This is a genomic window from Microbacterium sp. MYb45 (genome assembly GCF_002979655.1).
Taxonomy (GTDB): Bacteria; Actinomycetota; Actinomycetes; order Actinomycetales; family Microbacteriaceae; genus Microbacterium.
Window position 1 is genome coordinate 910,150 of record NZ_PCPG01000001.1, and the last position, 55,398, is coordinate 965,547.

The 55,398-nt window shown below is 68.5% G+C and carries 56 protein-coding genes, 1 tRNA gene and 1 other RNA gene (2 of these 58 cut by a window edge); 27 read left to right on the forward strand and 31 right to left on the reverse strand.

Annotated features, from left to right (window positions below; translation table 11 throughout):
* Positions 1–288: the 5' portion of an SHOCT domain-containing protein gene (locus tag CQ034_RS04325; RefSeq protein ID WP_105710042.1), read on the reverse strand. It extends 87 nt beyond the left edge of the window; only the first 288 of its 375 coding nucleotides appear in the window; the start codon lies at positions 286–288; its stop codon lies beyond the left edge, outside the window.
* A gap of 213 nt (positions 289–501) precedes the next feature.
* Between CQ034_RS04325 and CQ034_RS04330 the strand changes: the two genes are divergently transcribed.
* Positions 502–1,977, forward strand: coding sequence for a LuxR C-terminal-related transcriptional regulator (locus CQ034_RS04330; protein ID WP_105710043.1), 1,476 nt, complete (start codon positions 502–504; stop codon positions 1,975–1,977).
* Between the two features lie 94 nt (positions 1,978–2,071).
* On the opposite strand, the gene CQ034_RS04335 is transcribed toward CQ034_RS04330, so the two are convergent.
* Both CQ034_RS04335 and CQ034_RS19660 read right to left on the reverse strand, forming a co-directional pair.
* Entirely contained in the window at positions 2,072–2,686 is a 615-nt protein-coding gene (locus CQ034_RS04335) for a hypothetical protein (protein WP_146114795.1), read from the reverse strand.
* 286 nt (positions 2,687–2,972) lie between these two features.
* Positions 2,973–3,794, reverse strand: a complete 822-nt coding sequence (locus CQ034_RS19660) for a helix-turn-helix domain-containing protein (protein WP_219860757.1) — start codon at positions 3,792–3,794, stop codon at positions 2,973–2,975.
* Positions 3,795–4,165: 371 nt separating this feature from the next.
* On the opposite strand from CQ034_RS19660, the gene CQ034_RS04345 reads away from it, so the two are divergent.
* On the forward strand, positions 4,166–5,314 hold the full coding sequence (locus tag CQ034_RS04345) for an AI-2E family transporter (RefSeq protein WP_105710046.1): 1,149 nt from the start codon (positions 4,166–4,168) through the stop codon (positions 5,312–5,314).
* A 28-nt stretch (positions 5,315–5,342) separates the two neighbouring features.
* Here the strand turns inward: CQ034_RS04345 and CQ034_RS04350 are convergent, their stop codons facing one another.
* The 4 genes from CQ034_RS04350 to CQ034_RS04365 are packed head-to-tail and all read right to left on the reverse strand — an operon-like array spanning position 5,343 to position 10,876.
* Positions 5,343–6,263: a diacylglycerol kinase family protein gene (locus CQ034_RS04350; RefSeq protein WP_105710047.1), complete on the reverse strand. Its 921-nt coding sequence runs from the start codon at positions 6,261–6,263 to the stop codon at positions 5,343–5,345.
* Between the two features lie 48 nt (positions 6,264–6,311).
* Positions 6,312–9,287 carry a bifunctional [glutamine synthetase] adenylyltransferase/[glutamine synthetase]-adenylyl-L-tyrosine phosphorylase gene (locus tag CQ034_RS04355; RefSeq protein WP_105710048.1) on the reverse strand — a complete coding sequence of 992 codons (2,976 nt, stop codon included), beginning with the start codon at positions 9,285–9,287 and terminating at the stop codon, positions 6,312–6,314.
* A gap of 9 nt (positions 9,288–9,296) precedes the next feature.
* A complete protein-coding gene (gene glnA / locus CQ034_RS04360) occupies positions 9,297–10,634 on the reverse strand; it encodes a type I glutamate--ammonia ligase (protein ID WP_029261804.1) in 1,338 nt (445 codons plus the stop codon).
* 2 nt (positions 10,635–10,636) lie between these two features.
* Positions 10,637–10,876, reverse strand: coding sequence for a hypothetical protein (locus tag CQ034_RS04365; protein ID WP_036303297.1), 240 nt, complete (start codon positions 10,874–10,876; stop codon positions 10,637–10,639).
* A 68-nt stretch (positions 10,877–10,944) separates the two neighbouring features.
* Here CQ034_RS04365 and ppgK point away from each other — a divergent pair, with 68 nt between their 5' ends.
* Complete coding sequence (ppgK, locus tag CQ034_RS04370; protein WP_029261802.1) at positions 10,945–11,691, forward strand: polyphosphate--glucose phosphotransferase; 747 nt, start codon at positions 10,945–10,947, stop codon at positions 11,689–11,691.
* Between the two features lie 98 nt (positions 11,692–11,789).
* Here ppgK and CQ034_RS04375 read toward each other — a convergent pair whose 3' ends face one another.
* From CQ034_RS04375 to CQ034_RS04400, 6 genes are all read right to left on the reverse strand, one after another.
* Positions 11,790–12,890 (reverse strand): MerR family transcriptional regulator, encoded by a 1,101-nt coding sequence (locus tag CQ034_RS04375; protein ID WP_105710049.1) that lies wholly within the window; start codon positions 12,888–12,890, stop codon positions 11,790–11,792.
* Positions 12,793–13,467: a HEAT repeat domain-containing protein gene (locus CQ034_RS04380; RefSeq protein ID WP_105710359.1), complete on the reverse strand. Its 675-nt coding sequence runs from the start codon at positions 13,465–13,467 to the stop codon at positions 12,793–12,795. Before CQ034_RS04380 ends, CQ034_RS04375 begins: the two co-directional genes overlap by 98 nt.
* Positions 13,468–13,581: 114 nt before the next feature.
* Positions 13,582–13,938: RNase P RNA component class A (gene rnpB, locus CQ034_RS04385), an RNA gene on the reverse strand.
* 35 nt (positions 13,939–13,973) lie between these two features.
* On the reverse strand, positions 13,974–15,674 hold the full coding sequence (locus CQ034_RS04390; RefSeq protein ID WP_105710050.1) for a bifunctional 3'-5' exonuclease/DNA polymerase: 1,701 nt from the start codon (positions 15,672–15,674) through the stop codon (positions 13,974–13,976).
* 22 nt (positions 15,675–15,696) lie between these two features.
* Positions 15,697–16,431, reverse strand: a complete 735-nt coding sequence (locus CQ034_RS04395) for a zinc ribbon domain-containing protein (protein WP_105710051.1) — start codon at positions 16,429–16,431, stop codon at positions 15,697–15,699.
* 36 nt (positions 16,432–16,467) lie between these two features.
* On the reverse strand, positions 16,468–16,890 hold the full coding sequence (locus CQ034_RS04400) for a YchJ family protein (RefSeq protein WP_105710052.1): 423 nt from the start codon (positions 16,888–16,890) through the stop codon (positions 16,468–16,470).
* A gap of 43 nt (positions 16,891–16,933) precedes the next feature.
* Between CQ034_RS04400 and CQ034_RS04405 the strand changes: the two genes are divergently transcribed.
* On the forward strand, positions 16,934–17,773 hold the full coding sequence (locus CQ034_RS04405) for an aldo/keto reductase (protein ID WP_105710053.1): 840 nt from the start codon (positions 16,934–16,936) through the stop codon (positions 17,771–17,773).
* A gap of 11 nt (positions 17,774–17,784) precedes the next feature.
* Here CQ034_RS04405 and CQ034_RS04410 read toward each other — a convergent pair whose 3' ends face one another.
* A complete protein-coding gene (locus CQ034_RS04410) occupies positions 17,785–18,621 on the reverse strand; it encodes a helix-turn-helix transcriptional regulator (protein ID WP_105710054.1) in 837 nt (278 codons plus the stop codon).
* 100 nt (positions 18,622–18,721) lie between these two features.
* Here CQ034_RS04410 and CQ034_RS04415 point away from each other — a divergent pair, with 100 nt between their 5' ends.
* Complete coding sequence (locus CQ034_RS04415) at positions 18,722–19,486, forward strand: SDR family oxidoreductase (protein ID WP_105710055.1); 765 nt, start codon at positions 18,722–18,724, stop codon at positions 19,484–19,486.
* A gap of 34 nt (positions 19,487–19,520) precedes the next feature.
* Here CQ034_RS04415 and CQ034_RS04420 read toward each other — a convergent pair whose 3' ends face one another.
* From CQ034_RS04420 to CQ034_RS04435, 4 genes are all read right to left on the reverse strand, one after another.
* Positions 19,521–20,474, reverse strand: coding sequence for an L-lactate dehydrogenase (locus CQ034_RS04420; RefSeq protein WP_105710056.1), 954 nt, complete (start codon positions 20,472–20,474; stop codon positions 19,521–19,523).
* 55 nt (positions 20,475–20,529) lie between these two features.
* A complete protein-coding gene (locus CQ034_RS04425) occupies positions 20,530–21,417 on the reverse strand; it encodes a TIGR01777 family oxidoreductase (protein ID WP_105710057.1) in 888 nt (295 codons plus the stop codon).
* A 142-nt stretch (positions 21,418–21,559) separates the two neighbouring features.
* The gene (locus tag CQ034_RS04430; protein WP_105710058.1) at positions 21,560–22,117 is read right to left on the reverse strand and encodes a dihydrofolate reductase family protein; all 558 of its coding nucleotides are present in this window, start codon (positions 22,115–22,117) and stop codon (positions 21,560–21,562) included.
* 50 nt (positions 22,118–22,167) lie between these two features.
* Positions 22,168–22,240, reverse strand: a tRNA-Val gene (locus CQ034_RS04435).
* A 154-nt stretch (positions 22,241–22,394) separates the two neighbouring features.
* Between CQ034_RS04435 and aceE the strand changes: the two genes are divergently transcribed.
* From aceE to CQ034_RS04465, 6 genes are all read left to right on the forward strand, one after another.
* Entirely contained in the window at positions 22,395–25,121 is a 2,727-nt protein-coding gene (aceE, locus tag CQ034_RS04440; protein ID WP_105710059.1) for a pyruvate dehydrogenase (acetyl-transferring), homodimeric type, read from the forward strand.
* Positions 25,122–25,152: 31 nt separating this feature from the next.
* Complete coding sequence (locus tag CQ034_RS04445) at positions 25,153–26,349, forward strand: CdaR family transcriptional regulator (RefSeq protein WP_029261788.1); 1,197 nt, start codon at positions 25,153–25,155, stop codon at positions 26,347–26,349.
* 94 nt (positions 26,350–26,443) lie between these two features.
* Positions 26,444–27,364, forward strand: a complete 921-nt coding sequence (locus CQ034_RS04450) for an ACP S-malonyltransferase (protein WP_105710060.1) — start codon at positions 26,444–26,446, stop codon at positions 27,362–27,364.
* Complete coding sequence (locus tag CQ034_RS04455; protein ID WP_105710061.1) at positions 27,361–28,362, forward strand: beta-ketoacyl-ACP synthase III; 1,002 nt, start codon at positions 27,361–27,363, stop codon at positions 28,360–28,362. The genes CQ034_RS04450 and CQ034_RS04455 overlap by 4 nt, the downstream gene beginning before the upstream one ends.
* A gap of 68 nt (positions 28,363–28,430) precedes the next feature.
* On the forward strand, positions 28,431–28,679 hold the full coding sequence (locus tag CQ034_RS04460; RefSeq protein ID WP_017830435.1) for an acyl carrier protein: 249 nt from the start codon (positions 28,431–28,433) through the stop codon (positions 28,677–28,679).
* A 93-nt stretch (positions 28,680–28,772) separates the two neighbouring features.
* On the forward strand, positions 28,773–30,011 hold the full coding sequence (locus CQ034_RS04465; protein WP_029261785.1) for a beta-ketoacyl synthase: 1,239 nt from the start codon (positions 28,773–28,775) through the stop codon (positions 30,009–30,011).
* Between the two features lie 76 nt (positions 30,012–30,087).
* Here the strand turns inward: CQ034_RS04465 and CQ034_RS04470 are convergent, their stop codons facing one another.
* Positions 30,088–30,753 carry a YitT family protein gene (locus tag CQ034_RS04470; protein WP_029261784.1) on the reverse strand — a complete coding sequence of 222 codons (666 nt, stop codon included), beginning with the start codon at positions 30,751–30,753 and terminating at the stop codon, positions 30,088–30,090.
* A 95-nt stretch (positions 30,754–30,848) separates the two neighbouring features.
* Here CQ034_RS04470 and CQ034_RS04475 point away from each other — a divergent pair, with 95 nt between their 5' ends.
* Positions 30,849–32,252 carry a PLP-dependent aminotransferase family protein gene (locus CQ034_RS04475; RefSeq protein WP_105710062.1) on the forward strand — a complete coding sequence of 468 codons (1,404 nt, stop codon included), beginning with the start codon at positions 30,849–30,851 and terminating at the stop codon, positions 32,250–32,252.
* A 150-nt stretch (positions 32,253–32,402) separates the two neighbouring features.
* Here CQ034_RS04475 and CQ034_RS04480 read toward each other — a convergent pair whose 3' ends face one another.
* Complete coding sequence (locus CQ034_RS04480; RefSeq protein ID WP_029261782.1) at positions 32,403–32,906, reverse strand: DUF3145 domain-containing protein; 504 nt, start codon at positions 32,904–32,906, stop codon at positions 32,403–32,405.
* Positions 32,907–33,078: 172 nt separating this feature from the next.
* Positions 33,079–33,852, reverse strand: coding sequence for a hypothetical protein (locus tag CQ034_RS04485; RefSeq protein ID WP_105710063.1), 774 nt, complete (start codon positions 33,850–33,852; stop codon positions 33,079–33,081).
* A gap of 176 nt (positions 33,853–34,028) precedes the next feature.
* Here CQ034_RS04485 and CQ034_RS04490 point away from each other — a divergent pair, with 176 nt between their 5' ends.
* The 3 genes from CQ034_RS04490 to CQ034_RS04500 are packed head-to-tail and all read left to right on the forward strand — an operon-like array spanning position 34,029 to position 37,622.
* Positions 34,029–36,032 carry a DUF262 domain-containing protein gene (locus CQ034_RS04490; RefSeq protein ID WP_105710064.1) on the forward strand — a complete coding sequence of 668 codons (2,004 nt, stop codon included), beginning with the start codon at positions 34,029–34,031 and terminating at the stop codon, positions 36,030–36,032.
* Positions 36,029–37,282 (forward strand): alpha/beta fold hydrolase, encoded by a 1,254-nt coding sequence (locus tag CQ034_RS04495; RefSeq protein ID WP_105710065.1) that lies wholly within the window; start codon positions 36,029–36,031, stop codon positions 37,280–37,282. The genes CQ034_RS04490 and CQ034_RS04495 overlap by 4 nt, the downstream gene beginning before the upstream one ends.
* 55 nt (positions 37,283–37,337) lie before the next feature.
* On the forward strand, positions 37,338–37,622 hold the full coding sequence (locus tag CQ034_RS04500; protein WP_105710066.1) for a hypothetical protein: 285 nt from the start codon (positions 37,338–37,340) through the stop codon (positions 37,620–37,622).
* A gap of 75 nt (positions 37,623–37,697) precedes the next feature.
* Here CQ034_RS04500 and CQ034_RS04505 read toward each other — a convergent pair whose 3' ends face one another.
* The 3 genes from CQ034_RS04505 to glgA form a co-directional block, all read right to left on the reverse strand.
* Complete coding sequence (locus CQ034_RS04505) at positions 37,698–37,955, reverse strand: type B 50S ribosomal protein L31 (protein WP_028501712.1); 258 nt, start codon at positions 37,953–37,955, stop codon at positions 37,698–37,700.
* A 91-nt stretch (positions 37,956–38,046) separates the two neighbouring features.
* Positions 38,047–38,832 carry an ABC transporter ATP-binding protein gene (locus CQ034_RS04510; RefSeq protein WP_029261777.1) on the reverse strand — a complete coding sequence of 262 codons (786 nt, stop codon included), beginning with the start codon at positions 38,830–38,832 and terminating at the stop codon, positions 38,047–38,049.
* A gap of 17 nt (positions 38,833–38,849) precedes the next feature.
* Entirely contained in the window at positions 38,850–40,034 is a 1,185-nt protein-coding gene (glgA, locus tag CQ034_RS04515; protein ID WP_105710067.1) for a glycogen synthase, read from the reverse strand.
* 46 nt (positions 40,035–40,080) lie between these two features.
* Between glgA and glgC the strand changes: the two genes are divergently transcribed.
* From glgC to CQ034_RS04530, 3 genes are read left to right on the forward strand one after another with little or no spacing between them, the layout of a single operon-like run.
* Positions 40,081–41,322 (forward strand): glucose-1-phosphate adenylyltransferase, encoded by a 1,242-nt coding sequence (glgC, locus tag CQ034_RS04520; RefSeq protein WP_029261775.1) that lies wholly within the window; start codon positions 40,081–40,083, stop codon positions 41,320–41,322.
* A 47-nt stretch (positions 41,323–41,369) separates the two neighbouring features.
* The gene (serB, locus tag CQ034_RS04525; RefSeq protein WP_029261774.1) at positions 41,370–42,005 is read left to right on the forward strand and encodes a phosphoserine phosphatase SerB; all 636 of its coding nucleotides are present in this window, start codon (positions 41,370–41,372) and stop codon (positions 42,003–42,005) included.
* A 43-nt stretch (positions 42,006–42,048) separates the two neighbouring features.
* Positions 42,049–42,744, forward strand: a complete 696-nt coding sequence (locus tag CQ034_RS04530; protein WP_105710068.1) for an alpha/beta fold hydrolase — start codon at positions 42,049–42,051, stop codon at positions 42,742–42,744.
* A 15-nt stretch (positions 42,745–42,759) separates the two neighbouring features.
* Here CQ034_RS04530 and CQ034_RS04535 read toward each other — a convergent pair whose 3' ends face one another.
* Positions 42,760–43,470 carry a beta-ketoacyl-ACP reductase gene (locus CQ034_RS04535; RefSeq protein ID WP_029261772.1) on the reverse strand — a complete coding sequence of 237 codons (711 nt, stop codon included), beginning with the start codon at positions 43,468–43,470 and terminating at the stop codon, positions 42,760–42,762.
* Positions 43,471–43,633: 163 nt separating this feature from the next.
* Between CQ034_RS04535 and CQ034_RS19815 the strand changes: the two genes are divergently transcribed.
* Genes CQ034_RS19815 through CQ034_RS04555 form a run of 4 tightly spaced genes read left to right on the forward strand, consistent with a single transcriptional unit; the run spans position 43,634 to position 45,698 of the window.
* Positions 43,634–44,299 (forward strand): DUF4190 domain-containing protein, encoded by a 666-nt coding sequence (locus CQ034_RS19815; protein ID WP_105710069.1) that lies wholly within the window; start codon positions 43,634–43,636, stop codon positions 44,297–44,299.
* A gap of 51 nt (positions 44,300–44,350) precedes the next feature.
* A complete protein-coding gene (locus CQ034_RS04545; protein ID WP_105710070.1) occupies positions 44,351–44,698 on the forward strand; it encodes a DUF3099 domain-containing protein in 348 nt (115 codons plus the stop codon).
* A complete protein-coding gene (locus CQ034_RS04550; protein ID WP_105710071.1) occupies positions 44,695–44,889 on the forward strand; it encodes a hypothetical protein in 195 nt (64 codons plus the stop codon). The genes CQ034_RS04545 and CQ034_RS04550 overlap by 4 nt, the downstream gene beginning before the upstream one ends.
* Positions 44,886–45,698 carry an SURF1 family protein gene (locus tag CQ034_RS04555; protein ID WP_105710072.1) on the forward strand — a complete coding sequence of 271 codons (813 nt, stop codon included), beginning with the start codon at positions 44,886–44,888 and terminating at the stop codon, positions 45,696–45,698. The genes CQ034_RS04550 and CQ034_RS04555 overlap by 4 nt, the downstream gene beginning before the upstream one ends.
* A gap of 15 nt (positions 45,699–45,713) precedes the next feature.
* On the opposite strand, the gene CQ034_RS04560 is transcribed toward CQ034_RS04555, so the two are convergent.
* From CQ034_RS04560 to abc-f, 3 genes are all read right to left on the reverse strand, one after another.
* Positions 45,714–46,301: a pyridoxal 5'-phosphate synthase gene (locus CQ034_RS04560; protein ID WP_105710073.1), complete on the reverse strand. Its 588-nt coding sequence runs from the start codon at positions 46,299–46,301 to the stop codon at positions 45,714–45,716.
* Between the two features lie 44 nt (positions 46,302–46,345).
* Positions 46,346–47,014, reverse strand: coding sequence for an HAD family hydrolase (locus CQ034_RS04565; RefSeq protein WP_105710074.1), 669 nt, complete (start codon positions 47,012–47,014; stop codon positions 46,346–46,348).
* A gap of 148 nt (positions 47,015–47,162) precedes the next feature.
* Positions 47,163–48,761, reverse strand: a complete 1,599-nt coding sequence (gene abc-f, locus CQ034_RS04570; protein WP_029261766.1) for a ribosomal protection-like ABC-F family protein — start codon at positions 48,759–48,761, stop codon at positions 47,163–47,165.
* Between the two features lie 163 nt (positions 48,762–48,924).
* Here abc-f and CQ034_RS04575 point away from each other — a divergent pair, with 163 nt between their 5' ends.
* From CQ034_RS04575 to CQ034_RS04590, 4 genes are all read left to right on the forward strand, one after another.
* Entirely contained in the window at positions 48,925–49,542 is a 618-nt protein-coding gene (locus CQ034_RS04575) for a DedA family protein (protein ID WP_105710075.1), read from the forward strand.
* A gap of 5 nt (positions 49,543–49,547) precedes the next feature.
* The gene (locus CQ034_RS04580) at positions 49,548–50,813 is read left to right on the forward strand and encodes a sensor histidine kinase (RefSeq protein WP_105710076.1); all 1,266 of its coding nucleotides are present in this window, start codon (positions 49,548–49,550) and stop codon (positions 50,811–50,813) included.
* A complete protein-coding gene (locus CQ034_RS04585) occupies positions 50,810–51,481 on the forward strand; it encodes a response regulator transcription factor (RefSeq protein ID WP_105710077.1) in 672 nt (223 codons plus the stop codon). The genes CQ034_RS04580 and CQ034_RS04585 overlap by 4 nt, the downstream gene beginning before the upstream one ends.
* A 98-nt stretch (positions 51,482–51,579) precedes the next feature.
* The gene (locus tag CQ034_RS04590) at positions 51,580–52,890 is read left to right on the forward strand and encodes an acyltransferase (RefSeq protein ID WP_105710078.1); all 1,311 of its coding nucleotides are present in this window, start codon (positions 51,580–51,582) and stop codon (positions 52,888–52,890) included.
* Between the two features lie 2 nt (positions 52,891–52,892).
* Here CQ034_RS04590 and CQ034_RS04595 read toward each other — a convergent pair whose 3' ends face one another.
* Both CQ034_RS04595 and CQ034_RS04600 read right to left on the reverse strand, forming a co-directional pair.
* Positions 52,893–53,486, reverse strand: a complete 594-nt coding sequence (locus tag CQ034_RS04595; RefSeq protein WP_105710079.1) for an energy-coupling factor transporter transmembrane protein EcfT — start codon at positions 53,484–53,486, stop codon at positions 52,893–52,895.
* Entirely contained in the window at positions 53,483–54,181 is a 699-nt protein-coding gene (locus tag CQ034_RS04600) for an energy-coupling factor ABC transporter ATP-binding protein (protein WP_105710360.1), read from the reverse strand. Before CQ034_RS04600 ends, CQ034_RS04595 begins: the two co-directional genes overlap by 4 nt.
* 66 nt (positions 54,182–54,247) lie before the next feature.
* Between CQ034_RS04600 and CQ034_RS04605 the strand changes: the two genes are divergently transcribed.
* The gene (locus CQ034_RS04605) at positions 54,248–54,832 is read left to right on the forward strand and encodes a TetR family transcriptional regulator (RefSeq protein ID WP_105710080.1); all 585 of its coding nucleotides are present in this window, start codon (positions 54,248–54,250) and stop codon (positions 54,830–54,832) included.
* Here CQ034_RS04605 and CQ034_RS04610 read toward each other — a convergent pair.
* Positions 54,795–55,398, reverse strand: partial view of an MFS transporter gene (locus CQ034_RS04610; protein WP_105710081.1) — the 3' portion only. It continues 767 nt past the right edge of the window; the window shows 604 of its 1,371 coding nt (coding positions 768–1,371); the start codon falls outside the window, past its right edge; its stop codon occupies positions 54,795–54,797. The two genes, CQ034_RS04605 and CQ034_RS04610, sit on opposite strands and share 38 nt — an antisense overlap.

The window sequence follows — 55,398 nt, forward strand, 5'->3', positions numbered from 1 at the left end:
CTCGGTCGCCGTCTTGCCTGCGACCTCCCGGATGTAGGACTCGGTCGCCTCCGCCGATTCACGCGCCGCCGTGCTGCTCCGCTCGGCCATCCCCTGGCCGCGCGCGATGAGGTAGACCAGGACGGTCAGGAACGGCAGGAAGATCAGGAAGACGACCCACACCGCCTTCCACCACCCGTTCAGGCCGCGATCGCGGAACAGGTCCGCGATGATGGCGAAGAGCGCGAACAGGTAGCCGATGAAGACGGTCGCCCACAGCATCCAGCCGAGCGTTTCCCAGAAGAGCATGTCTGTTGATTCCGTTCTCCCGCCGGAGCGCATTCGCGTCCCGCGAGGATGAAGAGCAGTGTCGGGTGCCCGTTCTGCGGTCTGGCCGAAGACACGAGCGTCGCTGAAATTCTGGCCAGTCCCGCCCCCTCGGAATGCGCTTCTCATCCGCGCCGGATGAGAGCCGGGGTCATCCGCCGCCCCCGCCTCTCCCGGCGCCGATATCGTTGACGCGTGATCGACGCCGTCCGCGAGGACATCTCCCCCACTGATCCGGAGCTCGCCCGTACGGCTCTGCGCCGGAACTGGCTCCGCCTCATCCTCGAGTCCCGGACCCGCGAACTCGAGCAGCTCTGTCTCGCTCAGCCGGACCCGCACGACGCGCACGTTCTCCTGATCCGCGCGTGCTGCCGCGACCTGCTCGGCGACTCGCACGGTGCGACATTCCTGCGCGGTCAGGGGTTGAGCGTCGCCGCAGAGGACTTCGTCGTCTGCTTCACCGAGCTTCTTCTCGCGACGGATGCTTCCGCCAAGGCCGTCGCCGCGGACCGCGCCCGGGACGCCCTCACCCGATGCGGCCCGGAGGACGACTATCCCTCCGCGCTCTTCCTGCTGGGGTGGACCGAGGTCCGACTCCGGCGGGACCTCGGCGAGGCCATCGCACTGCTCCGCTCCGCAGCGGACGAGGCGCGTCTGCACGACCGAGACGAGACCTTCCGGCTCGCCCAGTCGAACCTCGCCTTCGCGCTGACCCACGCCGGGCTCTTCGCAGAGGCCGAGCAGACCCTCGATGCGCTCCCGGTCGCGGCGGCACCGTCCGATTGGGACGTCTTCGAAGGCGGTCTCCCCCAGGCGAATCGTGGAACCATCGCCTACTGGCGCGGGGACTACGACGAGGCGATCCGCCACCTGGATCCTGCGGTCGCCGATACCGCTCCCGGCCACAACTTCGAAGCCCTCGCCCGCCTCTACCTGGTGATGAGCCTCGTCGCGTTGAAGCGTGACGACCGCTACTACGCGGCATCCGAGCTGATCCGTGGCGTAAGCAGGGCCGACAAGCACGGCATTCCGTGGGACACGCTACGGCGGGTGGTTTCCGCGCTGCTCGCGCATGCGGAGGGGCATGACCAGCGCGCGCGAACCATCGCGGCGCCCGCGCTCACACGACCCGGTGCCGCGGTGGCGCACGCAGTGCTCGCCGAGCTCTACCGGGTCCTCGATGAGCCAGCGCTCGCGGCTCAGGCGCTGCGGTTGGCGTCGGCGGGCGCCCTGCCCCGGTACGCACGTGTGAGCACGCTGATCACCTCCGCCGCGCTGCGGTCTGCGGCCGGTCGCGGGCCGGAAGCACACGAGCTCCTGGACCGAGCGCTGGAGGCCGCCTCGTCGGAGCGGATCCTCGCCCCGTTCCTTTCGGACGACCCGCTGATCGGTGACCTCCTCAGCGCGCACGCGCATCGGGGATCACGTCATGATCCCTTCCTCGCCGTCGTCCTGGAGCGACGAGGACAACTGTCGCGACGCCTCGCCGGTGTGCTCACGCCGCGGGAGAGCGAGGTTCTCGGGTGCCTGCGCACGACGATGACGGCCGAGGAGATCGCCGCGCACCTCGGTGTGGCCTACCCGACCGTCAAGACGCACATCCGCTCGGTCTACCGGAAGCTCGGTGTGACCACCCGACGCGAGGCCGTGCGCTCGACGCTTGCCCGATGATGTGCACAGCCCGGTGGGAGAAGACGCGCACGACGAAGCGCCCGCCGGTCATCCCGGCGGGCGCTTCTCCGATCACAACGTCGATACGCGGTAGTTACGGCACCTTCGAGCCGGAGGTCTTCTCGCTGAGGAAGTCCGACGAGAGCGTGGTATTCACGTACGTGTCGACGAGCGCACCCCCTGCGGACGGCAGGAGCCAGAGCACCGGCAGCTGCACGAGGTTCTCCGCGCCGTTCAGCACACCGCTGTAGGTGTAGGTCACGCTCCCCGAGGTGCCGTCGGCCGGAAGCGATCCGACGCGGGTCCATCCGTGGAGGTTCTGCTCCTGGAGGCGGTAGCTGCCCGGGTCGGTCACGCCGTTACCGGCACCCCACGCGACGGTGACGGTGGCGGTCCCCGACGTGAACTTGCCCGCCGGCTCCATGTCGCCGGTGGTGCCGTCGAAAGCGTTGAAGCCGAGGGTCTGCCCCGTGTTCACCTGCACGCGGTTCGGCTGCGTGGCCGTCCAGGTCTGGACCGAGGTGCCGCCCTGCCACGACGAGAGCCCCCCTCCAGGGGCCGGCTGCGGCTGGGGGTCGGGCGTGTTCTCGCTCGCGGCGGCGAGCGGGGTGGCGACGGCTACCGCGATGACCGGTGCCGACCAGGCCGCCGCCTTGATCACGGTGCGGCGGTCGAAGCCGGCACCGCGCTGGTTCTCGTTCTCATTCATCTCGATGTTCTCCTTGGGGGTCGGCACAGTCCACTCGGGTGACCGGTGTCACGACGTCTCGCCGCGTGGCACTGGCCACGCGGAGCTTCGACGCATCGGCACACTCGCTGGACCCATGTGGATCGCGCGGCGGGTTCCGCGCTCGTGCGGCAGCCGCGAATGGGAGTACGGCCGGCCATCCGTCATGCTGGCAGCGGGGACGACCGGCACTTCCCGTCCGGCACGCACATGTCGCTTTCTCGACCAGGGGTGTCGCGCTGGGTATGACGCGCACCGCCGACGGGGGTCATCCCTCTCGTCGCCGTCGGACCTCCAACGGGGCACGCCGCCCCTCGTGCGCCATCGCCCGCGCCAGGCTCGACCCGCCGGAGAGGCCGGAGTACCGACCGATCTCCTCGATGCTCAGGCGGTCGTACGCGGGATCCGTGAGCAGACCGATCGCATGCTCGACGCGCGATCGGCGGATCTCCCGTTCCACCGTCGTACCCTGTGCCCGGAACGCACGTTGCAGCTGACGCAGGGAAAGCCGGAGCTGCTCGGCGACGCCGCGCGGCGACAGCAAAGGATCTGACGCCTGCGCGGTGATCAGGTTCAGGGCATCGCGATGATGATCGGGCGGAAGGCCGGCCGCCGCGGCACGGGTGGCCTCGACAGCCACGCCCAGCACCATCTCCTGCAGGAGACGCTCGAGGTAGTAGTTCCCGAAGGCGCTCACCGGATCGGCGTCCACGACGGCCGCCCGCTCGGCGAACGCGACCGCCGGGTCGAGCAGTGACGTCGACGGTGACACGGGCCGGATCTCGCCCGGCGCCGGCGCCGCGAACCCGGCGAGCACCTCCGCGGGCAGGACGATCGAGAGCAGACGCAGTCGCTTCAGCGGCGAAGTCAGAACGGTCGCATCGTGGTTGAGCAGAAAAGCATCGTTCTCCGCCAGTCGCACCGTTCCGGACGGGGAGCCGATGTCGATGCTGCCGGAGCGGACACTGTGCAGTCCGATCAGTCCCGGCACGCGGTCGAGCCTCGAACGCGCGTCATCGCGCCCCGCCACGAACTCGCGGATGCGCACGCTCCCGAACATGGCCAGCGTGCGCGCTCTCGTCACGGGCACGACACGACTCCCGATCGCGCTCGACAGACGCCCAGCGCCGGGAAGGGCGACGGGCGGTTCTCTCCGGCCACCTCAGCGGCGTCGCGAGAGAGTCAGCGTGTGCTTCCCCCTGAGCGCACGTGGCGCGTCGGGTTCGAACGTCGACGAACGGTCGACTTCTCTCGGTGAAACGCGTCCCCACAGCACAATGAAACCCTCCCCATGCGGTTCCCCACCGCAGCCCGGCCCCCCGGGTACGGGGCCCTCGATCCCACCATATCGGTCCGGCAGCCGTGCCGAGGCGACCGACTACGCCGCCGCGCGGACTCTGCGCTTGACCGCCGGGCACACGAATGATCAACTGGTGAGTCTGACCATCGACCGGGGGAACCATGCGCCGTAGAAGAGTGATCGCGAAGGCCGAACCGCGCACACCTGTGGAAGCCGCGCCGTCACAGCCGTCGAACGCGGTGGCCGCATATGCGCGCACGAACCCGTTCATGTTCGGTCTGCTCGGTGCGCTCGGGGTCCTGGTCGCGTTGGCAGTCGGCAGCATCATCGGTCAGCTCGCGACCGTGCTCGTCTACATCGGCGTGGCGATCTTCCTCGCCCTCGGACTGGACCCGATCGTCACGTTCATCGAGAAGAAACTCCCGCGCCCGGCCGCTGTCACCATCGTCGTCGCCGGTGTGGTCCTCGCCTTCGCGGGAATCATCCTCGCCATCGTCCCGATCCTCGTCGAGCAGATCAGCAACCTGATCAAGGACGGCCCGCAGATGGTCGAGGACTTCATGGCCAGCGCCTGGTACAAAGACGTCAGCGGCCAGTTCGGCTCGAGCATCAAGGATGCCGTCCAGGGCATCCTTGACTTCGTCGGAGACCCGGACAACTTCCTCGACATCGGCGGCGGCGTGTTCGCGGTCGGCGCGGGGATCGCCGGTGGGTTCACCGGCATCACGATCGTCCTGATCCTGACGCTGTACTTCATGGCGTCCCTGCGGAGCATGAAGCATGTGGCCGCGCGCTTCGTCCCCGCCTACCAGCGGGGAACCTTCAGCGGCCTGCTCGAAGACGTCTCCGGCGCGGTCGGGCGCTATGTGATCGGGCAGGCGAGCTTGGCGCTCATCAACGGCGTCCTGAGCCTGATCTTCCTCAGCATCATCGGGGCGCCGGTCCCCGCGCTACTCGCCCTCATCGCCTTCATCGGATCCATGATCCCTTTGGTGGGAACGCTGACGGCATCGATCATCAACTCGCTGATCTGCCTCTTCGTCTCGCCGCTGACCGCACTGATCGCGATCATCTACTACCTGATCTACATGCAGATCGAGGCATATGTGCTCTCGCCGCGCATCATGAGCAAGGCCGTCGCGGTTCCCGGGGCGCTGGTGGTCATCGCCGCGGTCGCCGGTGGCGCACTGGGCGGCATCCTCGGAGCACTCGTCGCCATCCCGGTCGCCGCGAGCATCATCATCATCGTGCAGAAGGTGACGTTCCCCGCTCAGGACCGGAAGATCGTGCCCCCGGTCACCGCCGCCTGACCCGCGCCGTCCGCCGGCCGAACACCTTTCAGCGTACGAGCAGAGCGCCGGCTTCCACGCGCACCTCGAATGCGGAGAGCTCGCCCATCTCCTCACCGTCGATCTCGAACATGAGAGGCGTCTTCAACTGAACCGAGATGTTCTCGACGGGCAGGTGGCGCGCGGAATCGGTGCTGACCGCCTCATCGGTCGCACCGAAGATCCGTCGGATGCCGTTGTCCCAGACGAAGGAGCGCAGGGTGTCCAACCACTGCAGGGCGCCGTCGGCACTGATCATGAGCACATCGAGCTTGCCGTCGTCGAGAACGGCATCGGGGAGCAGGCGGATGCCGCCCTGCACCATTCCGCAGTTGCCGATGAGCATGGTGTGCCCGCGCACCGCCACGGCCTTCTCCCCGTCGATGGCGAGGGTGATGTCGGTCATCTCGGTCCCGGCCAGGGCACGACCCATCGCCTCGACGTAGGCCAGCCAGCCGGCCTTCGACTTGAGGTCGTCGTCGGTTTCGACCAGCATCTGCGCGTCGATCCCGAACCCGACCATGACGGCGAACGCGTGCTCGGTGCCGTCGTACGACACCCAACCGAGATCGATGCGACGCGGCTCCGCGTCCCGAACCCTCTGGAGGGCTGCGGCGACGTTGTTCAGCGGCACTTCGAGATTGCGGGCGAGGAGGTTGCCGGTGCCCTGCGGAACGATCCCGAGGGCGGTCTCCGAACCCGCCAGCGACTCGGCGACCGCGCGGACGGTGCCGTCTCCCCCGACGGCGATCACGATGCCCCGGCCGTCTTCACGAGCCTCCCGGGCCATGCCGCGGCCCGGGTCCTCCGGCGTCGTCTCCCACCAACGGATGTCGTACTGCTCGTCGAACACGTCGCTCACCGCGTCCTGCAGAACGTTCTGATCGACCTTCGAGGGGTTCCAGACGATTCCGATGCGCGTAGGGGTCATATCGTCAGCTTGGGACACGTCGCCCGATACTGCAAACCGAGGTGGTGGTTATCCGTAGAACAGCTCCTCGAAGGTCTTGCGCGCGCGTCGGGTAACGCCGAGGTAGTCCTCCTCGAGCTCGGTCGCCGAACGCTCCGGGTATCCCAGCAGGCTGCCGATCGCATCCAGCTGGCGCCGATCGGCGGGGAGCAGATCGCTCGTCTGCCCGGTGAGGAGTGTGATCGCCGAGCGCAGCCGACTCGACAGGCGCCACGCCTCCCGTAACCGCTCGGCGTCGCCCTCCTCCACGAGGTCGGCTGCGACGGCGGCGTCCAGCGCACCGAGTGTCGCTGTGGTCCGCAGGCCGGGGATCGCGTGCGCATGCTGCAGCTGCAGCAGCTGCACCAGCCACTCGACGTCGCTGAGCGTGCCGGGGCCGAGCTTCAGATGTCGCCGCGGATCAGCGCCCTGCGGCAGCCGCTCCCCCTCGACCCTGGCCTTGATGCGCTTGATCTCACGCGTTCCCTGGAGGTCGACCGATTCCGGGTAGCGGATCGTGTCCGCGAGGGCCGTGAACCGCTCGATGAGCTTCGCACTCCCCGCCACCCCCCGCGCGCGCAGCAGCGCCTGCGCCTCCCAGGAGAGCGACCAGCGCCGGTAGTACTCGGCGTACGCGGCGATCGATCGCACGACCGGTCCGTTCCGCCCCTCCGGTCGGAGGTCGGCGTCGAGATCGAGTGGGAGCCTGTGATCGGTCAGGTGCTCGCGGAGTCCTGCCACGATCTGCGTGGCGAGCTTCTGCGCCCGTTGCGAGTCGACCCCGTTCGCGTCGTACACGTAGAGGATGTCGGCGTCCGACCCGAAACCGAGTTCGGCGCCTCCGAAACGCCCCATGGCGATGACGGCGAAGTCGAGCTCTGCGGCGTCATCGGGAACCACCTCCCGGATGACGGCGCGCAGGGCCGCCTGGATGGTCGCCTCGGTGATCTCCGTGAGCGCGACAGCCACCTCTTCGATCGTCAGCACGCCGAGGACGGCGCCCATCGCGGTCCGCAGCAGCTCCCGACGGCGCAGAGCCCGCACCGCTCGAAGGGCGTCGCCGATGGTCTCGTGACGGGTCTGGATCGCGCGCGCCTCTTCGTCGAGCGCCGCCGCACCGCGGGGACGCAGCCGTTCGGTGCTGTCGAGCCAGGCCACGGATTCCGGGATCCACTCCAGCAGCTCCCCGACGTAGCGTGACGAGGACAGCAGTCGTGTGAGGCTCTCGGCAGCACCCGACGAGTCCCGCAGCATCCGAAGGAACCACGGGGTGTCGCCGAGGCGTTCGCTGATGCGACGGAACGCGAGAAGCGCGTAATCGGGGTCGCTTCCGTCGGCGAACCACCGCACCATGATCGGCATCAGCGCCCGCTGGATCGTCACCTTGCGGCTGAGCCCGGTCGTGAGTGCACCGATGTGCCGCAGGGCGCCCGCGGGGTCGCGGAACCCGATGGCCGCCAAGCGGTCATGCGCCTGCGCCGTGGAGAGTGTGCGTTCCTCCTCGGGAAGACCGGCCACCGCGCTCAGAAGCGGGCGGTAGAACAGCCGAGTGTGGATCTCGCGCACTTCGCGGCGCACAGCCTCCCATCGCGTCCATACACCGTCGCCGCTCTCGGCGAGTGCCGTGCTGCGCGCCAGTACGCGCAGACCGGCGGGAGTCCGAGGAAGCAGATGCGTGCGGCTCAGTTCGCGCAGCTGCAGGCGGTGCTCCATGAGTCGCAGGATGCGGTAGTCGTCGGCGAACGTCGCGGCATCCGCTCGTCCGATGTACCCGCCGGTGACGAGGGCGTCGAGACTCTCGAGCGTGCCGCGCGTGCGGATCGACTCGTCCGTGAGGCCGTGGACCAGCTGAAGCAACTGCACGGTGAACTCGATATCGCGTAGACCGCCCGCTCCGAGCTTGAGCTGATATGGCGCGTCGTCCGGATCGATGTGCTCGGTCACGCGCTCGCGCATCCGCTGGACGCTCTCGACGAAATCCTCACGAGCGGCGCTGGACCAGATCTTCGGCTGCACCGCCTCGACGTACTCGGCGCCCAGGTCGGCGTCTCCGGCGAGAGGTCGCGCCTTCAGGAGTGCCTGGAACTCCCAGCTCTTGGCCCAGCGATCGTAGTAGGCGAGGTGCGAGGCGAGCGAACGCACGAGGGCACCCTGCTTGCCCTCGGGCCGCAGGTTGGCGTCGACCTCCCACAGCGGGGGCTCCACCTCGATGCTGTCGAGACCGCGCATCGTCTCGCGGGCCAGCCGCGTCGCGATGTCGATCGCGCGGGCCTCCGTCACGACCTCCTCGTCGCTGGTGCCGCCCACGAAGATCACGTCCACGTCGCTGACATAGTTGAGCTCGCGGGCGCCCGCCTTTCCCATGCCGATGATCGAGAGCCGCGTCGCCGCTACCTGCTCCCGCGGGGTGGTCTCACTGAGACGCGCGCGTGCGATCGCGAGCGAGGCCTCCAAGGCCGCTCCGGCGGCATCCGACAGTGCGGCGGACACCGCGGCAACCACCGTCTTCGGCTCGGGGTGGGTCAGGTCATAGGCGGCGATGGCGGCGAGGCTGCGTCGGTACGCGACACGCACGGCCACGACCGCGGCATCGTCCGCTGACGTCGCGAAGCCATCTCGGGCGCCGACCGATGCCAGCAGCTGCGTCCGGAGCGACTCCGGCGACGGCAACGCGTCGAGGGCGTCCCCCAGCACCGAGAGCTGATCGGGATGGCGGAGGAAGAAGTCGGCCAGCCCTTCCGAGGCACCGAAGACCCGCCACACGCGGTGACGCGTCTCAGCGATGTCGAGCAGGCCCTTCAGGGGTCCGGGGTCCCGACGCGCGACACGGACCATTCCCCGCACCGCGGCGTCGGGGTCGGCAGCATCCGCTCCTTCGAGAAGTGACGATCGCGAGATTCCGAGAACCGTCGCCAACTCGGACAGGGATGCCGCCGCCTCGCTCAACTCGGCGAAACCGAGCCTCGCCAGGGCGGAAAGGGAGACGGAGTCGTCCGGTCGGGCCATCGGCGCAGGTCAGAGCAGTTCGAGGTTGCTCTTCAGCTCGAACGGGGTGACCTGGCCACGATAGGCCTCCCATTCCTTGCGCTTGTTGAGCAGCACGTAGTTGAAGACCTGCTCCCCCAGCGTCTCGGCGACGAGTTCGGATGCCTCCATGTACTCCAGAGCGTGGTCGAGGCTCGCAGGAAGTGCCTCGTATCCCAGTGCACGCCGCTCGGCGTCGCTCAGCGACCACACGTTGTTCTCGGCCTCGGGCGGCAGCTCGTAGCCCTCCTCGATGCCCTTGAGTCCTGCCGCGAGCAGCAGCGCGTAGGCGAGGTACGGGTTCGAGGCGGAGTCGATGCCGCGGTACTCGACGCGCGACGACTGGCTCTTGTTCGGCTTGTACATCGGCACGCGGATGAGGGCCGAGCGGTTCGCATGCCCCCAGGTGACGAAGCTCGGCGCCTCGTCGCCTCCCCAGAGCCGCTTGTAGGAGTTCACGAACTGGTTCGTCACGGCGGAGATCTCGTTCGCGTGTCGGAGGAGACCCGCGATGAAGTGTCGGCCGGTCTTGGAGAGCTGGTACTTCGCGCCCTCCTCGTAGAAGGCGTTCTGGTCGCCCTCGAACAGCGACATGTGGGTGTGCATGCCGCTGCCGGGCTGATCGCTGAGCGGCTTCGGCATGAACGTCGCGTAGACGCCCTGCTCGATCGCCACCTCCTTGATCACCGTGCGGAAGGTCATGATGTTGTCGGCCGTCGTGAGGGCGTCCGCATAACGGAGATCGATCTCGTTCTGGCCGGGGCCACCCTCGTGGTGGCTGAACTCGACGGAGATGCCGAGGTCTTCGAGCATCCGCACCGAACGGCGACGGAAGTCATGAGCGGTGCCACCGGGAACGTTGTCGAAGTAGCCGGCCGAGTCGACCGGCACGGGACCGTCAGGTCCGAACGACGACGACTTGAGCAGGTAGAACTCGATCTCGGGGTGCGTGTAGAACGTGAAGCCGGCATCCGCCGCCTTGGCGAGGGTGCGCTTGAGCACGTGCCGCGGGTCGGCGACGGCCGGCTGTCCGTCTGGCGTCGTCAGGTCGCAGAACATGCGCGCCGTCGGATCGATCTCGCCGCGCCACGGCAGCGTCTGGAACGTCGTCGGATCCGGCTGCGCGAGCAGGTCCGACTCGTAGGTGCGCGTCAGCCCCTCGATCGCCGAACCGTCGAAACCGATGCCTTCCGCGAACGCCCCCTCGACCTCGGCCGGAGCGATCGCCACGGACTTGAGCGTGCCGATGACGTCGGTGAACCACAGCCGCACGAACTTGACGCCGCGCTCCTCGATCGTCCGGAGGACGAAATCCCTCTGCTTGTCCATGGTTACTCTGCGCCCTGGCCCTTTGCGTCGCCCGCGTTCTGCGAGCCCTTGGCGTCCCAGCCCTGCTCCACGGCTTCCTCTTCGGCCCAGGCGCGCGAACGCTCCTTGAGCACCTCGGGCGCGCGGCGGGCTTCGGCCTCCGTGTCGAAGGGCCCGATCCGGTCGATGGAGGGCGAGATCATGCCGAACTCGACCTCGCCGGTCTCGGAGTTGTACCAGTACTTGTGGTCACCGTCAGACATGCCTGTCCCTTCTTCACGTGATGTCATCGATCCTACTGGCGTGCACCGTGGTCGCTAAGCTATCGCCCATGGCAAAAGCGATCGGCGTCGACATCGGCGGCACGGGAATCAAAGCAGGAATCGTCGACCTCGAGCACGGAATCATGGCATCCGACCGGGTGCGGGTCCCCACCCCTGAAGGCGCATCGCCTCAGGATGTCCTGAACGCCGTGCAGACCGTTCTGAAGACCCTCGACGTGCACGACTCGACCCTCCCGCTCGGTGTCGCCTTCCCGGCCATCGTCAAGCGCGGCAAGACGCTCTCCGCGGCGAACGTGTCGAAGGAATGGATCGATTTCGATGCGGAGCGCTTCTTCCGCGACGGACTCGGCCGCAACATCGTGTTCGTGAACGACGCGGATGCCGCCGGCGTCGCCGAGGCCCGCCACGGCGCGGCCAGGGACGTGCGCGGCTTCACCTTGCTCACGACCCTGGGCACCGGCATCGGGTCCGCCTTCCTCTATGACGGCGTGCTGCTGCCGAACACCGAGCTGGGCCACCTCAACTTCGGTGAGTACGAGTCGGTCGAGACGTATGCCGCGACATCGGCACGCGAGCGCGAGGGCCTCAGCTGGGCCGCATGGGCGGAGCGCCTGCAGGCTTTCTACTCGCACATCGAGTTCCTGTTCAGCCCCGACCTGTTCGTTGTCGGCGGCGGCGTGTCGAAGAACGCCGGAGACTTCCTCCCGCTCCTCGACCTCAAGACCCCGATCGTGCCGGCCATCCATCGCAACAACTCCGGGATCATCGGCGCCGCGTCGCTCGCCGGCGACTGATCCTCACCCGCTCCTGAACCTCGAAGGCCCCGATGACTCTGCAGTCATCGGGGCCTTCATCATGAGTCGGGCGGCGTGGACGAACCCGTCTCGACCGGTCAGCGGCGCTCCGTGCGAACCCCGAGGTGGGCGCGGGCAGCGATCGCGACGGAGGACTCCGGGTCGGCGGCCAGCGTCTGCAGCACCGATTCGACGTCGGGCCCGGGGATGCACGCGAGCATCCCGACCAGGCGCCGACGTCCATCGGCGTCGGTCATCGCCATCACCGCCGTCGAAGCACGGACGAGCTCGCCCGTGAACCCTTCACGAGAGGCGAGCGCCTCCAGAGCGTCGCTCGCCTCCATGTCGAGCTCCCCCGCGGCCACCTGCGCGACCAGTGCGGCGACCACGGCGATGTCGCCCGACATACTCCCGACGATGTTCGCGCGAGCACGAACTCGCGGGTCCGCGTGCGTCGTCTGCCGGGCCACGGACGCCAGCGCTCGCGGCGTGCCGATCTTGAGGAGCGCCTCCAGCGCACGGTGTCGTCGCTGCGCGTGCGCTGAGGTGAGCTCCCTCGCGAGAACGGGAACCGCGGGGTCTCCGATCAACGCGAGGGACCAGAGGACTGCGCCGGCCACGTTCGGTTCATCCTCGCGGAGCAGAGCCTCGATGAGGACGGCCGTGTCGCGCTCGTCGCCCTTCTCGAGTGTCAGAGCCAACCTCTGTCGGCCGGACGCGCTCACGGAATCGAATCCACGAATGAGTGCGATGACACGAAGCGCATCGGCCACGTCGCGAGGATCGCTCGCGCGAATGCGATCCAGACGCGAGACGAGTTCGGTCGCGGCGCTCTGCTGAGCCCGCGCGCGCTCGGCGAGGCGCTCGACGAGATCCGCCGATGCGAACGCCTCGGAGTCGAGTGCGTCGGCGACCTCCGCCAAGCTGAGGCCGAGCGATCGCAGACTCTCCACGTGGAGCAGCCGCTCGACATCCACTTCCGCGTACTGGCGATAGTGGCCGCTGGTGCGCGCCGTCGGCGAGACGAGACCGATGCGGTCGTAGTGGCGCAGCATGCGTGCACTCACCCCGCTTCGCCGAGCGACCTCCCCGATGAGCATGTCAGTCGTCTCCGACCGTCGGTGCGTCCCGAAGCGCGACCACTCGCCGGGCTTCCTCGATGGCCGCCTCGAAACCATCGTCCGGGTATGCCATGACATGTGCTGTGGCCAGCGCGTGCTCACGAACCCCGGGGTCCGGCGCATCCGTCGCCGCGTCGACGACGGGCTCGGCGGCGGGGCCGAGCATCGCGATCGCCCGGCTCAGGCTTCGCTGGAGCTCACGATCTCCGCGGCCGAGGTTGCGAGCCAGCTCGCGGGCGAGTGCGGGGTGCTCACTCTCCGGCGCGAGGCCTGCCGCGGTGCGCCACGCCGCCTTCGCGACTTCGACGTCGTCGTCACGCAGCAAGTCCACGGTGATCGCTGACCAGGCACGCCGGTCGCCGAGCTTCGAGAGGCTGTGCAGGGCCTGGCTCCGGGCCTGAGCAGTCGTCGAGTCGAGCTCGGGCAGCAGGAGATCGACGGCCTTCGTCCGATCCTGGCGGGTGATCGCCCACGTGAGCATGTCCCGCACGTAGAAGTCGGGCTCGACCGAGCACCGCTCGATGAGCACCGGCAGGTACGCGTCGTCCGTGTGGATCCCCGCAGTGAGCGCCGTCTGCAGCCTGACTGATGCGTCCGACGTGCTCAACGCGCTGCGCAGCCGGCTCTCGGGGGATGTCATGTTGTCTTGGGTCATGAGGACCACCTCCACATCCCACTTCACACCTTGTCAGCGTGTCAAGGTCAAGACGGGAACAAAACGCAGTTCCGAGGTGCCTCGAAAGTGACCAGCGGATCAGGCCGATTCATGCGAATGGGCCGACCTGTACGCCGGGTTCTGTTCCGGGGTTCTTCGCCCCTTCGACGGCCATCTCTCTCGGCGACACGTTGCCGTGGCACTCTAGCGGTCTACCCGAGGACTCGGCGAGCCGCGTCATCATCCTCTGTCTGACCTTGCTCCGGACGAGGTTTACCTGGCGGGCCATGTCACCATGGCCCCCGGTGGTCTCTTACACCACCCTTTCACCCTTACCCCTTGCGGGGCGGTCTACTCTCTGTGGCACTTTCTCGCGGATTGCTCCGGGTGGGCGTTACCCACCGTCCTGCCCTGAGGAGCCCGGACGTTCCTCGGTGCGGTCACCCGCCACGCGGCCGTCCAGTCGACCCATTCGCACTCCCAGTCTACTTCTCGGGAGGCCATTCCTACTTCTCGACGGACTCTGCGATCCGGAGGTCCAGGGGCACGTCGATCGGGAAGGAGCCGAAGAGGCGGGTCGTCGCGACCGCGGCCGCTTCACGCACGGCCTCGGCCGCCGCTTCTGCGTGCTCCTGCGGAACGTGCAGGATGACCTCGTCGTGCAGGAAGAAGGCCAGGTGAGGTGCCTGCGCGAAGGGACCGGATGCCGCGGCCGTGGTGAAGCCCTCGGGGATCTGCTGCAGGCGGTGACGGATCTCGGCGAGCCAGATCAGCGACCACTCGGCGGCAGTCCCCTGCACGACGAAGTTCCGGGTGAATCGCCCCCAGTCACGCGCCCGGCGCCGAGCGAGCGCCACGACCGCCGGATCGGCATCAGCGCCGGTGGCATCGGCCTGCAGACGCATCCACTCCACCGAGGGTCGGGGCGATGATCGGCCGAGCCAGGTGGACACGATGCCGCCGTCCTCGCCCGTGCGCGCCGCCGCGTCGACGAGCGCCATGGCGCGCGGGTACACCTTCTTCAGCCGTGGAACGAGCCGCCCACTGTCACCGGTCGTGGCGCCGTACATCGCACCGAGCACCGCGTACTTCGCCTCCTCCCGGGTGGCCACCGCTCCGGATGCGACGACGCCGGCGTACAGATCGCTCCCCCGCGCCGCCCGCGCCATCGCCTCGTCGGAGGCCATCGCAGCGAGCATCCGCGGCTCCAGCTGCGCGACGTCCGCCACGACGAGAGTCCATCCAGGGTCGGCACGCACCGCAGGGCGCAGACTGCGCGGAAGCTGAAGCGCGCCTCCGCCGGCAGAGGCCCAGCGCCCGGTGACCACGCCACCGGGGATGTACACGGGACGGAACCGCCCGTCGTGCACCCACTCGGCGAGCCACGCCCAGCCGTTGGCACTGAGCAGCCGGGAGAGCTTCTTGTACGCGAGCAGCGGTTCGACGACCGGGTGGTCGTGCTCGGCGAGCTCCCACCGGCTCGTGGACTCCACCTGCACCCCGACACGATGCAGCGCCCTGAGCAGCTTCTGCTGACTGTCGAGGTGCAGTGAGGGGTCGCCGAGGAGTTCCCGCACTCGATCGCCGAGCTCGACCATACGACTCGGCGTTCCACCGGCGACCGGACGCGTGCCCAGCGTGTCGGTCAGGATCGCATCGTGCACGCCCTCGTCCCAGGGCAACCCCGCGGCCCGCATCTCCTCGGCGATGAGTCCGCCCGCCGACTCCGCCGCGCACAGCAGCGTGAGGCGACCATCCGGCGCCGCAGCGATCGTCTCCCGCTGCGACCGGTACTGACCGAGGGCCGTGACGATCGGGTCCTCTCCGCTCGTGTCGTCGAACACGTCGAACAGCGACGGCGCCGCAACGGTCGGCTCCCGCCGCTCCCACTCGTGCGACGCGGGAAGCGGGGTCGGCACCGCAGAGGTGTCGCGCAGGATCGCATGGCACAGCACCAGATCATGGCTGCGAGAGATCCGCACTCCGTCGCTGAGGAGGAGGGCGTAGGTCTCCGCGGCGGTGCGCATGATCCAGCGCGGAGCGTCGGAGGTCTCCGCGGCGTGGACCCATGCGGAAAGCTCGTCGGTGCGCAGAGACGTGCGGTTCTGCTCTTCGTCGTCGGCGTCGAGCTCGATCGCGACGTACTCCTGTGCGCCGACGGAGATGAGCGCGATGCGGCGTTCGATCCCCGACGCCGGCGCTGTCATCGGCGGCGGGCGCGGGCACCGCTCATGCGAGCCCGGATTCCTCGGTGCGCACGAGGATGCAGCCGCACTCGGGGCAGGAGACCACGAGGTCGTCCGCCGCGCGGCGGATGTCGTTCAGATCGGTGCTGGGAAGCAGGATGCGGCAACCTTCGCAGGTGCCGCGGGTGAGAAGAGCCGCGCCGGCACTGTTCGTCGCGCGACGGGAGTACTCGGCCAGGAGTTCCGGCGAGACGCCTTCGGCCACGGCCGCTCGATCGCGGGCGAGCTGCGCACCCAGATCCGTCGCCGCGGCGACATCTGCCTTGGCCTGGGCGGTGAGCGCCGACCCCTCGGCGGTGGTCGTCTCCAGGAGCGCCTGCTGTGCGGCGACTGCGGCCTCCGCCTCTTCGAGCCGCCCCATGACGTCGAGTTCCGCGTCTTCGAGGTCGCTCTGCCGCCGGGCGAGGCTCGCCAGCTCGTGCTCGAGCGCCTGCGCGTCCTTCGAGCTGGTCGACGCGGCGAGTCGCTCGGCGTCACGGTTCCGGCGCGCCTCGACGACCGCGACATCGGACTCAAGGCGCTTCAGCTCGGTGCGCACATCGTCGCGAGTGCCGGTGAGGGTCGTCAGCTCGCGGAGCTGCTCCTGGCGGATGGCGACGAGCTCGGTGATCCGCCCCGCCTGGCTCGGCTTGGTACGGGCACGCTCGGCCTGCGCGATGCGCCGGTCGAGGTCGGCGATGTCGAGCAGGGTGCGCTGGTTCTCGGGGCTGGCGTTCACACTCTCAAATCTAGTCGCTGCGCCGACATCCGCCCATCAGCTCACGTCGCCGTCGACGTAGTACCACTGCCGGTCCTCGCGGACGAAGCGGCTGCGCTCGTGCAGGGAGCCCCGCTCGGCGCCCTGCCGCCAGATCGCCTCGAACTCCACGACGCCCTGGTCATCGAACGGACCGCCGGCCACGCGATCGAGCACGAGCAGCCGCAGCCACTCGAGATCCGGCTCGAAGTCGATCGTCCGCGGCCTCGATGTCGGATGCCAGGTGCGCAGCAGGTGACCCGCATCGTGGCGCCCGAACGCCGTGTACCGCGACCGCATCAGGCGCTCCGCCGTCGGAGCGGGGGCGCCGCGCAGCAGTGGACCGCAGCAGCCGCCGAACACCTCGCCGGACGAGCACGGGCATCGCATCGCGTCGTCGATCACCACGTCATCCGACGCCATGTCCGTCTCTGCTGTCATTCCCTCAGCGTACGCTCGGAGGAAACGCAACGGAGGAGTCACGATGACCACTGTCCCCACCTTCACCGCCCACAACGGCTTCGCACTCCCGGCGATCGGGCTCGGCACGTATGCGCTCAACGGCGATGCCGGAGCGGATGCCGTCACAGGGGGCATCGAAGCGGGGTACCGGTTGATCGACACGGCCTTCAACTACGAGAACGAGGGTTCGGTCGGCCGAGGAGTTGCCGCATCCGACGTCGACCGCTCGGAGATCATCGTCACCACGAAGCTCCCTGGACGCCACCACGCGTCTCCGAAGGCGCGCACCAGCATCGAGGAGAGCCGTTCGCGTCTCGGGCTCGAGGCGACGGACCTGCACCTGATCCACTGGCCGAACCCGAGCCAGGACGAGTACGTCCAGGCCTGGGCTGCGCTCGTCGACGCGCAGGCGCGCGGAGTGGTCCGGCAGATCGGCGTCTCGAACTTCCTGCCGGAACACCTGGAACGCATCGAGCGCGAGACCGGTGTGCGCCCCGTCGTCAACCAGATCGAGGTGCACCCGTACTTCCCGCAGGAGGAGCAGCTCGCCTACCACCGCGAGCACGGCATCCTCACCGAGGCATGGAGCCCTCTGGGACGCGCCAAGGAGCTGCTCGACGAGGCAGTGATCCATGAGGTCGCCGTCGCGCACGGCGTGACACCGGCGCAGACGGTCCTCGCATGGCACGTCGCCCGTGGCACGGTGTCGATCCCCAAGGCGTCGTCCCGGGAGCATCAGGTCGCGAACCTCACGGCGGCCGAGATCGTGCTCGGCGATGCCGAGGTGGCAGCGATCACCGCACTCGGGCGCCCCGACGGACGGCTGTTCGACGCCGATCCGAGGACCCACGAGGAGTCCTGACCCGCATCTGGTCAGACGTTCTGCGTCCCCAGCACCCGCAGGAACTCGAGCTTGCTCGCTGCCTCGCTGCCCGGCGCCGCCGTGAGCACGATCAGCGCCTGGGACTCGTCCTCGGTGAACAGCGCCTGACAGTCGACCTCGATCTCGCCGAGGTCGGGGTGCACCATCACCTTGTGCTGCTCGAACCGGCGGCTCACCTCGTGCGCGTCCCACAGCTCGACGAACTCCGGACTCCGCGCAGTGAGCGCCGAGACGATCTCGCCTGCCCGTGAACGCGCCCCCATCACACCGTGGGCCGCACGCAGCGACCCGACGAGCGCACGAGCCTGTCTCGCGTGGTCGGCCTCGCGATACCGACGCCGCTCGTCGTCGGGATAGGCGAACCACCGGTAGATGCCACTGCGGTCGAGACCGGTGAGCGTGCTCGCGTCGCCCACGAGCGCGCGGGAGGCGTCGTTCTGCACGAGCACCTCGTCGAGAAGCGAGACGACGAAAGCCGGGGTGTCGTGCAGCCGGTCGAGCACGCGGAGGATGCCGGGGCGCACGTAGTCGGTGACATGTGCTCGGTCGGGTGCGCTGTGTCCGCAGAGTCGGAACAGGTAGTCGCGCTCGTCCTCGGTGAGCCGGAGTGCGCGCGCGAGCGCCGCGAGGATCTGCACGCTGGGTTGCGGACCCCGCCGCTGTTCGAGGCGGGTGTAGTAGTCGGTCGACATGGTCGCCAGCTGCGCGACCTCCTCGCGGCGCAGGCCCGCCGTGCGACGCCGCGGCCCCGTCGACAGCCCGACGTCGGCGGGCGTCAGAGCATCACGGCGGCGGAGGAGGAATTCGGCCAGTGCATCACGGTCCACCCCCGAAGTATCTCCCGGCGGCGTGATCCGATCCAGGGAGCGCCCGTCCCTGGATGACCGCTCACTGGAGGGCGCTCGACGTCGCTCGGATGCTGGATCCATGGACATCAGCGGAAACACCATCTTCATTCCCGGCGCGACCAGCGGCATCGGCCTCGCTCTCGCTCTGAGCCTGCACGAACGCGGCAACACCGTCATCGTGGGCGGACGCCGACAGGACCGGCTCATCTCGATCGCCGCGGAGCATCCCGGCATCCACACGGTCCGGATCGACACGACGGATGCGCGCAACATCGATGAGGCTTCCCAGGCCGTGCTCGCAGAGCATCCTGCACTCAACGTGCTCGTCACGATGGCCGGCGTCATGCGCGCCGAGGACTGGACCACGCCTTCCGGATTCCTGGAGACCGCGGAAGAGACGGTCGCCACGAACATCCTCGGTCCGATCCGCCTCATCGCCGCGTTCATCGACCACCTGCGTGCGCAGCAGGACGCCACGATCATGACCGTGTCGTCGGGGCTCGCTTTCGCCCCGCTTCGTGTGACGCCCACATACAACGCCAGCAAGGCCGCGATCCACATGCTCAGCGAATCGCTGCGCCTGCAGCTGGCGGGGACGAGCGTCTCTGTGCTCGAGCTCGAGCCGCCGGCGGTCCGTACGCCGCTCATGCCGGGTCACGAGGACAACGAGGCAGCGATGCCGCTCAACGAGTTCATCGACGAGGTGACGGCACTGATCGAGTCACAGCCGCACGCCACCGAGATCCAGGTCGAGCGGGTGAAGTTCCTCCGCTACGGCGAGGCTCGGGGCGACTACGACCAGGTCGTCGCGACGCTGAACCGGACCGACCCGCACGGACGCTGAGAGCGAGGGGCCGCCGGTTCGCGCCGGCGTCCCCTCAGCGGCGCAGATCGGCCGCGGCCGCCTGCAGCGCATCCGCGGACTGACGGAGCAGCCCGAGCTCGTGGTCCGAGAACGAGGTGTTACGGATGGGCACGGCACCCTTCGCACTCACGATCGACGGCACGGACAGCGCGACCCCGTCGAGACCGTGGAAGTCGCGCAGCACGGTGCTCACGGGCATCACGGCGTGCTCGTCGCGCAGGATCGCCTCGACGATGCGCGCGCTGGACAGACCGATCGCGTAGTTGGTCGCGCCCTTGCCCAGGATGACCTTGTACGCGGCGTCGCGCACGTCGACCGCGATGTCCTGCAACTCGTCGAGGGTGAATCGCGGGTGCCCCGGCGTCTCCCACTCCAGGATCGGGACCGTGCCGATCGTCGCCCGCGACCACAGCGGGAACTCCGTGTCTCCGTGCTCGCCGACGATGTACGCGTGCACACTGGCGGTCGAGACGCCGGCGCGCTCCCCCAGCTTCCAGCGCAGCCGGGAGGTGTCGAGCACGGTTCCGGAGGCGAAGATCCGCTCCGGCGGAAGCCCCGTCTCCTCCTGCGCGATCACCGTGAGCACATCGCACGGATTGGTGACGATCACGTAGACCGCGTTCGGGGCGACCTCGAGCAGATCCGGCATCATGCGACGGATGATGCCGGCGTTGACCTCGGCGAGCTCGATGCGGGTCTGTCCCGGCTTCTGCTTCGCTCCGGCGGTGATGACCACGACATGCGACCCCGCGGCCACCGAGATGTCGCTGCCGCCGACTATGTCGCTCGAACCGGTGAACTGCGTTCCGTGGGCGAGGTCGAGCACCTCAGCCTCCACCTTCTCGGTCGCGATGTCGTAGAGCGCGACGTGTCGGGCCGACCCGCGGATCAGCGCCGCGTAGGCGACACTCGATCCCACGCTTCCCGCACCGACGACCGTGAGCTTCGAGTTCTCGATGATCTCCATGCGCTCAGTCTTACAGTGCCGGGCGCCGATCCGGGAGGGGTGGCGCCGGGAGATCTCAGAGCGCTGCGGCGACGGCGGCGGCCGCGGTGGCGTGCGTGAACCGGAACCCCGTGCGCTCGAGCACCTGAGGGCGCACGTCCGCGTCCGGGAGCAGCAGAGACTCCGCCGCATCGCCGAGTGCGAACCGGAGTACCCAGGTCGGCACCGGCAGCCAGAACGGACGGTGCATCCGGGCCGCGAGGGCACGGCCGATGTCGTTCGCGGAGGCAGGAGTGGGCCCCGTCAGATTGACGGGACCGGCGATCTTCTGGTCCAGCACGTGCCGGATCGCCGCCACCTCGTCGTCGAGTGAGATCCACGGCCAGATCTGCGTGCCGCGTCCGAGCGGGCCGGAGACGCCGAACCTGGTCAGCTGGATGAGGGGCTTGAGCACTCCGCGCCGGTGGATGACGGGCGCCGTGCGCAGCAGCGCGACCCTGGTGTGGTCCTCGGCCTGGCGCGCCTCGGCCTCCCAGCGCACGGTGAGGTCGGCCAGGAACGTCTGACCAGCAGTGGAATCCTCCGTGAGCACCTCGCCGGGAACGGACCCGTAGTAGCCGACAGCGGACGCCGACACGAGGGCCGGGGCTTCGGAGCGCAGAGAACGCAGAGCGGTCGTGATCGTCCGCGTCGCCTGCAGACGAGAGTCGACCAGCTCACGACGGTACCCCTTCGTCCACGGCAGCCGCCCGACACTCGCACCGCCCAGTGCGACGATGGCTTCGGCCCCGGCGAGCACGTCCGGATCGAGGGCACGCTCCCCCGGTGCCCATTGCGTCTCGGCGTCGGTCCGCGGAGCCCGGCGAACGAGTGCGGTCACCTCGATGCCGTCGGCGCGGAGCGATGATGCGAGGGCGGAACCGATCAGTCCCGATGCCCCGCTGATGACGATGCGTCGCGCCATGTGTGAGAACTCCCCGTCCCTGATCATCGAGTCTTGCCGTGGGTCCGAGGGTACGCGCTCGAGGCTCGAGGAGCTGCGGGCCTTGCGCCGATGGCTCGCGAAGGGTAGGTCCGGTGATCGATTCCTTCCCCGTCTGTCGCAGTCAATCGGCGCGTCGGTAGTGCGTCCAGATAGCTCCGTTCCGGAGCGGCGTCGCCGAGATCAGCGCGAGCCGTCGCGTGCTCGGCAGTCCGCTCTCGTAGAGGGTCGGTCCGTGACCGACGATCCGGGGCTGGACGAGGAACCGGTACTCGTCGACGAGGTCGAGTCGGTCGAGTTCGGCGGCGAGCGAGACGCTGCCGACAAGCACCCCCGCCGGCGTCTCGTCCTTGAGGTTCTGCACACCCTCGCGCAGATCTCCGGCGATGCGATGGCTGTTCGCCCAGGGGAAGTCCTCGCGAGTGGACGACACCACATACTTCGGCTTGGCGTCGAGCTTGACCGCCCATTCCCGCATCGTGGAATCCGCCTCCACTTCTCCACGGGCGACCGCCGGCCACGCGCTCTCCATCATCTCGTAGGTCGTGCGACCCCAGAGCATCGCGCCGGCTTCGTCCATGAGCTGAGTGAAGAGGGGATGGGTCTCGTCATCGGCCATGCCCTCCCGATGGTCGACGCAGCCGTCGAGGGTGACATTGATGCTGAAGGTCAGGAGTCCCATGCGGGGAGCCTAGGACTGCGACGCGGTGACCGCCAGAGTTCGAGGTGAGGTGGGCCCTGCCGGGATCGAACCGACGACATCCACGGTGTAAACGTGGCGCTCTACCAGCTGAGCTAAAGGCCCTGGTGCCCCCAGTGTATCGGCCACCCGATGCGCGACTGTGTCGTAGAAGAGGGATAGGCTGATTCCGGCGCGCGTTGTGCACAGCTGACAAGGCTGCCCGTGTCGCTTCCCGTTTCCTTGGCATGACCTGCCAGCTTGACGAAAGGTTCGCCCCGTGACCGTGCACGACCAGGATCCTTATTCCCAGGGCCCACTCGACAGCGATCCGGAGGAGACCGGCGAGTGGCAGCAGTCCCTCGACGAGCTGGTCGATGCCAAGGGCCACGGCCGAGGCCGCGAGATCATGCTCAGCCTGCTCAAGCGCTCGAAGGAGCTGCACCTGGGCGTGCCGATGGTCCCGACGACGGACTACATCAACACGATCGCCTCCGAGAACGAACCCGAGTTCCCCGGCGACGAGGAGATCGAGCGCCGCTACCGCGCCTGGATCCGGTGGAACGCCGCGATCACGGTACACCGTGCGCAGCGCCCCGGTATCGGCGTCGGCGGTCACATCTCGACCTACGCCTCGTCGGCGGCTCTGTACGAAGTCGGCTTCAATCACTTCTTCAAGGGTGCCGACAACCCGGGCGGCGCCGACCAGATCTTCATCCAGGGTCACGCCTCCCCCGGCACCTACGCCCGCTCCTTCCTCGAAGGACGCCTGAGCGAGGACCAGCTCGACGGCTTCCGCCAGGAGAAGTCGCACGCGCCGCACGGCATCCCCTCCTATCCGCACCCGCGCCTGATGCCGGAGTACTGGCAGTTCCCGACCGTGTCGATGGGCCTCGGCCCGATCAACGCGATCTATCAGGCGATGTCGAACAAGTACCTCGAGAACCGTGGCATCAAGGACACGTCCCAGTCGCACGTCTGGGCGTTCCTCGGCGACGGCGAGATGGACGAGGTCGAGAGCCGCGGCCAGCTGCAGGTCGCCGCCAACGAGGGCCTCGACAACCTGACCTTCATCGTCAACTGCAACCTGCAGCGCCTCGACGGCCCTGTGCGCGGCAACGGCAAGATCGTCCAGGAGCTGGAGTCGTTCTTCCGCGGCGCCGGCTGGAACGTCATCAAGGTCGTCTGGGGCCGTGAGTGGGACGACCTGCTCGCCCGCGACACCGAGGGCGCTCTGCTCAACCTGATGAACGTCACCCCCGACGGGGACTACCAGACGTACAAGGCCGAGTCCGGTGCCTACATCCGCGAGCACTTCTTCGGCCGCGACGAGCGCGCTGCCGCCCTCGTCAAGGACTACTCCGACGACGACATCTGGAACCTCAAGCGCGGTGGCCACGACTACCGCAAGGTCTACGCCGCGTTCAAGGCAGCGACCGAGCACAAGGGCAAGCCCACCGTCATCCTCGCGAAGACCGTCAAGGGCTACGGCCTCGGTCCGCACTTCGAGGGCCGCAACGCGACCCACCAGATGAAGAAGATGACGCTGGACAACCTGAAGACGTTCCGCGACGCGATGCACATCCCGATCACGGACGCGCAGCTCGAGGAGAACCCGTACCTGCCCCCGTACTACAACCCGGGCCCCCAGGACGAGACGATCCAGTACATGCTCGAGCGCCGTCAGGCACTCGGCGGCTACCTGCCGGAGCGCCGCTCGACGCACGTCGGCCTGTCGCTGCCGGACGACACCGCATATGCGCTTCCCAAGAAGGGTTCCGGCACGCAGGAGATCGCCACCACCATGGCATTCGTCCGTCTGCTCAAGGACCTGCTGCGTTCGAAGGACTTCGGCCACCGCATCGTGCCGATCATCCCCGACGAGGCGCGCACGTTCGGTATGGACGCGTACTTCCCCTCGGCGAAGATCTACAACCCGAATGGCCAGCACTACACGTCGGTCGATCGCGAGCTGCTCCTCGCCTACAAGGAGAGCCCGCAGGGCCAGATCGTGCACGTCGGCATCAACGAGGCCGGCGCACTCGCAGCCTTCACCGCCGCCGGAACCTCCTACGCCACGCACGGTGAGCCGCTCATCCCGGTCTACATCTTCTACTCGATGTTCGGCTTCCAGCGCACGGGCGACGCTCAGTGGGCTGCCGGAGACCAGATGGCCCGCGGCTTCATCATGGGCGCCACCGCCGGTCGCACCACCCTCACCGGTGAAGGCCTCCAGCACGCCGATGGCCACTCGCATCTGCTCGCCGCCACCAACCCGGCGACGATCTCGTACGACCCGGCCTACGGCTACGAGATCGCGCATATCGTGCGCTCCGGTCTCGATCGCATGTACGGCGGCAACCACGAGGACCCGAACGTGATGTACTACATCACGCTCTACAACGAGCCGATCGTGATGCCCGCCGAGCCGGAGAACGTGGACGTGGACGGTATCGTCCGCGGCATCCACCGCATCTCGGTCGGCGAGGGCGACGGCCCCCGCGCGCAGCTGTTCGCGTCGGGTGTCGGACTCCCCTGGGCTCTCGAGGCCCAGGAGCTGCTGAAGAACGACTGGGGCGTGATCGCCGACGTCTGGTCGGTCACCTCCTGGACCGAGCTGCGCCGCGACGGCCTCGCCGCTGACGAGCACAACTTCCTGCACCCCGAGGCGGAGCCGCGCACCGCGTACCTCACCCAGAAGCTCCAGGGCGCCGAAGGTCCGGTCGTCGCGGTCAGCGACTTCATGCACGCCGTGCAGGACCAGATCCGCCCGTGGGTCCCGAACCGCTTCGCCACGCTCGGTGCCGACGGCTTCGGCTTCTCGGACACCCGTGCAGCTGCTCGTCGCTTCTTCAAGATCGACGGCCCGTCGATCGTCGTCCGCACGCTGCAGTCGCTCGCCGAAGACGGCAAGGTCGACCGCTCGCTCGCGGCGCAGGCGATCGAGAAGTACCGTCTGCACGACGTGAACGCCGGCACCAGCGGCAACGCGGGCGGCGAAAGCTGAGCCCTCAGTGACAGGTTCTTCTCCTTCCGGCATGGACAAGGCCGCGACGCTCACCTGGCTGCGCCGGATCTCCGGTGACATCGCCTCGGTGACGATCAAGCGCCTGGAGGACACCCTCCCTTGGTACGCCGACATGCCACCAGCCCGCCGCTCCGCGGTCGGGCTGGTGGCCCAGGCGGGAATCACGTCGTTCATCCAGTGGTACGAAGACCCCAACTCCACGCCGTGGATCGCGGCGGACATCTTCGCCGCGGCACCGCGTGAGCTGCTGCGCAGCGTCAGCCTCCAGCAGACACTGCAGCTCATCCGGGTGACCGTCGAGGTCACCGAGGAACGCGTCGCCGGCAGGGGGAACGATCTCCGCGAGGCGATCCTGCTGTACTCCCGCGATGTCGCCTTCGCGGCAGCGGATGTGTACGCCAGAGCTGCGGAGGCCCGCGGCCTCTGGGATGCGCGCCTCGAAGCCCTCGTCGTCGACTCGATCCTCACCGGCGAAGCTGACGAAGAGCTTCCAAGCCGGATCGCGGCACTCGGCTGGCACGGCCACGGCGAGGTCGCCGTCCTGGTCGGCACCACCCCTCCACAGTTCGACGTGGACCTCGTCCGCCGAACGGCCAGGAAGCTCGCCGTCGACGTGCTCATCGGCGTTCAGGGCTCTCGTCTCGTCCTCGTCCTCGGGCGCGCACGCGCCGAAGGAGCTGAAGGGGAAGAAGAGGAGCTGGGGTTCCAGGAGATCGCGACCAGGCTCGAGCCGTCGTTCGGACCGGGTTATGTCGTACTCGGGCCCGCTGTCGCGGCGCTCGTCGACGCGAGCCAGAGCGCGCGGGCAGCCCTGGCCGGTTTCGCGGTCGCCCGTGCCTGGCGCAGCGCACCCCGTCCGGTCGAAGCCGACGACCTGCTCCCGGAACGAGCCCTCGCCGGAGACCCGCTCGCGAAGCAGACGCTGATCGAGCGCATCTTCCGTCCCCTGCAGGCGCACTCCACCGACCTGGTCACCACCCTCTGGAGCTACCTCGACAACGGACGCTCCCTCGAGGCGACGGCCCGCGAGCTCTTCGTGCACCCGAACACCGTGCGCTACCGACTCAAGCGCGTGAGCGAGGTCATCGGGTGGGATGCCACCGGTCCCCGCGAGGCGCTCATCCTGCAGACCGCGCTGATCCTCGGCTCCATCGGCACGGCGGAGCAGGTGCGGCGACGAGCCCCGCTTCGGCGACAGCAGCGCTGATACCCGGCCGATCTGTGCGCCACACACAAGGGTTTCTCGCAATCTTGTGATGGATCATCCACCGCTCTGCCGCAATCGTTGGCAGACTGGGTGGGTGATTGTCGTCGTATGCCCTGGTCAGGGCTCGCAGACCCCCGGTTTCCTCGCTCCTTGGCTCGAGCTCGACGGAGTGGCCGAGCGCCTCGCCGCGTACTCGGATGCCGCAGAGGTCGATCTCCGCGAACACGGCACGGTGTCGGATGCCGATACCATCCGTGACACGCGCATCGCGCAGCCGCTCATCGTCGCAGCGTCCCTGATCGCCGGTGACGCACTCGTCCAGAAGGCGGGACGCCGCGCCGACGGCATCGCCGGACACTCGGTGGGCGAGATCGCGGCGCTCGTGGGCAGCGATGTGATCGACGCCGAGACCGGCATGCGCCTCGTCGGCATCCGCGGTCGTGCGATGGCCGATGCCGCAGCGCAGGAGCAGACCGGCATGAGCGCGGTTCTCGGTGGCGATGAGGAAGCCCTCCTCGCACGACTCGCCGAACTCGACCTCGCCCCCGCGAACTACAACGGCGGTGGACAGATCGTGGTCGCCGGCGCGCTTCCTGCCCTCGCAGCTCTCGCCGAGGAGCCCCTCAAAGGCACGCGCGTGATCCCCCTCCAGGTCGCCGGTGCGTTCCACACCCGCTACATGGCCTCGGCCGTCTCGGCCCTCCGCGATGCGGTCGCCGATGTCACGCCCGCGAACCCCGACATCACGCTGTGGACCAATCGTGACGGCTCTGCCGTCGCTGACGGCGCTCAGGCGCTCAGCTACCTCGTCGACCAGGTCTCCTCCCCCGTGCGCTGGGACCTGTGCATGCGGTCGTTCTCCGACGCCGGCGTCACCGGTGTGATCGAACTCGCTCCCGCTGGCGCCCTGGTCGGACTCGCCAAGCGCGGCCTCCGTGGCGTGCCGACCGTTGCTGTGAAGACCCCCGAAGACCTCGATGCAGCCGTCGCGCTGCTGAACGGAGAAGCCGCATGAGCGTCACCCTCGCCCAGGTCACCGGCCCCGCCTACACCCGCATCTACTCGTACGGTGCCGCCCGCGGTGAGAACGCCGTGCCGAACGAAGACCTGATCGGGCCGATCGACTCCAGCGACGAGTGGATCCGCCAGCGTACCGGCATCATCACTCGTGCCCGTGCCGACAAGGGCACCGACGCCATCGACCTCGCCACCACGGCCGCAGCCGAGGCCATCGAGAAGTCGGGCGTGCCGGCCGATCAGGTCGACCTGGTGATCGTCGCGACCATCAGCAACCCGAAGCAGACCCCCTCGGTCTCGGCCATCGTCGCCGACCGCGTCGGTGCGAATCCGGCCGCCGCCTACGACATCAACGCGGCCTGCGCCGGATACGCCTACGCGATCGCCCAGGCCGACGCCCTGATCAAGGCCGGAGCAGCCCGCTACGCACTGGTCATCGGCACCGAGAAGCTGTCCGATGTCGTCGACCCGACCGACCGCAGCATCTCGTTCCTCCTCGGCGACGGGGCGGGTGCCGCACTGATCGGCCCGAGCGACACGCCGGGCATCGCCCCCGCTGTCTGGGGCTCCGACGGCTCGAAGGCCGACGCCGTGGGCATGAACGGCACGCTGACCGACTTCCGCGACGGCGTGGTGCCGTGGCCGACGCTCCGCCAGGAGGGCCAGACGGTCTTCCGCTGGGCCGTGTGGGAGATGGCCAAGGTTGCGCGCGAGGCGCTCGACCGGGCCGGCGTCGAGCCCGCCGACATCGCCGCATTCATCCCGCACCAGGCGAACATGCGCATCATCGATGAGTTCGCGAAGCAGCTGAAGCTGCCGCAGACCACGGTGATCGCCCGCGACATCGAGACCACGGGCAACACCTCGGCGGCGTCGATCCCCCTGGCGAGCCACCGTCTGATGGCCGAGCACCCCGAGCTCTCGGGCGGTCTCGCCCTGCAGATCGGCTTCGGCGCCGGACTCGTGTTCGCCGCACAGGTCGTCGTCCTTCCCTGAGAATGCGCTGACCTTCTCTAGACTGTTCCACGGTTCCGAATACAACCCGTAAGAAAGAGGAAGACCACATGGCTTTCACCAACGATGAGGTCCTCGCAGGCCTCGCAGAGCTCATCACCGACGAGACCGGCATCAACGCCTCCGAGGTCGCCCTTGAGAAGTCGTTCACCGATGACCTCGACATCGACTCCATCTCGATGATGACGATCGTCGTCAACGCCGAGGAGAAGTTCGGCGTCACCATCCCCGACGACGAGGTCAAGAACCTGAAGACCGTCGGCGACGCCGTCAGCTTCATCGTCGCGGGCCAGGAGTAATCCCGGCAGGATGCCACCCCCCACCTCGCGGGGAGTGGCATCCTCCGCCCTGCCCTCTCACCCCCTTCGACGTTCGACAAGGAACCACACCCCATGACCAAGCGCATCGTCGTCACCGGCATCGGCGCCACATCCGCCATCGGCGGAACGGCCCCGGAGAACTGGACGAACCTGCTGGCCGGAATGTCCGGCACCCGCACGCTCGAACACGACTGGGTTCAGCAGTACGAGCTGCCCGTCACGTTCGCCGCCGAGGCGATCGTGCGCCCGGAAGAGGTGCTCCCCCGCCACGAGGCCAAGCGCCTCGATCCGTCGTCGCAGTTCGCCCTCATCGCAGCCCGCGAGGCGTGGGCCGACGCCGGTTCCCCCGAGGTCGCGCCCGAGCGCCTCGGCATCGACTTCGCCACCGGCATCGGTGGTCTCTGGACCCTGCTGGACGCCTGGGACACGCTGCGTGAGAAGGGCCCGCGACGGGTCATGCCGCTGACGGTCCCGATGCTCATGCCGAACGCCGCTGCGGGCAACCTCTCGCTGCAGTTCGAGGCTCGCGCCTATGCGCAGACCGTCGTCAGTGCGTGCGCCTCCAGCACGGAGTCGATCATCCACGCTTTCCACCACCTGCAGGACGGCCTCGCGGACGTCGTGATCGCCGGTGGCACCGAGTCCGCGATCCACCCGATCACAATGGCTTCGTTCGCATCGGCGCAGGCACTGTCGCGTCGGAACGACGATCCTGCCCACGCCTCCCGCCCCGGGGCCATCGACCGTGACGGGTTCGTCATGGGTGAGGGTGCGGCCGCGCTGATCCTCGAGACCGAGGAGCACGCCAAGGCTCGCGGCGCCAAGATCTACGGCTACGTGCTCGGCGGCGGAGTCACTGCCGACGCGTACCACATCACCGGGAACGACCCCGAGGGCAACGGCGCAGCACGAGCCGTCACGCAGGCGCTCGACGAGGCCGGCGTGACCGCTGACCAGGTCACGCACATCAACGCGCACGCGACGTCGACCCCGGTCGGCGACCCGAACGAGTACGTCGCTCTCAAGAAGGTCTTCGGCGACCGGATCGACGAGATCCCCGTGTCGGCGACGAAGGCCTCCACCGGACACCTGCTCGGTGGCACGGGGGCACTCGAAGCGATCTTCTCGCTTCTCGCGCTGCGTGATCGCGTCGCTCCGCCGACCATCAACATGACCGAGCCCGACCCGGCGGTTCCGTTCCGTCTTTCCGGCGAGGCCACGCCACTCGGCGACGGCCCCCAGATCGCCATCAGCAACTCGTTCGGTTTCGGCGGACACAACGCCGTGCTGGTCGTCGCCAGCGCCGACTGACCCTGCATACGCGAAGAGAGGCCCCCGGGATCCCGGGGGCCTCTCTTCGCGCAACAGGACCGGAGTCCGAAGCCGCTCAGACGGCGCGCAGTGCCCCGAGCTGACGCGAACGGGCTTCACGGATGCGCGTGATGCGGGGCAGGAACCACCCGATCAGCGGACCGACTCCGAAGGCGAAGAGCACCGTTCCGACGCCCACCGGGCCGCCGAGGAGGAAGCCGACGAGCAGCACACTCCCCTCGATCAGGGTGCGGACGAGCCACACCGCCCATCCGGTGCGGCGAACCAGCCCCGTCATCAGGCCATCGCGCGGCCCAGGCCCGAAGTCGGCAGCGATGTAGAGGCCCGTCGCGAAGGCGAGGAGCAGGAGCCCGAAGACGAACATGGGGGCACCGATCCACACCGAAGAGGGCTGCGGGATCAGGAAGAGCGCAAGATCGGCGCTCGGGCCGACCAGGAGCGCGTTCAGCACCGTGCCGAGCCCCACCCGCTGACGCAGCGGGATCCACAGCAGCAGCACGACGATCGAGACGAGCACGGTCATGACTCCGTATCCGACGCCTGTCTGCCCCGCCAGGCCCAGCGCCAGAACATCCCACGGCGCCACACCGATGCCACCTCGTACCATGAAGCCGAGCGCCACACCGTAGAGGAACAGACCGACGAGAAGCTGCACGAGCCGCTCGACGAGGTCACGCCGGCTGGTGGCGGCTATGGGGAGGAACAGAGAACGGAGGAACATCCTCCTACTCTGGCCCGTGGACCACGGTCCGATGCGAAGCCACTCGCCGCAAAGTGGCCTGCGCATATCAGACCACTTTGCGCCATGCTGGAGGCATGGGATCACGGCTCGTCGAACAGCTCGGAGTGGATAACGTCGCGGGCACCGCGGCGACGGCGCTCGCCGACCGCATCAGGGCGCTGATCCTCGACGGCCGTCTCACGGTCGGCGAGCGTCTGCCGAGTGAGCGGGCGCTCGCGCTCGAACTGCGCCGATCACGCTCGACGATCACCCGCACCTACGGCCTGCTGGAGGCCGACGGCTACGTCTCCCGCCTGCACGGAGGAAGCACACGGGTCACGCTGCCGCACGGTCGCACCGCTGCGGGCGCGGACGCCGACGACGACGCCATCGACCTCTCGATCGCCTCGATGGATTCGACACCCGGCCTGTACGACGCGACAGTCCGCTCCCTTCCCCGCCTCGCGGCCTTGCGCGGCACGAGCGGGTATTCGCTCCGCGGGCTCCCTGAGCTCCGGGAAGCCGTCGCCCAGCGGTTCCGCGATCGCGGAGCACCGACCTCCGCCGACGAGATCATCATCACGTCGGGGGCGCTCAACGCCGTGAACCTGATCCTCACGGCCATCGGACGTCGCGGCGAGAAGGCACTGGTCGAGCAGCCGACGTTCCCCCACGCGCTCGAAGCGCTGCACCGGCACGGATACCGACCGGTGCCCACGCCCGTCGACGTCGACGGCTGGGACACCCGGCATCTGAACGAGACGCTTCTCGGGACGCGTCCGCACATCGCCTACCTCATCCCCGACTTCCACAACCCCACCGGCGCGACGCTTCCCGATGACGAGCGCTCGCGGATCGTGACGACGGCTCGGAACGTCGGCACCCACCTCATCGTCGACGAGACGACCGCAGAACTCGACATCGACCGCGGATGGACGCCTGCACCGATGGCTGCGAGCGGACCGAATGTCATCACCGTCGGATCGATGTCGAAGATCGCCTGGGGCGGTATGCGCATCGGCTGGATCCGCGCGGAGCGCTCTGTGATCGCGCGACTGCTCGCCGTGCGCCCCTCCTTCGAGTTGGGCACCGCCCTGCTGGAGCAGTGCATCGCCGTGGAGCTGTTGGACGACATGCCGGCGTTGACGTCTCACGTTCGCCGCAGGTTGCGCGCAGGGCGCGACGCGGTCGAGCGCGGCGTCTCAGGGATCGCCGGGTTCCGGATGCCGTCTACGCCCGGCGGCCTCTCGGCCTGGATCGACATCGGGGCACCGCTCTCCACCTCCCTCTCCCTGGCGGCGCGAGAGCATGGTCTCGTCTTGCCGCCGGGCCCCCGCTTCACGACCGGCGGCGTGCTCGAACGTCGACTGCGCATCCCCATCACCCTCCCGCCGGAGCGGACGACCGAGGCCATGCAACGACTGGCTCTCGCCTGGGAAGACGTGCGCGGCGGCGCGCACTCGCGCACCCACGAGCTGCAGCACACCGCCGTCATCTGACCGGCGAGCCACCTCTGCACGACGAGGACCCCGCCTCTTTTCGGGGCGGGGTCCTCGTCGTGCGGAGCGGGGATACGTCTTCTCAGCGTCCGGGATGACTCACCGGCATCCGATACTCACGCCTCCCCCGCTCCCGGTCTGTGGCGTCGGCTAGCCGACCTTGTGGAGCCAGACGACTCTGGCGTCGTCGCTCGCGTGCCGGAACGGCTCCAGTTCCTCGTCCCAGGCGGATCCGAGCGCGATGTCCAGCTCGCGCTGCAACTCGATCGCACTGCCCGCGGCGATCTCCATGGCGTAGCGGATCCGGTCCTCGCCGATGACGATATTGCCGGCGGCATCCGTCTGGGCGTAATGGATGCCCAAGTCGGGAGTGTGCAGCCAGCGTCCGCCGTCGCTGCGCGGAGTGGGGTCCTCGGTCACCTCGAACCGCAGATGCTCCCACCCGCGGATGGACGTCGCGAGAGCAGCCCCCGTACCGACAGGGCCATCCCAGTAGAACTCGGCCCGCCGGGCACCCTCGAGGACGGGCTGCGCGGTCCAGTCGAAATTCACCGCACGCCCGATAGCGCGACCCACCGCCCATTCGAGGTGTGGGCAGAGTGCGCGAGGCGCAGAGTGGATGAACACCACTCCGCGTGAGTAAGCCGTCGCCATGATCTCTCCGTTTCATCAGGTGCGTCTTCCCCAACGACCTGAACCACGAAGTGGCGAGAATATGCGGTTGTGGGCCCATTCTCGCCGAGATCTCCTGAAATCACAAGCATGTGATTCGACGACGAAGGCCCCGGTCACAGGGACCGGGGCCTTCGCAGTGCTCAGAAGAGGATCACGCCTCGCTCATGGCCTGCTTGACCTGCTGGCCCTTCGCCGCGTAGTACGCCGCACGAGCAGCGTCCTTGCGCGCCTGCTCGGCGTAGCCGAACTCCAGCGTCTCCTGGTCGACCTCGTAGTTGGGGACATCGTCAGTGCCGTGGTACTTCTCGATGTACGCGTCGAGCTCGGGGCCCGAGGTCCACGACGTGATGAGGCAGTAGCGCGGCTCGGTGCCGTTGTGCGTGGCGGCGTGCCACAGACGCTGGGTGTCGACGATGAGCTGCGCGCCGGCCGGAAGGGCGATGCGGTACTCGATGCTCGGGTCGGTGCGGTTCTCGCGCAGGACGAAGTAGCTGTCCTTGTCGTCCGTCAGGTTGAAGAAGCCGCGGACCACCCAGCCGGTACCGTCGGGGTTCAGACGGTTGTTGTCGTCCTGGTGCAGGTTGTAGAGGCACTCGCCGTAGGGGGTCGGCTGCAGCTCGATCACGCGGCAGCGGCCGACGTTGGCGCCGGGCTCCTGCGCACGACGCGTCAGGTTCGGAGCCTTCTCGGTCTGCGAATCGATCCAGACGCCGTCCTTGTCGGTGCGCGGCGGCTTGTGGTTCCAGAAGCCGTTGCACTCGATGTCGCCGAAGGCACTGGCGAGCGGCGCGAAGCGGGTGTCACCCGACGACTTCCAGTCGTTGTACTCGATGTCGAGCCATTCCTTGGGGTCGAGCTCCTGGTTGTAGCTGTCGAGAACGACGAATCCCTTTTCCTCGAGGGCAGCGGACTTGATGTAACCCATGATCGAGTCATGTTCCTTTCATCGGGGGCCAGCACGTTTTAACAGGCCCTGATAAGGCAAGCCTAACAGCGAAGCCCGCGAGCCCTTCGGAGGTCGGCCGTGGATAACCGAATAGACTGATCGGGGCGCCCGGCGAGTCCTCGGCACCCGTCGCTACGGGAGGACGAGACACCAGTATGAGCACCGCGACCAACGTCGAGGCGACAGCAGTCAACACGATCGAGTGGCTCGCGGCGGGCAGCACCACCATCGTCGTCCCCGTGTATCAGCGGCAGTACCGCTGGGACATCGGCGGGTGCGAGCGTCTCCTCTCCGACATCCGCGCCGTCGCGCGGGAGGACGACGCCCACCGCCACTTCATCGGCTCGATCCTCTCCGCCGAAGACGGCACGTCGACCGATTCCGACCTGATCCTCATCGACGGCCAGCAGCGCATCACCACGCTGATGCTGCTGGTCGCCGCGCTGCACCATGCGATCCGCGACACCGATGCCGCTCTGGCCGCCTCGTTGGAACGCGTGCTCGTACGCTCGGACGACCGCGGCCGCACCAAGCTGCGCCCGCACGATGCGTGGGCCGAGTTGTACGAGTCCGTCGTGCTCGACCGCCGCGACGACGCGGACCGCGAATCCCGCTTCGACGACAACTACGCCTTCTTCCGCAGTCAGATCCACGTGGACGAGGTTCCCCTCATCTGGCGTGGGCTGCAGAAGCTCGAGCACGTGTCGATCACCCTCGGAGCCCAGGCGAACGCCCAGCAGATCTTCGAGAGCCTGAACTCCACGGGCGAGCCGCTGCGCGACCACGAGCTCATCCACAACTACATCCTGATGGGGCTCAGCCACGCGGAGCAGGTCGACGTCGAAGCCCGGTTCTGGGTGCCGATCGAGCATCACACCGGTGAGGCCATCGGCGCGTTCTGGCGGCACTACCTCGTGCTCGTCACCGGCCGCGAGGTGGCGGCGAACGGCGAGCACGGCGTGTACAGCGCGTTCCGGCAGTCCTTCCCCCGCGTCGACGTCACCCACCTGCAGGCAGACGCGGAAGAGTGGCGGCACTACGCAGAGGTATACGGCATCCTCCTCGATCCCTCACGGGAGAAAGACCCGGAGATCGCGCAGCAGCTGCGGCACGTCAACACCTTCGGGCGCTCGTCGTATCCCCTCGTGCTGAGTGTGTACAGCGATCACGCGCGGGGCGTCATCGACCGCGCCGAACTCCTCGAGACGCTGGAGTGGATCCAGTCGCTGTACCTCCGCCGCGCGCTGGTCAACCTTCCGGCCGAGAGGCTGATCGCCAGGCTCTGCCGCGCACGCCGGGAAGGTCGCGATTCGCTCGCCCGCGCCTTCGCGCGGATCACCCCCTCCGACGAGCGTGTGAGCGCGGTACTGAAGTACAGCGAGCTCCCTCACCCCGCGTACGTGCTCGGTCGCCTGGAAGGCGTCGGCGACGTCGACGGGTTCGACGTGGAGCACATCGTGCCCACTGTCCCCGGCGACGCCTGGTCGGGAGACGGAGAACGCCCCTGGAACGAGTACTCCGAGGACGAACAGAACAGCCATCGCGCGCTCGCCCCGACTCTCGGCAACCTGACCCTGCTCGAGCAGCCGTTGACCGAGCGCGTGTTCGGCGCCGCCTTCCCCGTCAAGCGAGATGAGGCGTATGCCCGCAGCGCGGTGCCGGCGACCCGCGAGCTCGCCGAGGTCCCGACCTGGAACACGGCCGCCATCACCCGGCGCACGGTCGCCCTCACCGCCGACCTGATCCGCATCTGGGCGCGACCGGCACTGCCGGAGATCGACGACGACGGCCTGACCCCGATCCTGGATGCCGTGCGCCGTCGCGGCTGGCCGACCGGCTGGGAACGCGAGTTCGACTACGTCGAGTACCGCGGTGAGCGCTGGGAGGTCCCCGACGTGAAGTACCTCTTCAACCGGGTCTTCCGACGCGCGTGGACCGACACGAGGGCCGCTGCCCTCGCCTACTGTGCCGCCCACGGCGGGCCGATCTACCAGGGCATGGCGTGGAAGGGGCAGTGGGACGCGCTCGACGAATCCCACTTCCTCTACATGGGCTGGGACTCCAACTACATGATGACCGCCGTGCAGGGGGTGCTCGAGGAGTCGGGCATCGCCTCGGAGGTCTTCGTCAAGTACTCCTACATCGGGAATGTGATGTGATCATGACCACCGTCGTCCGCAAGCTGCTGGATCTCACCGTCGAAGAGCACACGCTCACCGTCCCTCTCGTATGGGGCGATCCCGCCGACTCCCGCACCATCGACATCTTCGCGCGCGTGGTCGCCCGCGAAGGCGGTGAGACCCTCCCCTATCTGGTCTTCCTGCAGGGCGGACCGGGGCACGAAGCTCCCCGCCCGTTCCATTCTTCGACGTCGCCGGCCTGGCTGGATGAAGCTCTCGCCCACTACCGTCTGGTGCTCCTCGACCAGCGCGGAACGGGCCCCTCGACCCCGGTCGGCGATCACGATCTCGCCCGCGGCGCCGAGGCCGTGGCCGAGCACCTCACCCACCTGCGCGCCGACTCGATCGTGCGCGACTGCGAGGCGATCCGCGAACACCTGGGAGCTGCCACCTGGAGCGTGCTCGGGCAGTCCTTCGGCGGCTTCACGACGCTGGCCTACCTCTCGACGGACGCGTCCTCGCTGCAGGACGTCTTCATCACGGGCGGACTCAGCGCGATCGGGCGCCACCCCGATGATGTGTACGCGCTCTGCTACGAGAAGATGCGCACGACATCCGAGCGTTACTACCGCCGGTTCCCGGAGCACCGCGACGCCATGCGGCGACTCGTCGATCAGGCAGACGCCGGCGACATCGTCCTCCCCGACGGCGAGGTCGTGTCCCGCTCGCGATTGCGATCGATGGGCTCGGCCCTCGGCACGAACGACGGCTGGCAGACCGTCTGGTCGTTGCTCGAGCGTGACCCTTCCTCCAATGCCTTCCGGCACGACCTGATGCACGCGATGCCGTTCGACGGTCGCAATCCGCTGTATTTCGCGTTCCACGAGTCCAGCTACGCCGACGGCCACGCCACCCGATGGTCGGCCGAACGCACAGAGCCCTCCGACTTCCGCGACGACCCGACGCTCTTCACGGGCGAGCACATCCGGCGCGACTGGACCGAGACGGTTCCCGCCTTCCGCCCCTGGCGTGACGTCACCCGCGCGCTCGCGGAGTACGAATGGCCGAGCATCTACGACGCCGAGGCGATCGCCGCGTCCGGGGCTACGGGCGCCGCTGCCGTCTATGTCGACGACGTGTACGTCCCGATGGAGTTCTCACTCGAGACAGCACGCCTGCTACCCGGCGTGAAGCTGTGGGTGACCAGCGAGCACGAGCACAACGGGCTGCGCTCGGGTCCCGTGCTGTCGCGCCTCATCGACCTGGCGCAGGGCCGCCGCCTGCGCTGAGGATCTCCGCCTCGAGGAGGATGCCGCTCTTCTCCGTCACGCCTATCCTGAAGTCATGAAGGACGTGATGGCGTGGGCGACCGTGATCATCGTGCTGGGCATGGGCCCCGCTCTGCTGATCTTCGGGATGATGCACACCTTCTCGCGGAAGCCGGTCGAGGAGAAGTACGAGCACGTCGCCAACGGCGGCCTCGTCGGCGTCTTCGACAGCGTCTGGTCGCCCAGTGCCCATGAGGCGAACCAGGAACGCGACCGGCAGACGCAGCGGACGGCACCGGCGCCCTCGCCCGGCGACCCGCCGAGCCGCATCGACTCCGGCCGTATCGTCATCGACGTCTGAGACCGTCCCAGAGCCCTCGAGGAACGAAGAAGGCCCCACGCTCCGAGGAGCGTGGGGCCTTCTTCGTGGCAGTCGTTACTTGGACGAGCCGCCGAAGCCCTTGAAGCGCTGGTTGAACTTCTCGACGCGGCCGGCCGAGTCCATGATGCGCTGCTTGCCCGTGTAGAACGGGTGCGACGCGGACGAGATCTCGACATCGATGACGGGGTACTCCACGCCGTCCAGCTCGATGGTCTTGTCGCCGGTCACGGTCGAACGGGTGAGGAACGTCTCGCCCGAGCCGAGGTCGCGGAACACGACAGCCTTGTACTCGGGGTGAATGTCAGTCTTCATGGGATTCCTTAGTTGCTGCCCTGGATTGTGCCAGGGACGAGGGAAGTCTGCGGTGCGGAGAGCACCAAGGGTCGATTCTATCAGACCTGGATCAGGATGCTGCGCGGGCGGCGTAGCGGCCGTCTTCGCTGCTGAGCACGATGGGCATGCCGAACGTGTCGGTGAGTGCCTCGGCCGTGAGCGTCTCGGCGATCGGTCCGGCCGCGACGATCGCTCCGTCGCGAATCAGCATCACGTGCGTGAAACCCACCGGGATCTCCTCGACGTGGTGCGTCACCATCAGCATCGCCGGCGTCGTCGGCGAGGAAGCGTACCCGCTGAGCAGCGCCAGCAGCTCTTCTCGCGATCCGAGATCGAGCGAGGCGGTCGGCTCGTCCAGCAGCAGCAGCTCCGGATCGGTCATCACGGCGCGCGCGATCTGCACGCGCTTCTGCTCGCCATCGCTCAGCGTGCCGAACGTGCGGTCCGCCAGGTGGTCGAGGCGCCAGTCGGCGAGGACACGGAGCGCGCGGCGCTCATCGATGTCCTCGTAGTTCTCGTTCCAGCGACCGAGCACCGAGTATGCGGCGGTGAGCACGGTGTTGAGGACCGTCTCATCGCGGGGAACCCGCTTGGCCATCGCGGACGAGGCGAACCCGATGCGCGGGCGCACCTCGAACACGTCGGTGCGGCCCAGAGTCTCGCCCAGCACGGTCACGGTGCCCGAGGTCGGATGCATGAGGGTGTCGGCCAGCTGCAGGAGGGTGGTCTTGCCTGCCCCGTTCGGTCCGAGGATCACCCATCGCTGATCGTCGTCGACCTCCCAGGTCACGTGATCGATGATGTTGCGTCCTTCACGGCGCACGACGACGTCGGTGAATTCCAGAGCGCTCGGCATGGTTCCAGCCTATCGGCTCAGGCGGTGAGCTCCGCGTAGAGCGCGCGCGTCGTCTCCGCGATCGCGGCCCAGCTGAAGTCGTCCCGCGCGCGCTCGCGTCCGGCCTCACCGTAGGCCCGCGCGCGCTCCGGATCCATGGCGACCTCGGTGAGCACTGCGGCCAGGTCCGCCACGTAGCGCTCCGGATCCACCGGCGTGCCGGTGCCGTCCTGCAGCTGTTCGATCGGCACGAGCCGACCAGTGACGCCGTCGGACACGACCTCGGGGATGCCCCCGGTCGCGGTGCCGACGACCGCAGCGCCGCAGGCCATCGCCTCGAGGTTCACGATCCCGAGAGGTTCGTAGACGGAGGGACAGACGAAGGTCGTCGCCGCGGTGAGGATCGCCGACAGCTCATCGCGCGGCAGCATCCGCTCCACCCAGATGACGCCTTCACGCGTCTCCTGCAGAAGCCGCACTCCCTGTTGCACCTCGGCCATGATCTCCGGAGTGTCCGGGGCGCCGGCGCACAGGACGAGCTGCACCTCGGGCGGCAGGAGTCGGGCGGCCTGCAGCAGATACGGCAGACCCTTCTGCCGCGTGATCCGGCCGACGAACACGACGGAGGGACGTGCGGGATCCATTCCGATCGACCGGAGGAACTCCGCGTCCTGCACCGGGCGCCAGCGTTCGACGTCGATACCGTTGTGGATCACGCGGACCTTCGCAGGGTCCACCTGCGGATAGCTGCGGAGGATGTCGGCGCGCATGCCGGCGCTCACCGCGATCACCGCGGCGGCGTTCTCGTAGGCGAGTCGCTCGATGCCGCTGGAGATCGCGTACCCGCCACCCAGCTGCTCGGCCTTCCATGGGCGGAGGGGCTCCAGGCTGTGCGCGGTGAGAACGTGCGGGATGCCGTGAAGCTGCGAGGCCAGGTGGCCGGCGAAGTTCGCGTACCAGGTGTGACTGTGGACGAGGTCGGCGTCGGCGATGGCGGCGACGATCTCGAGGTCTGTCCCCAGCGTCTGGAGCGCGGGGTTCGCTCCGGTGAGTTCCGCAGGCGTGCGATAGGCGAAGGTACCGGGTTCGTCGCGGGTCGCCCCGAACGCACGCACCCGCACGTCGACGTGCTCTCGAAGCGCGGCGACGAGTTCCGCCACATGCACTCCGGCACCGCCGTAGACCTCGGGCGGGTACTCCTTCGTGATCATTTCGACTCGCATGTCTGAACGCTAGTACAGCGGCCGGGAACGCATCTATGGTGGAGCCATGTCCGCTCCAAAGAAGGTCTTCGGGATCATCCTCGCCGGCGGCGAGGGCAAGCGCCTCATGCCGCTCACGGCGGATCGCGCGAAACCCGCAGTGCCGTTCGGCGGACAGTATCGCCTGATCGATTTCGCCATCTCGAACCTCATCAACTCCGGCCTACGGCAGATCGTCGTGCTGACGCAGTACAAGTCGCACAGCCTCGACCGGCACATCTCGCAGACCTGGCGGATGTCGGCGCTCCTCGACTCATACGTGACCTCGGTCCCCGCGCAGCAGCGACTCGGCAAGCGGTGGTTCTCGGGATCCGCCGACGCGATCCTGCAGAGCATGAACCTGATCAATGATGAGAAGCCCGACATCGTCGTGGTCATCGGCGCCGACCACGTGTACCGGATGGACTTCCGGCAGATGCTGGAGGCCCACATCGAATCCGGTGCGAAGGCGACCGTCGCCGGGATCCGCCAGCCCCTCGCCCTGGCTTCGCAGTTCGGGGTGATCGATGCCGATGCCGAGTCCGGGCGCATCAAGCAGTTCTTGGAGAAGCCGACCGACATCGCCGGCCTCGAGGATTCGCCGCACGAGGTGCTCGCCTCGATGGGGAACTACATCTTCGATGCCGACGCACTCATTGCCGCCGTCGAGGCCGACGGCGAGTCGCCGACCTCCGGGCACGACATGGGCGGCGACATCGTCCCGTACTTCGTCGACCGCGGCGAGGCCGGTTACTACGACATGAAGCAGAACGATGTGCCCGGCTCCTCCCCGCGCGATCGTTCCTACTGGCGGGACGTGGGGACGATCGACTCGTTCTTCGACGCGCACCGCGACCTGATCTCGACCCTGCCCGTGTTCAACCTCTACAACATGGAGTGGCCGATCCACTCGCAAGCGGTCAACTCGCCGCCCGCGAAGTTCGTGCGGGACTCGGTCGGGCGCATCGGGAATGCGATCGACTCGATCGTCTCGCTCGGATCGGTCCTGTCCGGCACCCATCTGGAACGCAGTGTGGTCGGCCCCTGGACGCTCGCCGGCGGCGGCTCGACCATCACGGACTCGGTGGTTTTCGACCACGTCCAGGTGGGACAGGGCGCGCGCATCCATCGGGCGATCCTCGACAAGAACGTGGTGCTGGCCGACGGGGCGACGGTGGGCGTCGATCGCGAGCGGGACCTCGCACGGGGTTTCACCGTGACGGAGTCCGGCATCACCGTCGTCGGCAAGGGCGTTTTCATCGAACGCTGACGCCGTCATGGCGCATCGGCCCGCCAGGTGATCGATAGGCTCGTCGGGTGACCGCTGCGCGCTTCCTCGTCGTCCTCGATGCCGACTCCACCCTGATCCGCAACGAGGTGATCGAGCTGCTCGCCGACGAGGCCGGGCGCCGCGCGGAGGTGCAGGCGGCCACGGAGGCGGCCATGCGCGGCGAAGTCGACTTCTCCACGAGCCTTCGTTCCCGGGTCGCGGCCCTTCAGGGCGTGCCGGTCTCGGCATTCGAGCGGGTACGTGCACGGATCGAACCGACGCCCGGAGTTCGCGATCTCACCGCCGCCGTCCACGACCGCGGCGGTGTCGTCGGAGTCGTGTCCGGGGGGTTTCACGAGATCCTCGACCACATCGCGCCGGGGCTCGGAGTCGACCGGTGGCGCGCCAATCGCCTCGAAATCGCCGATGGGGAGCTCGCCGGTCGTGTCGACGGCGACATCGTCGACGGCGCGGTCAAGGCCACCTCGCTCCAGGAATGGGCGGCCGAGCTGGGCGTACCGTCGCACGCGACGATCGCGATCGGCGACGGCGCGAACGACCTGCAGATGATGGCGGTCGCCGGACTCGGCCTTGCCTTCAACGCGAAGCCCGCGGTTCGCGAAGCCGCGAGCCTCGTCATCGGACCGCAGGATCTGTCCGAGGTCATCGCGCTGCTCCCGTAGCCGAGACCTGGTGAATGTCGGTCGCCGCAGCTAGCGTCGGCTCATGGACATCATCCTCATCCCCGGACTCTGGCTCGACGCCGCGAGCTGGAACGACGTGATCCCCGCTCTCGAACGGGCAGGGCACCGCGTGCACGCCCTCACCATGCCAGGGCTCGGCGAGCCCGCGGCCGCCACCTCCGATGTTGGCATCGCGGACTGGGTCGACGCCGCGGTCGCCGCAGTCGATGAGGTCGACGGCGATGTCGTGGTCGTCGGACACAGCGGAGGTGGCAACGTCGCATGGGGTGTCGCCGATGCGCGCCCCGACCGCGTGAGCCGAGTGATCTTCGTCGACACCGTCCCTCCTCCGCCCGGAAACGGGATCAGCGAATTCCCGATCGTCGACGGGGTCGTCCCGTTCCCCGGCTGGGACTTCTTCGAGGATGAAGACGTGCACGACCTCGACGAGGCCACACGCGCACTCACAGCGCCGCTCACGTCGAGCGTCCCCGCACGCGTGCCGACCGACGGCATCGCCCTCACCGACCCCGCGCGCTATCGAGTGCCCGTCACACTGCTCATGGGCGATCTGGATCAGGCGACGTTCGAGGGGCTGATCGACCAGTGGGGCCCATTCGGCGAGGAGTACCGCGCGATCGAGGATGCGGAGGTCATCCGGATCGGCTCCGCCCACTGGCCGCAGTTCACCGTGCCGGATCGCCTCGGCGAACTCCTCACCGCAGCGATCTCGCGCTGATCGAACGGCGTGGGGTCAGTGCCCCATGCCGAGACCACCGTCGACGGGGATGACCGCACCAGAGATGTACCCGGCGTCGTCGCCCGCGAGCCAGGTCACGACGCCCGCGACCTCGTCGGGAGTGGCGAATCGTCCGGCCGGGATGTTCGCCTTGTACTGCTTCTGCGTCTCTTCCGGGAGCTCGGCCGTCATGTCGGTCTCGATGAATCCCGGGGCGACGACGTTGGCGGTGATCCCCCGCGCGCCGAGTTCGCGGGTGATCGAGCGGGCGAACCCGACGAGCGCGCTCTTCGACGCGGAGTAATTGACCTGACCCGCGGAACCGTAGAGCCCCACGACACTCGAGATCAGGATGATGCGGCCGAAACGCGCGCGGAGCATACCCTTCGAGGCGCGCTTGACGACGCGGAACGTGCCGCCGAGGTTCGTCGCGACCACGCTGTCGAAGTCGTCTTCGCTCATGCGGAGGAGCAGCGTGTCCTTCGTGATACCGGCGTTCGCGACAACGATCTCGACCGGGCCGAGCTGCTGCTCCACCTCGGTGAACGCCGCGTCGAGAGCCGCGGCGTCGGTCACATCCGCACGGACGGTGAGCGTCCCCTCCGGCCCTTCGCCGCTGCGGGCGGTGACGGCGACCCGGTACCCGTCGCGCACGAAGCGCTCTGCGATGGCGCGGCCGATGCCGCGATTGCCGCCGGTGACGAGGACGACGCGCTCAGCACTCATGGGGGACACTCCTGATCTGGCCGGTCGGCCCGCGGTCCCGGGCCGTCATCGATCCTATCGACCATGCCGCTGCCGGCTGCGCCCGCGTGCCGGGTCGGCTGCATCCTGGTGTTTGACAGACGGGGACGCTGCTGGAACCCTGATCGAGACGAAAGGCTTCATCGTGAGCGACAACCGCATCCCCTCTCCCGGTGGCGAGCCGCCGTTGACACCGCCTCCTCCGCCCGCCGCCCCCACTGCCACGCCGGCGCTTCCCGCCGAACCGGTACGGCCCGGTCCGCAGCCGACACAGAGCCACCCGGGAGCCGCGCCGACCTATGCGCCTCCGGCGTACCCGGCCTACGGCGCGCAGCCGGCCGCGGCACCGCAGCCGGGATACGCTCCACCGCCCGCACCGCCCGGTTATGCCTCCCCAGCCGACTACGCCGCGCCCGCCTCTCAGCCCGGCTTCGCCACTCCGGTACAGCCCGGCTACGCCCCGCCTGCCTCTCAACCCGGTTACGGCGCCTACCCGAGCGGGGGGTATCCCGCCGCCGCGTCTCGCCCCACCAGTCCGCTGGCTGTCACCTCACTCATCTGCGGCATCGCCGGGCTCGTCCTGATCTGGGCCATCATCCCGGTGCTGGCCTCTCTCGCGGCCGTCATCACGGGGCACATGGCGCTCGGACAGATCAAGCGCCAACCCGGAGTCGGCGGGCGTGGGCTCGCCATCGCCGGTCTCATCCTCGGCTACGCGGTGGTCGCGATCGGTGCGTTCACGATCGTCAGCACCATCATCAGCTTCCTGTTCGTCGGGGTGTTCACCCTGCCGTTCCTGTTCTCGAGCTGAGTCGCCGAACGGCACGCCGGGAGGGCTGCACCGGCGTAGGCTTGAGACATCGTGAAGAACGCGCGTCAAGTCCCGGCCGTCACCTCACTGCCGCAGTCTCCGCGGGATGAGGCTGATCATCGTGTGCGCCGTTATGCCTTGACGATGACCATCCGCATCGTGTGCTTCGGGCTCATGGTGTTCGTGCAGCCGTACGGCTGGTACACGTGGGTATTCGGGATCGCGGCCGCCGTACTGCCCTACATCGCGGTCGTCTTCGCGAACGCGGGAAGCGACAGCACTGAGGCCACAGCCGAGTCTCCGGTGCGCGAGCTCGACACCCCTCGACCTGCTCCGATCGAGACCGAAGCTCCGGCTCCGCAGGTGTTCACGATCCACGAAGGCCCGAAAGACCGATGACTGACCTCGAGTGCTCGCGCGCCGGCTGCCGGAGCGCGGCGACCAGACAAGTGCTGTGGCGCAATCCCCGCATCCATGCCGCCGATCGCGAGAAGGTGTGGCTGGCGTGCGACGAGCACGTGGACTTCCTCCGCGACTACCTGGCCGCACGGGACTTCCCGGTGACCGTCCGCGACGGTGTTCCCGCATGAGTCGCCGTCTGACCAGGTGGGCGGTGTACGTGCTCATCGCGATCGGCTTCGCCATCGCGTGCGTCTTCCTGTCGAACTGGCAGTTCGAGCGCAACGAGACTCGTGCCGCCCAGATCGAACTCGTCGAGCAGAACTACGACGCGGAGCCCGTTCCCCTCGCCGATGTCATCGGCGCTGACGGTGCGCTCGACCCCTCAGACGAGTGGCGCCCTGTGACGCTGCAGGGCGAGTACCTGGCCGACCAGCAGCTGCTGGTGCGCAATCGACCGCACGGCGGTACGAGCGCCTTCGAGGTGCTGGTGCCGTTCCGCGACGCTGATGGTCGCGTGTTCATCGTCGATCGCGGCTGGGTGGCGCCGGGCGAGGGTGCGGAGCCCGACTCTGTGCCGTCCCCGCCGGAAGGCGAGGCCGAGGTCACGGTGCGCCTGCGGCCCGGGGAGCAGCTGCCCGCATCGGGCCGGGGCGCACCGGAAGGTCAGGTGCCGACCATCCATCTGCCCTCGATCGCCGCGCTGACCGACGGGGATGTGATCACCGGCGCCTACGGCCGCGTCGTGACCGAGGAGCCGGCCGGCGCCGGCGCGCTGGGGGGCTTCGACTCCCCCACCGACGACCCGGGCCCGCATCTCTCCTACGCGATCCAATGGATCCTGTTCGCCCTCATGGGCTTCATCTTCATCGGCTACATCATCCGGACCGAGATCGTGAAGCACCGTGAGGAAGTCGAGGGCGTCCCGACACCCGTGAAGACTCCACGGCGCAAGGATCACGACGCCGACGTCGAAGACGAGCTGCTCGACGTCCGCTGACCGACTCTCCCGGAGTCAGTCCATCCAGGGCGTCATCGTGCATGCCCAGCCGGTCTCCGTGCGCTCGTAGACGATCCGCGTGTGGTCTCGTTCCGGCGACCCCTGCCAGAACTCGACTCGTGCGGCGATGATCCGCCAGAGGACCCACTCCCCTGGGGTGACGCCCTCACGAGCGGCGGCGGAGCGCGCAGCGAGGTCTGCCGCACTTTCCTCCGCGGAGGCCTCCTGGACCCGCCCGCGAACGCGCACCGCTCGCAGGAGGGGCTGCCACCAGAAGTTCAGTGCCGCCGCAGGATGCGCGCCGATCTGCGCACCCTTTCGAGAGGAGCGCGCTCCGGCGAAGGCCCATCCGCGCTCGTCGACGTCCTTGAGGATCAGTGAGCGCGCATCCGGCATGCCGTCTTCGTCGACCGTCGCCAAGGTGGCGACGTGTGGCTCGGGCACGCCTGCGGTGGCGGCCTTCCCGATCCAGTCGAGGAAGAGTGAGACCGGATCGTCAGGAAGGTCAGCGCGTACGAGAGGAGGCGCCGCACCGGTGAGCGCGGGCTGAGCACGCAGCCACCGACTGACCTCTGACGAAAGGAGACCCCGCTCTGTCGACATGCTCCCGACTATGCCATGGGCGCAGAGACTGCACGTCGGAAGGCTCAGGCGAGTTCCCTCAGTTCGGGATGATGGGCGATCGGGGGCAGCACGTCGAGCAGTTCGCCGAGCGTCGCGATCCGACGCGTGTCACCGGACCAGTTCTGGTGCCCGCCATCGAAATGGACGAACTCCGTGCCGAGATCGGCCGCGATCTCCCGGTCGTGATTGGTGTCGCCGATGACGAGCACAGCGCTCGGACGGAGGCCGGATCTCGACAGCCACCGCGCGATGACGTCGTGCTTCGACGCCCGATACGGGTCGTCGATCGACAGCACATCTTCGAACGCATCGACCAGATCGTGCGGGGCCATCTGCCGCGCGAGCGCATCGGGAAGGGTCGCCGAGGCGAGCACCTGACGGAGGCCGCGCTCGTGGAGAGCCGCGAGCGTGGCGCGCGCATCGGGGTGGAGCTGCGCCTCTCCGACCCGCGCCGCGAGCAGTTCGAGGTAGGCCGTCGCGGCGGGCACGAATCTGTCATCGCCGAGCCCGACGGAGCCGTAGAAGTCCCGGATCGGGAATCGGAAGACCGATCGGTAGGCGTGCTCATCGGTCAGCGGATCGAGCGCGTGCTCCTCGAGCACGGAGTTCATCACCTGACGACAGATCTCCACGTCGTCGAGCAGCGTGCCGTTCCAGTCCCAGCACACGGCGCGGATGTGATCCATGCTCATGCCCTCACGCTACAAGCGGTCGCCGACATTGGGGCCACCGCTCATCGCGCCCACGCAGCGGACGATCCGCCGATGTTCCGACGATTCGCCGAGATATCCGCGGGGAAAGGTCGGAGGATCGTCGTCGCTTCGGAGGATCGTGCGCGCGTCAGGCGAGCTCGATGAGGTCCTGGTACTCCTGGCTCCAGATGTCTTCGACTCCGTCGGGCAGGATGAGCACGCGCTCCGGGTTGAGCGACTGCACGGCACCGGGATCGTGGGAGACGAGGACGACAGCACCCTCGTAGTGCGCGAGGGCGCCGAGGATCTCCTCGCGCGAGGCGGGGTCGAGGTTGTTGGTCGGCTCGTCGAGCAGCAGCAGGTTCGCCGAGGAGACGACGAGAGTCGCGAGCGAAAGACGCGTCTTCTCTCCACCGGAGAGGACTCCCGCGGGCTTCAGCACGTCGTCGCCGGTGAACAGGAACGAACCCAGCACCTTGCGCGCCTCGGTCTCGGTGATGTGCGGTGCGGCCGAGACCATGTTCTCGAGCACCGAACGGTTCACGTCGAGGTTCTCGTGCTCCTGCGCGTAGTAGCCGACCTTGAGGCCGTGCCCCGGCTCGAGCTGTCCGGTGTCGGGCTGGTCCACACCCGCGAGCATCCGCAGCAGCGTGGTCTTGCCCGCACCGTTGAGGCCGAGCACCACGACCTTGGAGCCGCGGTCGATGGCGAGGTCGACATCGGTGAAGATCTCGAGCGATCCGTACGACTTCGAGAGCCCGCTCGCCATCATCGGAGTCTTGCCGCAGGGCGCCGGCTTCGGGAAGCGCAGCTTCGCGACCCGGTCTTCCTGGCGGACCTCGTCGAGTCCGGCGAGCAGCTTCTCGGCGCGCGCGATCATCTGGTGCGCCGCAGCCGCCTTGGATGCCTTCGCGCCGAAGCGTGCCGCCTGCAACTGCAGGGTCGTGGCCTTCTTCTCGGCGTTGGCGCGCTCCTTCTTGCGACGCTCCTCGTCGGCCACCCGCTGGCGCAGGTAGTTCTTCCAGTTCATGTTGTACGTGTCGATGATCTGGCGGTTCGCGTCGAGGTAGAACACGCGGTTGACGGTCTCGCCGACGAGCTCGACATCGTGGCTGATGACGATCAGACCGCCCTTGTACCCCTTGAGGAACTCGCGGAGCCACACGACGCTGTCGGCGTCGAGGTGGTTGGTGGGCTCGTCGAGGATCATCGTCTGAGCATCGGAGAAGAGGATACGGGCGAGCTCGATGCGGCGACGCTGACCACCGGAGAGCGTCGACAACGGCTGATCCAGGATCCGGTCGGGAAGCGACAGGTTGTTCGCGATCGACGCCGCCTCGGCCTCCGCCGCGTAGCCGCCCTGGGCCTCGAACTGCTCGGTCAGGCGGGCGTAGCGCTTCATCGCCTTGTCGGCGACGGCGGGGTCGTCCGAGCCCATCGCGAGTGCCGCCTCGGTCATCCCGAGGTTCAGCTGCCCGAGTCCGCGGGCATCGAGGATGCGCGTGCGCGCCAGGTCTTCGGGGTTTCCGGAACGCGGGTCCTGCGGAAGGTAGCCGAGCTCGCCGGACCGTGTCACGCTGCCGCCGGAGGGCAGGACATCACCGGCGAGCACCTTGGTGAGTGTGGTCTTCCCGGCCCCGTTGCGGCCGACGAGTCCGATCTTGTCTCCGTCGGCGACGCGGAACGAGACGTTCTCCATCAGCAGGCGCGCGCCAACGCGGATCTCGAGGTCGTGCACGGCAAGCACAGCGGACGTCCGTTCTTTCAGGGAGGGTGTTCGGCCGATCGGCCAGCCTCCCAGTATAAGTGCCATGGCCGGGAGCGGCGGTCAGCAAGATCAGCCCGGAGAGTGAGGCCCGCGATACCCCAGAGGGATGACCGCCCGGGTACGCCCTGCATAGCGTGCAGGAGTGGACATCCTCAACGAGCTCATCATGCAGGCCATCGCCTCGCCCTGGCTGTACCTGGTCTTGTTCACGGTCACCGTGATCGACGGCTTCTTCCCCCCGGTGCCGAGCGAGACGGTGCTCGTGGCGGCCGCGGCCGTCGCCGCGTCCACCGGCGACGGGAATCTGCTTCTCCTCGGTGCGGTCGCCGCGATCGGCGCGGCGATCGGCGACAACATCGCCTTCGTGATCGGCCGACGGCTCGGCACCACGCGCTTCGCCTGGATGAGACGCCCCCGTGTGGCGGCGACATTCGCCTACGCACAGCAGGCGCTCGATCGGCGCAGCGCCACCCTCATCCTCGGCGCCCGCTACATCCCGGTCGGACGCGTCGCGGTCAACATGTCCGCCGGGGCTCTCGAGTTCCCGTGGCGGCGTTTCCTGCCTCTGAGTCTGATCGCCGGTGCCAGCTGGAGCGTCTTCAGCCTGGCGATCGGCCTGCTCGCCGGCGCCTGGATCAAGGACCAGCCGCTGCTGAGCGCCGGTCTCGGCATCGTCATCGCGCTCGTGATCGGCTTCACGATCGACCGCATCGCCGCGGCCCGGCGCCGCCGCGCTCCCGCGCCGCAACTGGCAGGATGACAGTCATGGCACGCCGCCGACAGCGCACACCGCTGCGCCAACGGATCAGCCGTCGCACCTTCGCCCTCGGGGCGCTGGGTGCGGCGGTCGTGGCGTTGTACGCGATCCTCGTCCCGCTCCAGACCGTCCTGTCCGGCACGCCGCTGCCTCTGTCGTTCATCCTCGGCGCGGCGCTGTGCGTCTCGCCCGTGCTCGCGATCAGCCGCCCGGTCTGGGCGATCGGCTTGTTCACCGTGGGAGCACTCACCCTGCCACTCACGGTCGTGCCGGAACTCGCGATCCAGTCGCCGTGGCCCTGGCCCGTCCCCGCCCTCCTGACCTTCGCCCTGTTCGTCGGGGTGGTCACATTCCTCCATGGCGCACGCCTCGGTGCCTTCGCACTGATCCTCGGCGCGATCGCATCGCTTCTGGCGCCGGTGCTCCGCCCCGACATGGTGGCCACGCCGGAGTCATCCGCCAGCGCCACGGCCGACCTCATCGTCACGACAGCGGTGGCATCCGCGGTGTACCTCATCGCGGCGCTCGTCGCCGGGAGGGTCCGGGTCGCTGCCGAGCTGACGCGCGAGAAGGAGCACAGCGCGCTCGAGGAGGCCCGGCGCGCGCTCGTCGAGGAACGCACGCGGATCGCGCGCGAGCTGCACGACGTGGTCGCACACAGCATGTCCGTGATCCAGGTGCAGGCGTCGACCGCCAAATATCGCATTCCCGCGCTCAACGACGCGGCGACAGCCGAGTTCGACGACATCGCTGCGACCGCCCGCGGCTCGCTGGCCGAGATGCGGCGGATGCTCGGGGTGCTCCGCACCGAAGACCAGACCGCCGAGCTCGCTCCCCAACAGGGCATCGACGACATCCCGGCGCTGGTCGACACCATCCGCCGCGCGGGGGTCGAGGTCGGACTCGTGCTCGAGGGCGGCGAGGCCGCAGCAGCGGCGACACCCTCGGTGCAGATCGCCGCGTTCCGCATCGTCCAGGAGGCGCTGAGCAACGCCGTGCGGCACGCGCCCGGTGCCCGCATCGCCGTGCAGCTGCGTGCCGAGGCCCGCAGCATCCGCATCCGTGTGCACAACGGCGCACCGCCCCGCACGCCCGACGGCCCCGGCGGGGGCTACGGCCTGCGCGGGATGCGCGAACGCGCCGAGATCCTGGGCGGCAGCCTTTCGGCCGGCCCCTCATCCGATGGCGGCTGGGACGTGGAGGCCGTGCTCCCCCTGGATGCGGACGGTTCCGATGCGGGCGCAGCCGCTTCTCTCGACAAGGAGACCCCGTGACGATCAGCGTCCTCATCGCCGACGATCAGGCCATGGTCCGTGCGGGTTTCGCCGCTCTCCTCGATGCCCACGAGGGCATTCGGGTGTCCGGGCAGGCGGCGAACGGCGCCGAAGCCGTCGCCCTGGCGGCGCGTCTGGATCCCGACGTGATCCTGATGGACGTGCGCATGCCCGAACTCGACGGGATCGAAGCCACCCGGCGGATTCTCGGCCCGTCGTACCCCGCCGCGCATGTCCCCCGGATCCTGATGCTCACCACCTTCGACATCGACGACTACGTGTACGACGCGCTGGAGGCCGGAGCCAGCGGGTTCCTGCTGAAGGACGCACTCCCCGAGGAGCTCGTGCACGCGGTGCGCGTCGTCGCGAACGGGGATGCGCTCCTCGCGCCGAGCGTGACCCGACGAATCATCGAGCAGTTCGCCGGCCGCAGGCCCCGTGCACCTCGCCCGACCACTGCGCTCGCCGAACTCACCGACCGTGAGCGGGAGGTGCTGGTACTGATCGGGAAAGGGCGCTCGAACACCGAGATCGCGGCCGACCTCTTCATCGCGGAGCAGACCGTCAAGACCCATGTCGGCAAGGTACTCGCCAAGCTGAACCTCCGCGACCGCGTGCATGCGGTGATCCTCGCCTACGACACCGGACTGGTCGAGCCGTCCTCCTGACTCACACCGTCGTAGGGGGTCGTAACGGCACCCGAGGGTGATGCATCCGCGGACACGGCATCCATAGTCTCCTGGGACACCGCCCCCGAGGAGGACTCATGACCACCGTCCAGGCACCCACTGCCGGCATCATCGCGCCTCCGCAACGCGCGTCCCGTGACACCGGGATCGACTTCGTCCGGGCGCTCTGCGTCGTCGGCGTGGTCCTGCTCCACTCGATCATGGTGGGCGTCACCGTCGACGCGTCCGGCCCCGTGTTCGAGAACGCCAGCGACGGTACCGGGTGGATCGCACCGCTGAGTTGGCTCCTCCAGGTGATGCCGCTGTTCTTCGTCATCGGCGGGTTCTCCGGGCTCCTCGCCTACCGTCGGCTGCGGGAGCGCGGCGGGAGCGCCCTCGGGTTCGTGGCCGGGCGACTGCATCGTCTGCTGCGACCCGCCGTCTTCACGATCGCCATCGTCGGGGTCGGGCTCGCGCTCCTCACGGTCTTCGGTGTACCCGCCGATCTGATCGCGACCGCGGGCTTCCGCTACGGTCAGCCGCTCTGGTTCCTCGGCGTCTTCCTCCTGTGCCAGGCGCTGCTTCCCGCATTGGCCGCCGCCCACGAGCGCGCCCCCTACCGCACGATCGGTGCTCTCGTCGCGGCATCCATCGCCGTCGACGTGTTGCGCGCCGCGACCGGGCTCGAGGGCCTCGGCTTCCTGAACCTCGCCTTCGTGTGGATGACGCTGCAGCAGCTGGGGTTCTTCCTCGCCGACGGACGCATCGGGCGCCTGAGTCGACGCGTCCGGGCCACCGCGGGCCTCGGCGCCCTGCTCCTGCTCGTCGCAACGTTCCTGACCGGGGTGTACTCCCCCGACCTCATCGCCAACATCAACCCGCCGACTGCAGCCCTCCTGCTCGTCGGCGTCGCACACACCAGCCTGCTCTCCCTGCACCGCGAACGCATCGAGCGGTTCAGCCGCCGACCGCGCGTGGCGGCATTCACGGCGTTCGTGACGGTGCGCACCATGACGATCTATCTCTGGCACATGCCTGTCCTGCTGGTGATGGCCGGCGCGACCGCCGTGTACGCCCTCGTCACGGGCGTCACGCTCCCGGCGCTCGACAGCGCGGACTGGTGGGCGGCCCGACCGCTCTGGCTCGCGACCGCGCTCGCGCTGACCGCACTCGTCGCTGTGGCCTTCACCCGTTTCGAGTCACAGCCCGCGCCGCAGGCCACCGGTTCGCTACCCCGCCTCGTCGCGGGAGCGCTGAGCGGCCTGGTCGGTGTCCTGATCCTCCTGGTACTCGGCACATCCGTCGCGACCGCTCTGATCGCGGTCGCCCTGATCCTCGCGGCGCTCCGACTCGCGTCTCAGACGACGCCGCTGCCGCCGGTCGGAGTGCGCACGCTCGTCCCCGCATAGGGTCAGCCCAGGCCCCGTGCTGCCAGCGCGTCACCGACATCGTCCGCGTGTCGGAGGGCGAGAACGAGCAGGGGCACCACGGCGCGCACGCCCAACCGCACGTCGCGGGCTCGCGACGCATCCCGCACGCGCTCCGCGAAGCCGGCGATCACGGGGATCGTCGTGATCGTGAGCGAGATCGTGAGCGCCACCGCGTCGGGATCGACTCCCCATCGCTGGAACGGGCGCAGGATGCCCTGCAGCACCTCCACGAGATCCGCCATCCGGGTCGTGAGCGTCAACAGGCTCGCGAGCAGGAGAATCGTCACGACGCGCCCCGTGCCGACCCACGCCGCGAGAGGCGAGACGAAGACCCCGAGCGCCGCGGCGAGCACGACGATGATCCAGCGCAGACGCCAGATCTCGAGCAACGGCACCCGGATGGGCATTCCCCCGATGCCGTACAGCGCGAGGACCGCCGCGAGCGAGAGGGGGATGCTCACCGCGTCGTGGGGGTACAGCGACAGAACGAGTGCTCCGATCGCCAGCGCGGCGAGCTTGAGCCCGGCAGGAGCGCGATGGAGGATGCTGCTTCCGGGACGGTAGAGCGCGATCATCCGCACGCTCGACGATAGGCCGCGATCACGGTCGACGGCTCTCCGGACGCCGTGACCCGCCCGTCTTCGAACAGCATCGCGGCCTCACAGCGCGCGGCCAGTTCGAGGTCATGTGTCACCACGACGACCTGGGCCCGCTGCGCCAGGAGCAGGTCGCCGATGCGTCGGGAGTTGCGCAGGTCGAGGAGTGTCGTCGGCTCGTCCGCGACGATGAGCTGCGGTTCGGTGGCCAGCACTGCGGCCAGGGCGAGCATCTGCTTCTGGCCCCCCGACAGGCTGGATGCGGGGACATCTGCGTGGTCTGCCAGACCATGCACGGCGAGGGTGTCTCTGACGCGATCGGCGATCTCGGCCTTCGCCCGGCCGCGCAGGGACAGCGCGATGTCTTCGGCCGGGGTGGGCATGAGGATCTGCGCATCGGGGTTCGTGAACACGAATCCGACGCGGCGGCGGAGGGCGGCGCGGTCACGCATCGTGTCGAGGCCGTGCACCCTCACCTCGCCGGCGCTCGGAGTGACGAGTCCGTTCAACAGCCGGGCGAACGTGGACTTCCCCGACCCGTTCGCACCGATCACCGCGATCGTCGGAGCCGTCAGCGAGGCGGTGACCTCTCGCAGCACGGGGCGGCCGTCGAGCACCACCGAGACCGCGTCCACGGCGATCGTCGCGACACCCGTCTCTCGTGTGCGTGTCATGCGGATCCCTCCGACGCGTTTCTCCTGAACACCGTTCACCTGAACGTCGTTCACTATAATCGGAGGATGAGCCCGGAGACGAATCAGGCACGGCACGACCGCGACAGCGTCGCCCGGAGCGCGCTCGCCCTCCTCGACGAAGTCGGGCTCGCCGACCTCTCGATGCGGCGCATCGCCGCCCGCCTGGATGTACAGCCCTCTGCCCTCTACTGGCACTTCACCAGCAAGCAGGAGCTGCTCGCCGAACTCGCCGACCGGATCACCGCATCGATCCCCCGCGGCAGCGACGGCGTGCTGGCAACCGCCCGAGGCATCCGCGACGCCCTCTTCACCCACCGCGACGGCGCCGAACTGGTCCTCAGCACCTATGCCCTGCAACTCGGCTCCTCGCACGCGCAGTCGGTGCTGACCGCGGCACTGGAGGCCCACGGCGCACCCGACGCCGCTGACCGGGGCGCGGCGATCCTGCACTTCGTCCTCGGACACGCCACCCTCGTGCAGCAGCGCATGCACGCCGACAGCCACGGTGCGCTGCCCACCGCCGGGGAGATCGACGTCACGGCCGGCCTCGACCGTGTCTTCGACCTCGGAGTGACTGCGCTCGCGGGGGTGCTCAGCGCACCGGCGACTCCGCCGCGTGCCCGAGTCTGAGTCCGGGCACGATCGCGAGAGCGACGAGTCCGACGCAGAAGGCGAACACCGCACCGAAAGCACCCGCCTCACCTCCGAGGGATGCCACCGCGAGACCGGCCAGCGCGATCGCGACGGCCGAACCGGTGGCGTCCGAGATCGACAGGGCAGAGGAGTTGAATCCCTGATTCGTCTCGTCCGAGTACGCGAGCGTCAGGACGGTCAACCGCGGGTACAGCAGCCCCATCCCGCCACCGGCGAATGCCCAGCCGAGCACCACCACCGCCGCTGAGACGTCGAAGAGCGCGGCGACGAGGACGCAGAGCAGCGCCACCAGGAGCGAGCCGAGACTGATCAGCGTGATGCGGTGATTCCCCAGACGCTCACCGTATCGCCCCTGCAGCGCCGAGGCGCCGGCCCAGGCCAATGCCGCCAGCATCAGTGCGACTCCCGCCCACGTCGCACTGAAGTCGAACTTCTTCATCAGCAGGTACGGGATGTAGGCCTCAGCGGCGAAGAACGCACCCGCCACGATGCCGCGCATCAGCACCACGCTCGGCAGCCCCTGGCCCGCGCGCAACGTGCGC

Bases quoted from the DNA above. Each gene is read 5' to 3' on its own strand.
- CQ034_RS04470 (WP_029261784.1), bottom strand. From the start codon at position 30,753: ATGTTCCTCCGTTCTCTGTTCCTCCCCATAGCCGCCACCAGCCGGCGT.
- CQ034_RS04420 (WP_105710056.1), bottom strand. From the start codon at position 20,474: ATGGAGATCATCGAGAACTCGAAGCTCACGGTCGTCGGTGCGGGAAGC.
- CQ034_RS04350 (WP_105710047.1), bottom strand. From the start codon at position 6,263: ATGACCCCTACGCGCATCGGAATCGTCTGGAACCCCTCGAAGGTCGAT.
- CQ034_RS04365 (WP_036303297.1), bottom strand. From the start codon at position 10,876: ATGTCTGACGGTGACCACAAGTACTGGTACAACTCCGAGACCGGCGAG.
- ppgK (WP_029261802.1), top strand. From the start codon at position 10,945: ATGGCAAAAGCGATCGGCGTCGACATCGGCGGCACGGGAATCAAAGCA.
- CQ034_RS04490 (WP_105710064.1), top strand. From the start codon at position 34,029: ATGAGCACCGCGACCAACGTCGAGGCGACAGCAGTCAACACGATCGAG.
- CQ034_RS04565 (WP_105710074.1), bottom strand. From the start codon at position 47,014: ATGAGCATGGATCACATCCGCGCCGTGTGCTGGGACTGGAACGGCACG.
- CQ034_RS04605 (WP_105710080.1), top strand. From the start codon at position 54,248: ATGAGCCCGGAGACGAATCAGGCACGGCACGACCGCGACAGCGTCGCC.
- CQ034_RS04400 (WP_105710052.1), bottom strand. From the start codon at position 16,890: ATGACAGCAGAGACGGACATGGCGTCGGATGACGTGGTGATCGACGAC.
- CQ034_RS04345 (WP_105710046.1), top strand. From the start codon at position 4,166: ATGCGCCGTAGAAGAGTGATCGCGAAGGCCGAACCGCGCACACCTGTG.
- CQ034_RS04510 (WP_029261777.1), bottom strand. From the start codon at position 38,832: ATGCCGAGCGCTCTGGAATTCACCGACGTCGTCGTGCGCCGTGAAGGA.
- CQ034_RS04475 (WP_105710062.1), top strand. From the start codon at position 30,849: ATGGGATCACGGCTCGTCGAACAGCTCGGAGTGGATAACGTCGCGGGC.
- CQ034_RS04560 (WP_105710073.1), bottom strand. From the start codon at position 46,301: ATGTCGACAGAGCGGGGTCTCCTTTCGTCAGAGGTCAGTCGGTGGCTG.
- CQ034_RS04590 (WP_105710078.1), top strand. From the start codon at position 51,580: ATGACCACCGTCCAGGCACCCACTGCCGGCATCATCGCGCCTCCGCAA.
- CQ034_RS04600 (WP_105710360.1), bottom strand. From the start codon at position 54,181: ATGACACGCACACGAGAGACGGGTGTCGCGACGATCGCCGTGGACGCG.
- CQ034_RS04505 (WP_028501712.1), bottom strand. From the start codon at position 37,955: ATGAAGACTGACATTCACCCCGAGTACAAGGCTGTCGTGTTCCGCGAC.
- CQ034_RS04465 (WP_029261785.1), top strand. From the start codon at position 28,773: ATGACCAAGCGCATCGTCGTCACCGGCATCGGCGCCACATCCGCCATC.
- glgC (WP_029261775.1), top strand. From the start codon at position 40,081: ATGTCCGCTCCAAAGAAGGTCTTCGGGATCATCCTCGCCGGCGGCGAG.
- CQ034_RS04425 (WP_105710057.1), bottom strand. From the start codon at position 21,417: ATGGCGCGACGCATCGTCATCAGCGGGGCATCGGGACTGATCGGTTCC.
- CQ034_RS04550 (WP_105710071.1), top strand. From the start codon at position 44,695: ATGACTGACCTCGAGTGCTCGCGCGCCGGCTGCCGGAGCGCGGCGACC.
- CQ034_RS04535 (WP_029261772.1), bottom strand. From the start codon at position 43,470: ATGAGTGCTGAGCGCGTCGTCCTCGTCACCGGCGGCAATCGCGGCATC.
- CQ034_RS04405 (WP_105710053.1), top strand. From the start codon at position 16,934: ATGACCACTGTCCCCACCTTCACCGCCCACAACGGCTTCGCACTCCCG.
- CQ034_RS04335 (WP_146114795.1), bottom strand. From the start codon at position 2,686: ATGAATGAGAACGAGAACCAGCGCGGTGCCGGCTTCGACCGCCGCACC.
- CQ034_RS04595 (WP_105710079.1), bottom strand. From the start codon at position 53,486: ATGATCGCGCTCTACCGTCCCGGAAGCAGCATCCTCCATCGCGCTCCT.
- CQ034_RS04390 (WP_105710050.1), bottom strand. From the start codon at position 15,674: ATGACAGCGCCGGCGTCGGGGATCGAACGCCGCATCGCGCTCATCTCC.
- CQ034_RS04445 (WP_029261788.1), top strand. From the start codon at position 25,153: ATGGACAAGGCCGCGACGCTCACCTGGCTGCGCCGGATCTCCGGTGAC.
- CQ034_RS04455 (WP_105710061.1), top strand. From the start codon at position 27,361: ATGAGCGTCACCCTCGCCCAGGTCACCGGCCCCGCCTACACCCGCATC.
- glgA (WP_105710067.1), bottom strand. From the start codon at position 40,034: ATGCGAGTCGAAATGATCACGAAGGAGTACCCGCCCGAGGTCTACGGC.
- glnA (WP_029261804.1), bottom strand. From the start codon at position 10,634: ATGGACAAGCAGAGGGATTTCGTCCTCCGGACGATCGAGGAGCGCGGC.
- CQ034_RS04460 (WP_017830435.1), top strand. From the start codon at position 28,431: ATGGCTTTCACCAACGATGAGGTCCTCGCAGGCCTCGCAGAGCTCATC.
- CQ034_RS04580 (WP_105710076.1), top strand. From the start codon at position 49,548: ATGGCACGCCGCCGACAGCGCACACCGCTGCGCCAACGGATCAGCCGT.
- CQ034_RS04430 (WP_105710058.1), bottom strand. From the start codon at position 22,117: ATGGGACTCCTGACCTTCAGCATCAATGTCACCCTCGACGGCTGCGTC.
- CQ034_RS04380 (WP_105710359.1), bottom strand. From the start codon at position 13,467: ATGACCCAAGACAACATGACATCCCCCGAGAGCCGGCTGCGCAGCGCG.
- CQ034_RS04480 (WP_029261782.1), bottom strand. From the start codon at position 32,906: ATGGCGACGGCTTACTCACGCGGAGTGGTGTTCATCCACTCTGCGCCT.
- CQ034_RS04485 (WP_105710063.1), bottom strand. From the start codon at position 33,852: ATGGGTTACATCAAGTCCGCTGCCCTCGAGGAAAAGGGATTCGTCGTT.
- CQ034_RS04530 (WP_105710068.1), top strand. From the start codon at position 42,049: ATGGACATCATCCTCATCCCCGGACTCTGGCTCGACGCCGCGAGCTGG.
- CQ034_RS04500 (WP_105710066.1), top strand. From the start codon at position 37,338: ATGAAGGACGTGATGGCGTGGGCGACCGTGATCATCGTGCTGGGCATG.
- CQ034_RS04555 (WP_105710072.1), top strand. From the start codon at position 44,886: ATGAGTCGCCGTCTGACCAGGTGGGCGGTGTACGTGCTCATCGCGATC.
- CQ034_RS04375 (WP_105710049.1), bottom strand. From the start codon at position 12,890: ATGTCATGGCATACCCGGACGATGGTTTCGAGGCGGCCATCGAGGAAG.
- CQ034_RS04355 (WP_105710048.1), bottom strand. From the start codon at position 9,287: ATGGCCCGACCGGACGACTCCGTCTCCCTTTCCGCCCTGGCGAGGCTC.
- CQ034_RS04415 (WP_105710055.1), top strand. From the start codon at position 18,722: ATGGACATCAGCGGAAACACCATCTTCATTCCCGGCGCGACCAGCGGC.